This window comes from Streptomyces sp. NPDC059816, from assembly GCF_042732055.1.
In the GTDB taxonomy this organism is placed as follows: Bacteria; Actinomycetota; Actinomycetes; order Streptomycetales; family Streptomycetaceae; genus Streptomyces.
Genome location: NZ_JBHWIQ010000024.1, coordinates 1 through 57,671, shown reverse-complemented (window position 1 = coordinate 57,671; position 57,671 = coordinate 1). Strand labels below are relative to the sequence as shown.

Genomic DNA, 57,671 nt, shown 5'->3' with positions numbered 1-57,671 from the left:
ACCGCGGGGAGCGCCCCCGGCCCGCTCCCGCCCCGGCCGCCCCGCGCAGGGCCCGTACCGCGTAGCGTCCGGGGTACCCGGCGGGCCGTCACCCGCCAGCAGGTGCCCACCGCCCACCGCGCACCACCGCGCCCCCATCAGCACGACCACCAGGACCGGCGACCCACGTGAGCTTCCCCTCCTCCACCAGACGCCCGCCGCACCCCCGTGCGCGGCCGGGGAGTCCCGGCGCGTACCGACTCGTGCGCACCGCGCAGGCTCCGGTGGACTCCCCTCGTCTGGACGCAGGCCAGCGCGCGGTGGTTGACCACGGGAAGGGCCCGATGCTCGTCCTCGCCGGGCCCGGCACCGGCAAGACCACGACCCTCGTCGAAGCGGTCGCCGCGCGCCTGGCCCGCGGCGCGGACCCCGCACGCGTCCTGGTGCTCACCTTCAGCCGCAAGGCCGCCGTCGAACTGCGCGACCGGATGGCCCTGCGCATCGGCGCCGCCCGCGCCCCGCAGGCGACCACGTTCCACTCCTTCTGCTACGCCCTCGTCCGCGCCCACCAGGACGCCGACCTGTTCGTCGAGCCCCTGCGCCTGCTGTCCGGCCCCGAGCAGGACGTCACCGTGCGGGAACTGCTCGCCGGACAGATCGACCTCGAACGCGCCGGACTGCGCCATGTGCGCTGGCCCGACGAACTGCGCGCCTGCCTGACCACCCGGGGCTTCGCCGACGAGGTGCGCGCCGTCATCGCCCGCACCCGGGAACTGGGCCTCGCCCCCCGCGCCCTCGGGGACTTCGCCGCCCGCACCGGCCGCCCCGACTGGGGCGCCGCAGCCGCGTTCCTCGCCGACTACCTGGACGTCCTCGACCTCCAGGGGGTCCTCGACTACACCGAACTCGTCCACCGTGCCGTCCTCCTCGCCCGTCGCCCCGAGGTCGCGTCCGCCCTGGCCGGACAGTACGACGCGGTGTACGTCGACGAGTACCAGGACACCGATCCGGCGCAAGTACGCCTCCTGGACGCGCTCGCCGGCGGCGGGCGCACCCTCGTCGCCCTCGGCGACCCCGACCAGTCGATCTACGCCTTCCGGGGCGCCGACGTGAACGGCATCCTCGACTTCCCCGCGACCTTCCGGCACCCGGACGGCACCCCCCCGCGCGTGGCCGTGCTCGGCACCTCCCGCCGCTCCGGTGCCGACCTGCTCGCCGCGACCCGACGGCTCACCCAACGCATGCCGCTCACCCGGCTCCCCGCCGAGCGGGTCCGCGCCCACCGGGACCTCACCGCCGCCCGGGACGGCGGGCGGGTCGAGGCGTACACCTACCCGACCCCGGGTATGGAGCTGGACAACATCGCCGACGTCCTGCGTCGCGCGCACCTGGAGGACGGGGTGCCCTGGAGTGACATGGCCGTCCTCGTCCGCTCGGGCGGGCGCACCATTCCCTCGCTGCGACGCGCCCTCACCTCGGCGGGGGTGCCCCTCGACATCGACGGCGAGGACCTGCCGCTGCGGCACGAGCCCGCGGTGGCGCCGCTGCTGATGGCCCTCAAGGCGGTCGCCGAGGCGACCCTCGCCCCGCCCGCGGGTGCGGGCCCGTCGGCGGATTCGGCTGCGCCCGCGGGTTCGGCTGCGCCCACCGGCGCGACCGGCGGCCCTGCCGGTGCGTCCGGCGGCCCTGCCCGTGCGGCCGACGGTCCCGCCGGTGCGGCCGACGGTCCCGTCGAAGGCTCCGCGGACGCCCCCGGAGACGTCCCCGAAGGCACCTCCGGACACACCCCCGCGCACACCCCCGCGCACACCCCCAAGAACACCTGCTGGCTGGACACCGAGACCGCGCTCACCCTCCTCGCCTCACCCCTCGCCGGCATGGACACCGCCGACCTGCGACGCCTGGGCCGGGCCCTGCGCGCCGAGGAACGCGCCGCCGGGAACCCGCTGCCCGAGGCCTCCGACGTCCTCCTCACCCGGGCGCTCGCCGAACCCGAACGCCTCACCGCGCACGACCCGTCCTACGCACGCGGCGCACAGCGCCTGGGCGCACTGCTGCGCACCGCGCGCAAACGCCTCGCGGACGGCGGGACCGCCGAGGAAGCCCTGTGGGACCTGTGGCAGGGCACCTCCTGGCCCCAGCGCCTGGAACGGTCCGCCCGGCGCGGCGGCGCCGCCGGACGCAACGCGGACCGCGACCTCGACGCCGTCTGCGCGCTCTTCGCCGCCGCGGCCCGCGCCGAACAACGCACCGGCGGGCGCGGCGCCCTCAACTTCCTCGCCGAGACCGAAGCCGCCGACATCGCCGCCGACACCCTCACCCGGCGCGCCGTCCGCCCCGACGCGGTGCGCCTGATGACCGCCCACCGGTCCAAGGGCCTGGAGTGGCGACTCGTCGTCGTCGCCGGCGTCCAGGAGGGGCTCTGGCCCGACCTGCGGCGCCGCGGCTCGCTGCTGGAGGCCGACCGCATCGGCCGGGACGGGCTCGCCGAGCCGCTCTCCCCGGGCGCCCTGCTCGCCGAGGAACGCCGCCTCTTCTACGTGGCGGCCACCCGCGCCCGCGAACGCCTCGTCGTCACCGCTGTGAAGGCCCCGGCCGACGACGGCGACCAGCCGTCCCGCTTCCTGGCGGAACTCGGCGTCGAACCCCGGGACGTCACCGGCCGCCCGCGCCGCCCGCTGGCCGTCGCCGCGCTCGTCGCGGAACTGCGCGCCACCACCGTCGACCCGAACGCCTCCGCCGCGCTGCGGGAGGCCGCCGCCGGGCGCCTCGCCGAACTCGCCGCACTCGACGACGGCGAGGGCCGCCCCCTGGTGCCCGCCGCCCACCCCCACCGCTGGTGGGGCATGGACGACCCCACCGAGAGCAGGGTCCCGCTCCGCGACCGCTCCCACCCGGTGGCGCTGTCGGGCAGCGCCCTCGACCAGCTCGCGAACACCTGCGCACTCCAGTGGTTCCTGGGCCGCGAGGTGAAGGCCGACGCCCCCGCCACCGCCGCCCAGGGCTTCGGCAACGTGGTGCACGTGCTCGCCGACGAGGTCGCCTCCGGACGCACCCCCGCCGACCTCGCCGTCCTGATGGAACGCCTCGACTCGGTGTGGGACGCGCTCGCCTTCGACGCGCCCTGGAAGTCCGCCCAGGAGAAGGAACACGCACGGGCGGCACTCGAACGCTTCCTGCACTGGCACGTCACCGACCGCGCCGGGCGCACCGCCGTCGCCAGCGAACAGGACTTCGACGTGACCCTGGCGGCCGGCTCCTTCGAGGTGCGCATCCGCGGCTCGGTGGACCGCGTCGAACGCGACGGCGAGGGCCGCGCCTACGTCGTCGACTTCAAGACCGGCAAGCACGCCCCCTCCGCGGCGGAGGTCGCCCGCCACCCCCAGCTCGCCGTCTACCAGCTCGCCGTCACGGAGGGCGCCGTCGACGACGCCTTCGACGGCGAGCGCCCCGAGCCGGGCGGCGCGGAACTCGTCCACCTGCGGCAGGGCGCCGCCCGCCGGGACGGCGGGGACGAGGTGCCCAAGGTCCAGACCCAGGAACCGCTGGCCGGACAGTGGATCGGCGACCTCCTCGCCACCGCCGCCGGCAAGGTCCTCGACGAACGGTTCTCGCCCACCACCGGCCAGCACTGCGGGCACTGTGCGTTCCGCGCCTCGTGCAGCGCCCGCCCCGAGGGACGCCACGTCATCGACTGACCGCAGGGCCCGTACCCACGTCACCCCTTGGCCGTACGGCCACCCGACCCGGTGGCGACGACGGGCACCGCGGGCCCGGGGGGTGTCGCCGCAACCGCCGGCCGGCCCGGAATGTCACCGTCCCCGGTTAGCCTCGTCCGTGTGCCCGCACGCATCACCGACCCCGAGCAGCTGAAGCAACTCCTCGGCATCCCGTTCACCCCGGAGCAGACGGCCTGCATCATCGCGCCGCCCGCCCCGCAGGTCATCGTGGCCGGAGCCGGATCGGGCAAGACCACCGTCATGGCCGCCCGCGTGGTGTGGCTCGTCGGCACCGGACAGGTCGCCCCCGAACAGGTCCTCGGACTGACCTTCACCAACAAGGCCGCCGGCGAACTCGCCGAACGCGTCCGCAAGGCCCTCCTCGCGGCGGGCGTCACCGACCCCGACACCATCGACCCGGACAACCCCCCGGGCGAACCCGTCATCTCCACGTACCACGCCTTCGCCGGTCGACTCCTCACCGACCACGGACTGCGCATCGGCCTGGAACCCACCACCCGGCTCCTCGCCGACGCCACCCGCTTCCAGCTCGCCGCCCGCGTCCTGCGCGAAGCCCCCGGCCCCTACCCGGCGCTCACCCGGTCCTTCCCCGACCTCGTCAGCGACCTCCTCGCCCTCGACGCCGACCTCGCCGAACACCTGGTGCGCCCCGAGGACCTCCGCGCCCACGACGCCGAACTGCTGCGCACCCTGGACGGCGCCACCCTGACCAACCCCGATCTGCGCAAGGTCCCCGAGGCCGCCGCCGCCCGCCGCGACCTCGCCGCCCTCGTCCAGCGCTACCGCGAGGCCAAACGCAGCCGGGACCTCCTCGACTTCGGCGACCAGATCGCCCTGTCCGCCACCCTCGCCCTCACCCGCCCCGAAGTCAGCGGCATCCTGCGCGACGAGTTCCGCGTCGTCCTCCTCGACGAGTACCAGGACACCTCCGTCGCCCAGCGCATCCTGCTCTCCGGGCTCTTCGGCAACGGCACCGGACACCCCGTGACCGCCGTCGGCGACCCCTGCCAGGCGATCTACGGCTGGCGCGGTGCGTCCGTCGCCAACCTCGACGACTTCCCCCACCACTTCGCCCACGCCGACGGCACCCCCGCCACCCGCCACGCCCTCAGCGAGAACCGTCGCAGCGGAGGCCGCCTCCTCGACCTCGCCAACGACCTGGCGACCCCCCTGCGCGCCCTCCACGCCGGCGTGGAAGCCCTGCGCCCCGCCCCGGGCGCCGAACGCGAGGGCACGGTCCGCTGCGCCCTGCTGAGCACCCACGCCGAAGAGCTCGACTGGCTCGCCGACTCCCTCGCCCACCTGGTGCGCACCGGCACCCCGCCCGGTGAGATCGCCGTGCTGTGCCGCACCGCAGCCGACTTCGCCGACATCCAGGGCGCCCTCGTCGCCCGGGACGTCCCCGTCGAGGTCGTCGGCCTGTCCGGACTGCTGCACCTGCCCGAGGTCGCCGACCTGGTCGCCGTCTGCGAAGTCCTCCAGGACCCCGGCGCCAACGCCTCCCTGGTGCGCCTGCTCACCGGACCCCGCTGGCGCATCGGCCCCCGCGACCTCGCCCTGCTGGGGCGGCGCGCCCGCCTCCTCGTGCGCCACGCGCACCCCGCCGACGAAGGCGCCGACGGCGAACCCGACCTCGACCGGCGGCTCGCCGCAGCCGTCGAAGGGGTCGACCCGGCCGAGGTGGTCTCCCTCGCCGACGCCCTCGACACCTTCCTGGAACAACCCGCCGACTCCGGCGACGACGGCCTGCCGTTCTCGCCCGCCGCCCGCGTCCGCTTCGCCCGCCTCGCCGCCGAACTGCGCGATCTGCGTCGCTCCCTCGCCGACCCCCTGATGGACGTGCTGCACCGGGTGCTCGCCACCACCGGCCTGGAGGTCGAACTGTCGGCGTCCCCCCACGCACTGGCCGCCCGCCGCCGGGAGACCCTCGCCAACTTCCTCGACACGGCCGCCTCCTTCGCCGCCCACGACAACGACGCCACGCTCCTCGCCTTCCTCGGCTTCCTGCGCACCGCCGCCCAGTACGAGAAGGGCCTCGACAACGCCCTGCCCGGCGGCGAGAACACCGTCAAGGTCCTCACCGCCCACAAGTCCAAGGGCCTCGAATGGGACGTCGTCGCCGTCCCCGGGCTCGTCCGCGGCACCTTCCCCAGTGCCCAGGGCCGCGACAAGTGGACCGCCCAGGGCAAGGTCCTCCCGCACACCCTGCGCGGCGACGCGGACACCCTGCCCGAGGTCGCCTCCTGGGACGCGCGCGGCCTCAAGGCGTTCCACGAGGACATGAAGGACCACCAGCACACCGAGGAACTACGCCTCGGCTACGTCACCTTCACCCGCCCCCGGTCCCTGCTCCTCGGCTCCGGCCACTGGTGGGGACCCACCCAGAAGCGCACCCGCGGCCCCTCGGACTTCCTGGACGCCCTCCACGACCACTGCGCCGCCGGCCACGGCGAGATCGAAACCTGGGCCGACCGCCCCGGACCGGAGGACGAGAACCCGGCGCTCCGGGCGGCCGCCGCCGAGCACGCCTGGCCGCTGCCGCTCGACCCCGACGCGCTCGCCCGCCGTCGGGCCGCCGCCGACGTCGTCCTCGGCCACCTCGACCGGCTCACCGGCACCCGTGCGCCCCACGCCCGCTCCGACGCCCCGGTCCGCGGCGGCGACGGCCGCGCACCCGCGTACGACCCGGCGCCCGCCTACGACCCCGAGTGGCCGCCGCCCCCCGACGACCCCGAGGACGAGGCGCACCACCCCGTCGGGGAGGACTTCGCCGTCGGGGAGGACTCCGCCGACTGGGAGGAGTGGAGCCACGACCGCCCCACTTTGCACCCGCACGCCCCCACCCCCGCGATCCCGCACGCCCGCGCGCCCCACCCACCGACCGCGCCCCACCCACCGACCGAGGCGGACCGACCGACCGCCGCGGACCTCACCCCCGAGGAGGCCCGGGCCATCGCCTCCTGGGACCGCGACCTCACCGCCCTCACCGGGGAGCTGCTGCGCGCCCGGCAGAGCGTCACCGACGTCCCACTGCCCCCCTCCCTGACCGCCTCCCAACTCCTCCACCTCGCCGCCGACCCCGACGGCTTCGCCCAGGAACTCGCCCGGCCCATGCCGCGCCCCCCACAGCCCGCCGCCCGCCGCGGCACCCGCTTCCACGCCTGGGTCGAAACCCGCTTCGAAGCGCTGCGCCTGCCCCTGCTCGACCCCGACGACCTCCCCGGCAGCGACGCCGAGATCGACGACGAACACGACCTGGAAGCCCTGAAGGACGCCTTCGAACGCACCCCCTACGCCCGGCGCACCCCGTACCGGGTGGAGGCCCCCTTCCAACTGGAACTCGCCGGCCGCGTCGTCCGGGGCCGCATCGACGCCGTCTACCGGAACGACGACGGCGACCGCACCACGTACGAGATCGTCGACTGGAAGACCGGCCGGGGCCACCACGCCGACCCGCTGCAACTCGCCGTCTACCGACTCGCCTGGGCCGAGCGGCAGGGCGTCCCCCCGGAGTCGGTGACGGCGACCTTCCTGTACGTGCGCAGCGGCGAGACCGTGCGCCCCGCGCACCTGCCCGGCCGCGCCGAACTGGAACGACTCCTCACCGGCGACGACGACGGCACCGGGCGCCCACCGGCCCCCGGGGAACCAGCGGACGGGACCACTTCGCGAGGCGGTTAGGCTCAAGGCCATGAGCAAGCCCGTTGACAGTGCCGTCAGCGCCGTCAGTGCCGTCCGCGCGTACGTCCAGAACCATCGCGAGGCCTTCCTCGCCGACCTCGGCGACTGGCTGCGGATCCCGTCCGTCTCGGCCCAGCCCGAGCACGCCGCGGACGTGCGACGCAGCGCCGACTGGCTCGCCGCCGCCCTGAAGGACACCGGGTTCCCGACCGTCGAGGTCTGGGACACCCCCGGCGCCCCCGCCGTGTTCGCCGCATGGCCCTCCGACGACCCGGACGCCCCCACCGTCCTCGTCTACGGCCACCACGACGTCCAGCCCGCCGCCCGCGAGGACGGCTGGCGGACCGACCCCTTCGAACCGGTGGTCGAGGGCGGCCGGCTGTACGCACGCGGCGCCGCCGACGACAAGGGACAGGTGTTCTTCCACACCCTCGGCGTCCGCGCCCACCTCGCCGCCACCGGCCGCACCACGCCCGCCGTCCACCTCAAGCTGCTGGTCGAGGGCGAGGAGGAGTCCGGCTCGCCGCACTTCCGCGCCCTGGTCGAGGAGCACGCCGCCCGGCTCACCGCCGACGCCGTGATCGTCTCCGACACCGGCATGTGGTCCGCCGACACGCCCACCGTGTGCACCGGCATGCGAGGCCTCGCCGACTGCGAGATCGAACTGTTCGGACCCGACCAGGACATCCACTCCGGGTCCTTCGGCGGTGCCGTGCCCAACCCGGCGGACGCCGCGGCCCGCCTCGTCGCGGCCCTCCACGACGAGCACGCACGCGTCACCGTCCCCGGCTTCTACGACGGCGTCCAGGAGCTGACCGACCGCGAACGGACACTCTTCGCCGAACTCCCCTTCGACGAGGCCGAGTGGCTGCGCACCGCGAAGTCGTACGCCACCCGGGGCGAGGCCGGCTACACCACCCTGGAACGCCTGTGGGCCCGCCCGACCGCCGAGGTCAACGGCATCGGCGGCGGCTACCAGGGCCCCGGCGGCAAGACGATCATCCCCGCGCGGGCGATGCTGAAGCTGTCGTTCCGGCTGGTCGCCGGCCAGGACCCGGACCGCGTCGAGGAAGCCGTCCGCAGCTGGGTCGCCGACCAGCTCCCCGCCGGCATCCGTCACGACATCGTCTTCGGCGCGGCGACCCGCCCCTGCCTCACCCCGCTCGACCACCCCGCCCTCCAGTCGGTGACCCGGGCCATGGCCCGCGCCTTCGACACCGACATCCGCTACACCCGCGAGGGCGGCTCCGGACCCGCCGCCGACCTGAGGGACGTCCTCGGCGCCCCGGTGCTGTTCCTCGGCATCTCGGTGCCCTCCGACGGCTGGCACGCCCCCGACGAGAAGGTCGAACTGGACCTGCTGTTCAAGGGCGTGGAAACCGCGGCCCACCTCTGGGACGACCTGGCCGAGAACTGGCGCGGTGACCGCTGAGCCCCCGCCCGCCCGGACGGGCCACCATCCGGGCGGCACCCCGGGGCACACTGGTGGGACCACCCCTCACCACGGCCGGGCCGCGCCCCCCACCGCCGCCCGCCGTCCGCCTCGCTGAACCCGCCGACACATCCGCATCCCCGGGGGAGATGGAAGCACCTGTGACCACCTGGACCGAGCGCAACGCCGATCACCCGCTGCCGCTGACCGCGCCGAGCGGCATCGACCGCGCCGCCCACCAGCGCCTCGACGAAGCGTGGCTCGCCGCTGCCTGGAGCCACCCCACGACCAGGGTCTTCGTGGTGTCCGGGGGGCAGGTCCTCATCGACGAGACACCGGAGGGCCACACCGAACTGGTGATGACCCCCACCTTCGAAGCCCCCCTCACCGAAGCCCACCGCTACTTCCTCGGCACCGACGAGGACGGCGTGCGGTACTTCGCGCTCCAGAAGGACACCCTGCCGGGCCGCCTCGACCAGTCGGCGCGCGCGGCGGGCCTGAGGGAGGCGGGACAACTGCTGTCCCCCCGTGACGTCGGCCTCATGGTGCACGCCGTCGCCCTGGAGAACTGGCAGCGGATGCACCGCTTCTGCTCCCGCTGCGGCGAACGCACCGTCATCGCCGCCGCCGGCCACATCCGCCGCTGCCCCGCCTGCGGCGCCGAGCACTACCCGCGCACCGACCCCGCCGTGATCATGCTGGTGACGGACGACGAGGACCGGGTGCTCCTCGGCCGCCAGGTGCACTGGCCCGAGGGCCGCTTCTCGACCCTCGCCGGGTTCGTGGAGCCCGGGGAGTCCATCGAGCAGTCGGTGCGGCGCGAGGTCCGCGAGGAGGTCGGAGTCACCGTCGGCGAGGTCGGCTACGTCGCGAGCCAGCCGTGGCCCTTCCCGTCCAGCCTGATGCTGGGGTTCTTCGCCCGGGCCACGACGACCGAGATCGACGTGGACGGCGACGAGATCTCGGAGGCCCGCTGGTTCTCCCGGGACGAACTCGGCGCGGCCTTCGACTCCGGTGAGGTGCTGCCCCCGTACGGGATCTCGATCGCCTCCCGGCTGATCGAACTCTGGTACGGCAAGCCCCTGCCCAAGCAGGGCCCCGCCATCTGACCCCGCAGCCCGCCGCCCCTGAGACCCCTGCGGCACGACGAAGGCTCCCCCCGACGGGCCCATCGGCCGCGGGGGGAGCCTTCGGCGGTGCGTCACCGGGACGCACCGCCACCGTTCAGCTGGCGAGGGCCTGCTTCACCTGGGCGAGGCTCGGGTTCGTCATCACCACGTCGGAGCCGCCGCCGCGGGGCGCGACCACGACCGTGGGCACCGTCTGGTTGCCGCCGTTCGCCGTCTCCACGAACTTCGCGGACTCCGGGTCCTGCTCGATGTTGATCTCCGAATAGCCGATGCCCTCACGGTCCATCTGGCTCTTCAACCGCTGGCAGTAACCGCACCACGTGGTGCTGTACATCGTCACAGTGCCCGGCATCTGTCTCCTGCTCCTTCGTGCCCAGGGGTGAGCCTCGGCGCCCGCCCGCACAGCAAGAACGTACGTGGCGGAGCCGCCATTCCCGCCGCCGGGTCGACCGACCCCCTGCGCAGCGACGCACCGCTGCCTGCCCGCCGGGCGGGGGACCGCCCTGGAACGGCAGGCGACCCCCACCCCCCAAGCAGTGGGCACGGCGCCGGACGAGTCATACAAGTACGACTGCGATCGTCACCCTGTGGATAACTTCCGCGACCGGGTCGAGGGACCTGGCAGCATGGCGGGGTGACATCAGCAACGCACTCCACACTCTTCCCACGGGAACCGGGCCCCGGCCAGTTCCCGGCGCCGCCGCAGGGCGCCGACGCCGTGCTGGACGGGCTCGACCCCGAACAGCGCGCCGTCGCGACCGCCCTGCGCGGCCCGGTGTGCGTACTGGCCGGCGCCGGCACCGGCAAGACCAGGGCCATCACCCACCGCATCGCCTACGGGGTCCACGCCGGAATCCTCCACCCCGGCAGCATCCTCGCCGTCACCTTCACCCAGCGCGCGGCGGGCGAGATGCGCGGACGCCTCCGCCAGCTCGGCGTCCAAGGAGTGCAGGCCCGCACCTTCCACTCCGCCGCCCTCCGCCAGCTCCAGTACTTCTGGCCCAAGGCCGTCGGCGGCGGCCTGCCCCGCCTCGTCGACCGCAAGATCGCCATCGTCGCCGACGCCGCCGCCGCCTGCGGCATCCGCCTCGACCGCAGCGAGCTGCGCGACGTCACCGCCGAGATCGAATGGTCCAAGGTCACCCAGACCGTCCCCGCCGACTACGCCGCCGCCGTGCACGCCGCCGGCCGGACCGCCCCCCGCAACCCGGCCGAGATCAGCCAGCTCTACAGCGCCTACGAAGACCTCAAGCGCCAGCGGTCCGTCATCGACTTCGAGGACGTGCTGCTGCTGACCGTCGCCGTCCTCCAAGACCGCCACGACATCGCCGACCAGGTCAGAAGCCAGTACCACCACTTCGTCGTGGACGAGTACCAGGACGTCAGCCCCCTCCAGCAACGCCTGCTCGAACTGTGGCTCGGCGACCGGGAGGACCTCTGCGTCGTCGGCGACGCCAGCCAGACCATCTACTCCTTCACCGGCGCCACCCCCGACCACCTGCTCGACTTCCGCACCCGCCATCCGGGGGCCACCGTCGTCAAGCTCGTCCGGGACTACCGCTCGACCCCCCAGGTAGTCCACCTCGCCAACGGCCTGCTCGCCCAGGCCAGCGGCCGGGCCGCCGACCACCGCCTCGAACTGATCTCCCAGCGCGACACCGGCCCCGAGCCGCAGTACCGGGAGTACCCCGACGAACCCGCCGAGGCGGAGGGAGCCGCCCGCCGCATCCGCGAGCTCATCGCCTCCGGCGTGCCCGCCAGTGAGATCGCCGTCCTCTTCCGCACCAACAGCCAGTCCGAAACCTACGAACAGGCCCTCGCCGACGCCTCCGTGCCCTACCAGCTCCGGGGCGCCGAACGCTTCTTCGAACGCCCCGAGGTCCGCGAAGCGGGCGCGGCCCTGCGCGGAGCCGCCCGCTTCGGGGCGAACGACAGCCTCCTCGACGACGCCGTCGACCTGCCGTCCCAGGTCCGGGCCGTGCTGTCGACCAAGAACTGGACACCCCAGCCCCCCGCCGGCTCCGGAGCCGTACGCGAACGCTGGGAATCCCTCGCCGCCCTCGTACGACTCGCCGAGGACCTCACCCGGGCCCGCCCCACCGCGACCCTCGCCGACCTCGTCGCCGAACTCGACGAACGCGCCGGCGCCCAGCACGCCCCCACCGTCGAAGGCGTCACCCTCGCCTCCCTGCACGCCGCCAAGGGCCTCGAATGGGACGCCGTCTTCCTCGTCGGAGTCGCCGAGGGAATGATGCCGATCACCTACGCGCGCACCCCCGCACAGATCGAGGAAGAACGCCGCCTCCTCTACGTCGGAGTGACCCGCGCCCGCCACCGCCTCCACGTCTCCTGGGCCCTCGCCCGCTCACCCGGCGGACGGCCCGGCCGCACCGCCAGCCGCTTCCTCGACGGACTGCGCCCCGGCTCCACCGGCGGCGGCACCCGCACCGGCCAGCTCGGCCGGGGCGGCGTCGAACCCGGCAGCGGACAGGACGCCCCCGCCCCCGTCGCCCCGCGCCGCGCCCGCACCCCCGCCCGCTGCCGCGTCTGCCGCCGCACCCTGACCGACGCGGGCGAGATGAAACTGATGCGCTGCGACGACTGCCCCTCGGACATGGACGAGGGCCTCTACACCCGGCTGCACGACTGGCGTGCCACCCGCGCCAAGGAGACCAGCCAGCCGGAGTTCTGCGTCTTCACCGACAAGACCCTCATCGCCATCGCCGAGACCGTCCCCCTAGATGAGGGGAGCCTCGCCCGCATCCCGGGGGTGGGGATGCGTAAGGTCCGCGGCTTCGGCGGCGAAGTCCTCGCCATCTGCGCAGGTCAGGAACGATCTCCAGAGGGAGATGACCACTGAGGCAAACTCGTCGGAAAAATAGTTTGCACATGCCCCGGCCGTCACCATAGGTTCTTAAGCACGGAAACGGGGGCTTCTCCGAAGCGCCCGATCCGTGCTGTACTTCATATCCGTCGGACCGGGCTCGACCAGGTCCCCCAAGACGCCGAGAGGAGGCGAATCCAGTGAGCAGCATCAAGACCCGCACCTTCGTCAACACCGCCGTGATGCACGATCGCTCGGCCATCGCCTCCTGCCTGCCCGGCTTCTCGAACCCGGGGACAGGTCTGTCCGCCGCCGTCGCTCTGCGTCCTGAGCCCGTCCTGGTCGCCCATGGCCTCGTGATCCGCGAGCGCTCCGGCCGACCGACCGAGGCACTGGAAGCAGTAGAGGCAGCCAAGGCACTGGCCTATGGCTTTACCGCGACCGGCGCCGAACTCGGCAAGCGGCAGTCGAAGCAGCACCACACGATGTGGGCCTTCCGTGGGCTCGAACCCTGGAGTCATCCAGCCTGATCCTCGATCAGGCCGGCGCCTTCAGGGCCGCGGAACCCCACCCGGGATCCGCGGCCCTTCTGTTTTCCCTGAGCGGGAAGACGGAACGAAGGGGTCTCGGGACAACAGAACAACCCGGTACCAGCCTCCCCAGCCACCGCTGAGGGAGACAGCCACCGGCCGACCGGCCGGACCGAACCAAACGAGGAAGACACCCCGTGCAACTCGAAGCGCACGCTCCGTCAGCTCCGCCCTCGGACACGATCTCCCCGCCCGGCCCCACGAAGGACTCCACCGTGACGCCCCTCACCGCGCTCACCGCGCTCGACGACGCCATCGAGAACCTCGGCGTACCCGTACCGTGCCGCTCCTACGACCCGGAGGTCTTCTTCGCGGAGTCGCCGGCCGACGTCGAGTACGCCAAGTCGCTGTGCCGCACCTGCCCGCTCGTCGAAGCCTGTCTCGCCGGGGCCAAGGAGCGGCGCGAGCCGTGGGGCGTCTGGGGCGGCGAACTGTTCGTCCAGGGCGTCGTCGTCGCCCGGAAGCGCCCCCGCGGCCGTCCGCGCAAGAACCCGGTCAGCGCATGAAAACCCTAGGCACCATCGACCGCCCCCTCACGCACGACCCCCGGAAACAGGCCCCGATGACCACCACCCACGAGCCCGCCGGCTCCGCGCACACAGACTTCTCCACCATCACCGGCGTCGAAGCACGCCAGAACAGGAACCGAGCCATGCAACTCATCCCAGAAGCCCTGGCACGCGCGCATATGCGCGAGCGGCTTCGAGAGGCCGAGGCGGCCCGTCCGGCCGCCCGGATCGTCGCGGCCCGGCGCATGCAGCGCCGTGCCGAACGTGCGTCGATGCGAGCGCGCCGCGCGCTCGCCGTCGCCGTCATGCAGTAACGCGCAGTACCCCCGCATCCGGTGCGGCGACCACCACGGTCACCGCACCGGCACGGCACGCGGAACGGCACCCCGCCGCTCGCAGTCCGGCCCCGCCGTCTGTGCGCCGCCCGGCCCCGCCGCCCCGCTCGCCGGCCCCGCCGCCCCGCTCGCCGGCCGGGGCGGCCCGCTCGGGCCCTCGCCACCCCGGGCGAGCAGCCGCGGAGCCGACAGCCGCCCGTAGAACGAGTGTGCGGTTCTCGACCCGGAACCTGCGCACCACCCACCAGCCCACGGGGGCCGGTCCCGAACGGACCGGCCCCCGTGGGCAGTTGACGAACACGCCGCACACCGACGCCCCAGCGAACCCACCCCGAGCCGACGTCCCCGCCGAGAGCGCTGCGCCGCGGTCGGCCCACCCACCACCACGGGGATATCGTCGCCCGGTGGAACGTCAGAACACCGACAACCCCAGCGGCACCCGTGCCCCCGACCGCACCAGCGACGCCGGCCCCGCGCCCGACACCCCGACCGCCTGTGACCGCTGCGGCACCATCGACGGCGCCGCCACCACCTGGACCTGTTCCGTCGAGAACGGAGCCCGCCGCTACTTCTGCGACCGGTGCGCCCGGAACAACCTCAGAGCCATCGAGGGCCGCCTCGACTCACCCTGGTGGTGACCGGGCGCCCCGCGGTCAGGACGAACCGGCCGGAACAGCCGCCCCGGAGACGTCCTCGTCCGGCAGGAAACCGGGCACCCACGCCTCCAACTCCGCGCGGAGCCGAACCGTCGCACCGAGCTGGCACAACACACCGATCGTGCTGAGCGTCACCCGGTGGATCAACAGATACGCCGGCGGAAGGTTCAACCGCTTGCCCAACTGGTACGCGGGCGACCGCGGATCAGCGATCCGAGCCGCCTGCGTCCGCATCCACTCCCGGGTGAACGTGAACTCGTCCACCTCGGCCGCCTCGACGATCGGCAACAGGTAGTCGACCACCCCCTGCGGGTCGAGCGCGATGTCCGCCTTCACGAAGCCCTCATCACGCAACAACTGGTACACGGCCTCCGCCTCGCCGTCCAGCGTCATCCGCAGGGACTCGCCTATCGTCGCGGGCAGACCACCGGGCAACCGGTCCACCGTCCCGAAGTCGAGGACACCGAGCATCCACCCCCCGTCACCGTCCGGCAGCAGACGGAAGTTCCCCGGATGCGGATCGGCGTGCAGCAACCCCGTCCTGGCAGGGCCCGAGAACAGGAACCGGGCCAACAACTGCCCTGCGCGGTCCCGCTGTTCCACCGAACCGTCGGCGATCACCTCCGACAGCGGAACACCCTCGATCCACTCCGTCACCAGTATCTGATCGCACTGGTGAACCACCGCCGGCACCCACACGTCCGGATCATCGGCGAACTCCTCCGCATGGACGCGCTGCGCCTGCGCCTCCAGGCCGTAGTCGAGCTCCTCCTCGACCCGGTCACGCATCTCGGCGATCAGCGGCTTCACGTCCACACCCGGCAGCAGCGGCCCCAACATCTTCGCGAAGCGCCCCAGCTGCGTGAGGTCCGACAACAGCGCCTCACCCGCGCCCGGATACTGGATCTTGACGGCCACCTCCCGCCCGTCGTGCCAGACCGCGTGGTGCACCTGACCGATCGACGCCGCCGCCGCCGGCTCGTCCTCGAACTCCTCGAACAAGTCGCGCCAGTCTTCCCCCAACCGCTCCACCAACACCCCGTGCACCGTGCGCTTCGGCATCGGAGGCGCAGCCTCCTGGAGCTTCGTGAGAGCCGCCCGGTACGGACCCGCCACCTCTTCCGGAAGGGCCGACTCGAAGACGGACATCGCCTGCCCGAACTTCATCGCCCCGCCCTTCAGCTCACCGAGGACCTTGAACAACTGGTCGGCCGTGCGCTGTTGCAGCTCCCGCCCCACGATCTCCGCGGATTTGCCGCCGATGCGTTTCCCGAGCCCCCACGTCGCGCGCCCGGCGATGCCGAGTGGCAGCGCGGCCAGCTTGGCGGTTCGGGTAACCGCCTTCCGGGGAAGATCAGACATACGCCCCTCCAAGTCCCAGACCGCCGTGCCGCGTACGGCGGCTACTGGGCCATTGTCTCGTGTGTCGCAGGTCGCCCGGAGGGGTGTTCCGCATTCGCGGCGCGGGCCGCCGCACCACACCGACACTCCGGGTGCGGCCCCAACGACCGCGCACGCCAGGCGAGACGCGGCAGCACGGCCTCCCAGCGACTGTCCGCACTCGCCGGAACCGTACCGTCCAGCACGGCCAACGCGTGCCCGGCGGCGAGCCCCGCCACAGCAGTGGCCAGTGTCACATCACAGGGCGGGACGCGCTGCGCGGCCCCCGAACGCCACTGGGCCAACAAGCGCGGCCACGCGGGGTCGTCCGCCCGCTGGTGCAACGCGAGGCACTGGGCGCAGGCCGTCGCCCCGGGCAGCACCAACGGCCCCACCACCCCCGTACCCTCCACCACCCCCGCGTACAGGTGCGGGACCCCGGCCGCCATGAGCTCCGCCGCCGCACCCGGGTCGGGTGCGTGGACGTCCACCCCCTCGCGCGGGGTGAGCAGCACCAGGGCGAGCGGCGGCTCAGGGGCGGGGGAGGGACACGGGGCATCGGGCGTGTCGGGGGCATCCGGGACGTCGGGAGAACCCTGTCCGCCGGAAGGCCGTGGTCGGGGACACAGCCGTGCGCGGGGCCGCGGTGCCCGATCCGACCTGGCCCCGCGCACCGCTCGACGTGCGGAGTCCTCGCGCCGCTCACCCACCGCATCGGGACCGTGCCCACCCGGCCCCACCTCCCAGGGCGCGACCCGGCCCCCGTCGCGCACGTCCACCAGCCCCACCCCCGCCGCCGCCAGCAGCGAGGCGACCACGGCACCGGTCCGCCCCGCACCCCGCACCTGAACCCGCGCCGTGCCGCGCGCCGCGAGGGCACGCATCGCCGCGCCCGCCCCGGGCCGGGTCACCGTCAGCGAGGCGTGATCGGCACGGAGGCGGTCGACGACGGGGCCGCGCCGACGCAGCACCTCGGCCGAAGGGCCGCCGCCCGTCGTGTCGTCCATGAGCCCCGCCTCGGCGAGCTGCTCCACGACGGCATCGGCGCGGCCGTCGGGCAGCCCCAGCCGCCGGGCCTCCTCGCGCAGGAGCACGCGTCCCCGGGTCCCGTCGAGAAGGGCCAGGAACGAAGCGGTCGCCGGGTCGAGCGGCCCGAAGGTCAGCGCGTGCGCCGGAGCCACGCCGCACTGAACGGTGCGCAGGTCACGCCAAGCGCGTCGGAGAGCGGGCTTCAGCAGGGGGTGCGCGGGCATGGCGAGTGCTCCTTGGGCGGTGACGGTTGATTGGTTCGCGCTGTTCTGGGGGGCCTCCCCCCTCCCCCCACCCCAGCCCCCTCCCCACCCCACGCCCCCCGCACCCGCCGTCCCGTCGCTGCCGTTCCGCGGGGAGGCGGCTCGGGTCCGGATCCGAGCGCGGCCGTGGACGGACGGAGGACTGCACCGGCGGAGACCCCCGTGCTCCGCCGGTGTGTTCAATGATGCGGAATCGGGGGCGGGGGTGCAGAAAGTTATCCACAGGTGGGGGGATTCTTCATACCGGCTCGACGCTGAGGGAGTGGATCAACGGGGAACCGACCCGGGGTCGGGACTTCTCACCGGTGCAACGGGTAACGTCGTGGCGTGCCCGTCGACCCCTTGCACAGCGCCGGACAACCACCGCGCAGTACGACGAGCCGCCTGTCCGGCGGCTCGCGGGCGAGCGCGGTCGAGGTGCGCAGGAGTGCGCGTCGACGGCGTACGGTCTCCGCGTACCGGGAGGGCGACCGCACCGTGGTGCTCATCCCCGCCCGGATGTCCGAGGCGGAGGAGCAGCGCTGGGTGGGCGTCATGCTCGACAAGCTCGCCGCGCAGGAGAGCAAGCGGCTGCTCGGGGACACGGAGCTCGTCCAGCGTGCCGAGCGCCTGTCGGGACAGTACTTCGACGGTCTCGCTCGACCGGTGTCCGTGCGGTGGGTCACCAACCAGAACACCCGCTGGGGATCGTGCACGCCTTCCGAGGCCAGCATCCGACTCTCGCACCGGCTCCAGGGGATGCCCGAGTACGTCGTCGACTACGTGTTGCTCCATGAGCTCGCGCACCTGCTGGTGCCGGGGCACGGCCCGGACTTCTGGCGATTGCTGGAGGCGTACCCGAGGACCGAGCGGGCCCGCGGCTATCTCGAAGGGGTGGTCGCCGCCGACCGGCTCCCGTACCGGCCCGTGACGTCCGAGGACTGACGTCCCCGGGCCGCGCCCCGTCGGCACTGCCGGGCGCACCCTTCGACGCACCGCCCGGCTAGTCACAGGACGACACGGCACGGGACGAAGCGTGGGCGCGGCACGAGTGATCGTCTTGTGTGCCGTTGCGAATGCGTTTGTGTACCGGGTCTGTACCGGGATGCTCCGATCTTGGTGTTTGCGGTTAGCCTGGCGCGACGTACAGGTATCCGGGATGGGGGACGGTCGTAGCGCATGGCCAGGGAATTCCAACGGGGCCACAAGGCCAAGATCAGTGATCTCACCGCGGGTACCGATCTGTACGTCGGTGTGCAGATAGCCGCGCCGGGGTTGACCTTCGACATCAGCTGCTTCGGGCTCGACGCGAAGGACGAGTTGTCGGACGACCGGTACTTCGTCTTCTTCAATCAGCCGAAGAGCCCGGAGGAAGCGATTCAGCTGCTCGGCCCGCAGGCCGGGGACACGGAGTCGTTCCGGGTCACGCTGGAGAAGATCCCCGCGGCCGTCCAGCGGTTGTCGTTCACCGCGGCGATCGACGGCGCGGGCCAGATGTCGCAGATCGCGCCCGGTTACCTCCGCATCGTCGCGGGTGGCGAGGAAGTCGCCCGGTACCCGTTCGACGGCACTGAGTTCACGACGGAGCGTGCCGTGATGCTCGGGGACCTGTACCTGAAGGACGTGTGGCGCTTCGCCGCCGTCGGGCAGGGGTTCGACGGCGGGCTGGACGCGTTGCTGCGGAACTTCGGCGGCGAGGTCGCCGAGGAGGAGCCCGCCGCCCCCGATCCGGTGCCCGGGTTCGCCCCCCCGGTCCAGGGCCAGCCGGCTCCCGGGTTCGCGCCCCCCGCAGCACCGGCCCCCGCGCCCGGTTTCGCACCGCCAGCACCCGCACAGCCCGTGCAGCCCGCAGCGTTCGCGGCCCCCGTACCGTCCGTCGCCGTACAGCCCGCTGTGGCGCCGCCGCCCGCTCCCGCAGCGGGCTTCGCACCGCCGCCGGGCGCGACACCGCCCCCGCAACCTGTGCCCCCGGTGCCGCCGGTCCACTCCGCGCCGACGATGGCCGCGCCGCTCGCCGCGGCCCCGCCCGGACACACCCCGCCGCCCCCGGGATACCCACAGCCCGCCACACCCCAGGTGCCCGCGCCGTCCGCCCCGCCACCCCCCGGCTACGGCACGCCGTCCGCCCCGCCACCCCCCGGCTACGGCACGCCGTCGGCCCCGCCGCCCCCGGGCTACGGCCAGCCGCAGACGCCGCACCAAGCCCAAGCACCGCACCAAGCCCAAGCACCGCACCCGGCTCAGGCTCCCCACCGAACCCAGGCCCCGTTCGCCGCCGGTCAGCCCCTCGCCGTCGGGGCACCGAGCGCGCAGGCCGCCACCCCGACGGGCGTCGCCGCCGGACTGCAACGCTTCAACGAACTCGCGACCGGTCAGCGCTGGACGATGCAGAGCGAGAAGCTGGCCCGGGTGGACCTCGCCACCGGAGGCGGTGGCGTGCTCGCCCGCCAGGGCAGCATGGTGCTGTACCAGGGCAAGGTCGACTTCAGCCACAAGAGCGCCGGCTTCGTCGGCCGCGTCGTCGGCAGCGGCACGGGCCAGGAGATGCAGCTGATGCGCTGCACCGGCAAGGGGCAGGTGTTCTTCGCCGAGGAGGCGTCGCACCTGCACACCATCGAGTTGCAGGGCGACGCGATCTGCGTCTCCGCGGAGAACGTCCTCGCCTTCGACGAGACGCTCCAGTACGAGGTCCGCCGCATCGAGGGGCACGGCATTCCCGGCGGCGCCCTGTTCACCATGCAGTTCCAGGGGACCGGCACCCTGATCGTGAAGACGCACGGCGTCCCGGTCGTCCTGCCGGTCACCCCGAGCACGTTCGCCGACTGCAATGCGCTGGTCGCCTGGTCGGCGGGCGCCCAGGTGATCGTCACCAGTCAAGTGCGACTGCGGTCGAACCGCTCGGCGGGCTCCACGGGTGAGGGCGTGAACCTCCAGTTCCGCGGCGCTCCCGGGAACTTCGTCGTCGTCCAGCCCTACGAGGCCTGAGGGAGCCCGTCATGATGGACCAACACTTCCCGGGCTTCGCCCCGGCCCCCGCCGCCCCCGTGGGCGTCCGCATGGAGAACCACGGCAAGCACATGGTCAAGGTGGCCCTCCAGACCGGGCAGGACGTCTACGCCCGGGCCGGCTCCATGGTCGCCTACGACGGATACGTCCAGTACGACGGCAGTCCGCCCGCGCTGCGCCAGCAGGCCCGGGAGTGGGCGACCGGTGAGGGCGCCCCGCTGATGCGGTGCTTCGGCGACGGGCTGCTGTACCTCGCCGACTACGGTGCCGACACCGTGGTGCTGAACCTGGGCGGCGACGCGATCTCGGTCAACGGCGGCAACCTCCTGGCGTTCGACGCCCACCTCCAGTGGGGCGTGGAGAAGGTCAAGGGACTCACCCGGCTCGCCGGCCAGGGCCTGTGGAACGTCACGGTCGGCGGTCAGGGCTGGGTGGCGCTCACCTCGCGCGGCACGCCGATCGTCGTGGAGTGCGGCCGGGGCGAGGACGAGACGTACGTCGACCCCGACGCGCTGCTCGCCTGGTCCCCGAACCTCAAGGTGAAGGGCAAGCGCAGCTTCAAGGCCGGGGCGCTGGTCGGCCGGGGCAGCGGCGAGGCATTCCAGATGGCGTTCTCCGGGCAGGGCATCGTCGTCGTCCAGCCCAGCGAGGACAGCACCGACCGTCTCCGTATCCGGGGCTGAGGGGAAGCGCACACCATGCAGAGCCCGCTGTTCGCCCACGCGGACAACCAGACCCGGGAGCGGTACTCCCTCCAGAACCCGCAGCTGCTGCGGGTCGCCCTGACGGGCCGGGACGACGTCCTCGCCCGCAAGGGGTCGATGGTGGCCTACCAGGGGTCCATCGAGTTCGACGCCGAGTACCAGAGCGGCCAGGAACGCCGCCGTCGCCGACAGACCGGCGAGGGTCTGGACCTGATGCGCTGCCAGGGCGAGGGCACCGTGTACTTCGCGAACCTCGCCCAGTACGTCCACCTGGTCGACATCGAGTCGGACGGCCTCACGGTCGACAGCTCCTACGTCCTCGCCCTGGACTCCACGCTGAACTTCCAGGTCATCGCCGTGGACAGCCAGTACGGCATCTCGGGGACCGGGAAGTACCAGCTCAACATCACCGGCCGGGGCAAGGTCGCCCTCATGACCTCCGGCGAGCCGCTGATGTTGCGGGTGGGGCGCGAGAGCACCTCGATCAACGTCGACTCGGACGCGATCGTCGCCTGGTCCGCCGGGCTGCGGGTCCAGATGCAGGCCCAGACCCAGTCGAGCGCGGCGCGCAGCCGTCGCGGCAACACCGGGGAGGGCTGGGAGCTCGGCTTCCAGGGCGAGGGGTACGTCCTCGTACAGCCGAGCGAGTTGTTGCCCCCGCAGAACGCGCGGATCGGGTCCGGTGTCGCCGCACAGTTCGGCATGGGCGAGCGGGGCTCCCACGGCCAGAACCGCGGCAACGACTGGAACTGACCGGCCTCGGGTACCGGGCGGGACGTGTGTGACGGGACGGTGACGGCCGCCTCCCGCAACGGTCATCGTCCCGTCACAGACCCTGCTCGGCGCGGTCACGCCTACCTGTGAGCATCCCTGCCGTCCCCGGTACCCACCCGGGGATGGAAGAGAGGCTCACACTGTGTCTGCTGTCCTCACGACGCCCGGCCGGGACCTGCCGTACTCCGCCGCCACAGCGCACGGCCACGGACCCGCGGGACACGGCCCGGGTCCCGGCCCCCAGTCGGTGCCCGTCCGGCTGGAGCCCGTCACCGAAGCCCAGTACCGGGCGTTCCTGGCGTCCCGCGCCGGTGACGCGCTCGGCGCCGGCTTCCTCCAGTGCCCGTCGTGGGCACGTGTCAAGGAGCAGTGGCGGCCCCTGCTGTTCGGGTGGGGCCCGAACCCGGCCGCGGGACTCCTCCACGGGGTCGCCCTGGCGCTGCTGCGCCAGTTCCCCGGCACCCGCAAGTACTTCGCGTACCTGCCGGAGGGCCCGGTCGTCGACTGGGCGGCGCCGGACGTCGATGCGTGGCTCGATCCGCTGCTCGACCACCTGCGGGCCGCCGGTGCCTTCGCGGTGCGCATCGGGCCCTCACCCGCCCACCGCCGCTGGACCGCCCAGACCCTCAAGGTCCGGACGGGTCCCGGCGCGCACCTCACCGACATCCTCGACTGCGCGGTCGACCCGCTCGGCACCGTCGTCGCCGAACGGTTGCGCGCCCGCGGCTGGCACCGCTGCGGCGACCCCGCCCGCGGTGCGAAGGGCGGCCCGGGCGCCGCGGCCGTCGCGGGCGGCGACGGGGACGCCCAGCCCCGGTACGTCTTCCAACTGCCGCTGGCCGGGCGCACCTCCGACGAACTGTGGTCGGGGCTCAACCAGGAGTGGCGGCGCAACATCCGCCGGGCCCAGAAGTCCGGCGTCGAGGTCGTCGTGGGGAGCGCCGCGGAACTGCCGGAGTTCTACCGCCTGTTGTGCCTGACCGAACGCCGTGACGGGTTCCGTCTCGGTCGTTCCCTCGACTACTACGAGCGCCAGTACGCGGCGTTGAACGCCGAGGAGCCCGGTCGGATGAGGCTCTACCTGGCCCGGCACGCCGGGGAGGTCCTCGCCGCGCACACCATGGTCACGGTGGGCCGGCGGGTCTGGTACCAGACGGGTGCCTCGGCCGATCACCGCAGGGACGTGCGGCCGTCCAACGCCCTCCAATGGCGGATGATCCTGGACGCGCACGCCCTCGGGGCGGACGTGTACGACATGCGCGGGGTGCCCGCGACCCTCGACCCCGCCGACCGGCCCTTCGGGCTGATGCGGTGGAAGCTCGGTACCGGGGGCGAGGTCGTCGAGACGCTGGGGGAGTGGGAACGTCCGCTGCCCGGCACCACCAACCACGCCCTGTACCGGGCCTTCCAGGCGTACCTGGCCCGCCGGTGAGCGTGACCGCCGGACCCGGGGCGAGCGCCCCGCGCGCCCGCGTCGACCGTCGGGCCGCCCCGTCCGTCGCCCGCAGCGGCGCGATCATGGCCGCCGGGTCCATCGTGTCCCGGGCCACCGGGTTCCTGCGCTCCGCGATCGTCGCCGCCGCGCTCGGCGTGGGGCTCGCCGCCGACGGGTACGCGGTCGCCAACGCCGTCCCGATGATCGTCTACACCCTGTTGATCGGCGGCGCCCTCAACGCGGTGTTCGTGCCCGAACTGGTGCGGGCCGCGAAGGAGCACGCCGACGGGGGCGCGGCCTGGACGGACCGGCTGTTCACCGTGTGCGTGCTCGCCCTGCTCGCCCTCACCGGGGCCGCGGTGTGGGCGGCGCCCGTGATCGTGGAGGCGTACACCGGGTACGACGGTGAACAGGCCGCCCTCACCGTCGCGTTCGCCCGCTACTGCCTGCCGCAGATCTTCTTCCTCGGGGTGTTCACCCTGCTGGGACAGGTGCTCAACGCGCGCGGCCGGTTCGGCGCGATGATGTGGACCCCGGTCCTCAACAACGTCGTCGTCATCTCCGTCTTCGGCCTGTACCTCGCGGTCGGCGACGGCGGCGACCTGACCGGTGCGGAGACCGCGCTGCTCGGCTGGGGCACCACCGCCGGGATCGCCCTCCAGGCGCTGGCCCTGGTGCCCGCGCTGCGCAGCGCCCGGTTCCGCTGGCGGCCCCGTTTCGACTGGCGCGGCAGCGGGCTCGCCCGGCCGCTGCGCTCCGCGGGCTGGCTGGTGCTGCTCGTCCTCACCAACCAGGCCGCGTACTGGGTGGTGACCCGGCTCGCCACCACCGCCGGTGAGCGGGCCGCGGCCCTCGGCACCGACGGGGGCGTCGGGTTCAGCGCCTACAACAACGCCTACCTGTTGTGGGCGGTGCCGCACGGCATCGTCACGGTGTCGCTGGTCACCGCCCTGGTGCCGCGGATGAGCCGGGCCGCGGCCGATGACGACCTCGCGGCCGTGCGACGCGACGTGTCCGGGGCGCTGCGCACCTCGGCCGCGGCGATCGTGCCCGCGGCCTGTGCGCTGTTCGCCCTCGCGGGGCCCGCCATGGCGGTGGTCTTCCAGTACGGGCGCACCGACGCCGACGACACCGCCGCCATGGCGCTCACCCTGATGGCGTTCGCCCCGGGACTCATCGCGTTCTCCGGGCAGTACGTGGTGGCCCGCGCCTTCTACGCCCTCTCGGACACCCGCACCCCGTTCTTCCTCAACCTGGTGATCGCGGGGCTGAACGCGGGCCTGGCCGTCACCGCGTACCTGGTGCTGCCGGCGCGGCACGCGGTGACCGGCATGGCGGGCGGCTACTCGGTCGCCCTGCTCGTCGGCTGGGCGCTCACCGCGTACGTCCTGCGCCGCAGGCTCACGCCCCGCAGCACCGCCACGGTCACCGGCCACCGCCGCGGCGGCCAGGCCGCGGGCAGCCGCCGGCGGGCCCGCCGGTCGTCCGCCCGCCCGCTGTGGCGGTCCACCACCCTGGGGGAGCACGGTCGGCTGCTGGCCGCGGCCGTGCCCGCCACCGCCCTCGCCCACTACGCCACCGTGGGTCTCGCTCCGCTGGGCCACCTGGTCGCCGCGATCGGGGGCGGTGCCGTCATCGCCGTCGTCTTCGCGGTGCTCGCCCGACCCCTGCGCCTGACCGAACTCGACCGGCTGACCAGCGGCGTCGCCCGACGCCTGCTGCGGCGCTGATCCCGACCCCTGGAATAATCCGCTCATGCCACGTGTGCTCCTCATAGAAGACGACCTCTCCGTCCGGGAAGGGGTCGCACTCGGTCTGCGCCGCCGGGGCCACGAGGTGCGTACGGCCGCGACCGGGGAGGACGGACTGGCCGCCGTCGACGAGTTCCGCCCCGACCTCCTGCTGTTGGACCTGATGCTGCCCGGCGTCAACGGCGTCGAGGTGTGCCGCCGGGTCCGGGAGGGCAGCCAGCTCCCGATCATCATGCTCACCGCCCGCGGCGACGACTTCGACATCGTCATCGGACTGGAGGCGGGCGCCGACGACTACATCGTCAAACCCGCCCGCACCGAGGTCATCGAGGCCCGCATCCGCGCCGTGCTGCGCCGGCTGGACGCCCCCGGCCCCGGGTCCGGGCGGTCCGCCGTCGAGACGCACGGGGAACTCGTGCTCGACCGCGCCGGGCTCAGCGTCTCCAAAGCCGGGCGCGCGCTCGCCCTCGCCCCCTCCGAACTGCGGTTGCTGCTGCATCTGAGCGCGGCTCCCGAGCAGGTCTTCAGCCGCCAGCAGCTCCTCGAACACGTCTGGGAGCACAGCTACCACGGTGACGCCCGGCTGGTCGACGCCTGTGTGCGGAGGCTGCGCAACAAGATCGAGGACGTCCCCGGCAGCCCCCGCTACATCCAGACCCTGCGCGGCTTCGGCTACCGCTTCGGCCCCCTGTGATCGGCCGCCCCCGCAGGTCCCGGCACGCTGCCGACGCGCCGGCACGGGACGCGACCGGGCCCGCCCGCCGGCGCCGGCGGGCGCCGTTCGGGCTGCGGACCCGGCTCGTGCTGGCGTTCCTGCTGGTCGCCGCCGTCAGCGCCGGTACCACCGCGACCCTCACCTATCGGGAGGCCCGCAACTCGGTCCTCAGTTCCGTCCAGGACACCGCAGTGGCGTCCTTCCGCGAACAGGTCTCGGGGATGTGGGTGCAACCGCCGCTGACCCGCCGCAGCATCCAGGACGAACTGCTCAAGATCGCCCGCAAGGGCAAGCCCCGCACCTGGGTCGTCTTCGCCGAGTACGGGAGTCTGCGGGTGTCCTCGGGCACCAGCCCGACGTCCACGGTCATCACCCCGCAACTGCGCCGCGCCGCCACCTCGCCCGACCACCCGCACGGCAGCTTCCAACGGGTGCTGAAGAACGGCGAGCCCTACCTCACGATCGGTGTGCCGGCCGTCTTCCGGGCCGGCCCCGACGGGGTGCTGCCCACCCGCCTGGTGCTCTACGCGGTGTTGCCGATGCGCGAGGAACAGGCCCAGACCGAGGCTCTGGTCGCCGCCGCCCGGGCCGGGGCCATGCCGGGCCTCGCCATCGCCCTGGTGCCCGCCCTGCTCGCGGCCCGCAGCGTGCTCCGCCCGGTGCGCGAACTGCGACGGGCCGCCCGCAGCATGGGCAGCGGGCGGCTCGACACCCGCATCCCGGTCCGGGGCAACGACGAACTCGCCGACCTCGCCCACACCTACAACGAGTCCGCGGGCAAGCTGGAACAGTCGGTCGCCGAACTCCAACGCGCCGAGGAACGCGCCCGGCGCTTCGCCTCCGACGTCTCCCACGAACTGCGCACCCCGTTGGCCGGGATGCTCGCCGTCACCGAGGTCCTGGACGAGGACGCCGAACGGTTGCCGCCCGACACCGCCCAGGCGGTCCGGCTGATCAGCGCCGAGACGGGGAAGCTGGCCGTGCTCGTCGAGGACCTGATGGAGATCTCCCGCTTCGACGCCCGCGCCGCCGAACTCCACACCGACGAGGTCGACGTGGCTGAAACGATTCACCGCACCCTGCGCAGTCGGCACTGGACCGGTGGGCACCCCGAGCGGGTCCGCACCGACCTGCCCGACGGCATCCGGGCCCGACTCGACCCGCGCCGTTTCGACGTCGTCGTCGCCAACCTCGTCGGCAACGCGCTGCGCCACGGCGCCGCCCCCGTCACCGTCCGGCTCCGCCGGGGCACCACGCCCCACGGCACGCCGACGTTCGTCACCGAGGTCACGGACAGCGGCCCCGGCATCCGGACCGAGGTGCTGCCGCACATCTTCGACCGCTTCTACAAGGCGGACGCCGCCCGGGTGCGCTCCGCGGGCAGCGGGCTCGGCCTCGCCATCACCCAGGAGAACGTCCACCTGCACGGCGGTGCCGTCCGCGCCGCCAACCTCCCCGGCGGCGGCCTCGGCGTCGACGGCGCGGGCGCCGTGTTCACCGTGGAGATACCGCTGTACGGGCCGGAGGGCGTGCAGTGAACACGAACGGCACCCGAGGCGTCGGGCGACCCGTGCGCCGCCGGACCGTGCGCGGCCTGGCCCTGGCGGCGGCGCTCGCCCTCACCGGCTGCGGGGTGCAGGCCACCGACGTCATCGAAGCCGGCGGCCCCGCGACCGTCCTCGTCATTCCCGGCGAGGGCAACTGGATGCTGGTGTTCTTCGAGACCCCGGACGGCGAGCTGATCCCGGTGCCCCGCCCCCTCACCAACGGCACCTGGGGCGGCGCCACCCCGGTGACCCTCGGCCAGGCGCTCAAGACGCTCCTCGACGGCCCCACGAAGGAGGAACGCGCCGCCGGACTGCGCACCGGACTGCCGAAGCTGTCCGCCGTGGGCAACAAGCTGGGCGTCGGCGCGAACGAAGAGGGGTCCGCCACCGCGGTGTTCCTGCCGCTGCGGCTCGCCGACCTCGACGACCGGGCCGTCGAACAGGTCGTCTGCACCATCGCCTACGCGGGGAGCCCGAGCGGTACGCGCCCGGTGGCCCTGCACGGCACGGACGTCGACATGGAGGCCACCACCTGCCGCGTCGACGTCAACCGCGACGACGTCCCCCGGCCGGCGACCTCGGCCCCGTCCGGGCGTACCTGGCCGCGTCCGCAGACCGCTCCGACCAAGCCGGCCGCTCCGCCCGAGTCGGGGTCGGAACGTTTCCCCAGCGGACCGCCGCCGACCGGCGGAACAGCACCACCCGCCACTTTCTGAGCCCGCTCACAGCAGGGCGCGGGTGCCCTCCAGCAGCCGCACGACCGACGCGTCCGCGACCTTCGCCACCTCGTCGTAGCCGAACCAGCGCAGGTCCAGGGACTCGTCGCTGAGCGTTTCCACCGCCCCCGCGGGGGCGAGTGCGGCGTACTGCACGTCGAGGTGCCAGGCGCACGGGGTCAGGTGCCGGTCGAGCCGGACCGGCCCGCCGCGCAGCAGGCGCAGCGCGGCGATCCCGGACTCCTCGGTGGCCTCGCGCAGCGCCGCCCCGGCGAGGGTGCGGTCACCGGATTCGCAGTGACCGCCCATCTGGAGCCACTTGTGGATCTTGCCGTGGAGGGTCAGCAGGACCCGTTCGCGCTCCGGGTCGACGACCAGGGCACTGGCCGTGACGTGACCGTCCCCGCAGGACCTCCACACCCCGTCCGGGTGGGCGGCCAGGTGCGCGAGGTACAGCTCCCGCAGTTCGTCCTGGTCGCCGTACCCGCGCAGGACCTCGACCGTGTCGTCGTACAGGCTCACTTGCTGTCGTCGCCGTCCTCACGGTCGGTGCCGTCGGTGCCGTCGGTGGTGTTGCCCTTGCCCTTGCCGTCGTCGGGGCCGGTGGCGTCGGGGTCGGCCTTCTTCTCGGTGCCGGTGGTGCCGCCGGCGCCCGCCGCCTCGCCGAGGAGCTTGTCCAACTCGGAGAAGTCGAGCTGCTCGCGGTGGACGAAACCGTCGGGGTCGTCCAGGTCGGAGGCCGTGGGCAGCATGTCCGGGTGGGCCCAGAGGCCGTCACGCCCGTCCACCCCGCGCGCGTCGGTGAGCGAGGCCCACAGCCGGGAGGCGTCCCGCAGCCGGCGCGGACGGAGCTCCAGACCGATCAGGGTGGCGAAGGTCTGCTCGGCCGGACCGCCGGAGGCACGGCGTCGACGCAGTGTCTCGCGCAGGGCGTCCGCCGACGACAGCCGGGGCTTCGCCGCCTCGTGCACCACCGCGTCCACCCAGCCCTCGACCAGGGCGAGGGCGGTCTCCAGTCGGGCGAGGGCGGCCTTCTGCGCCGGCGTGTCCTCCGGCTGGAACATGCCCTGCTGGAGGGCGTCCTGCAACTGCTCCGGGTTCGACGGGTCGAGCTGGCCGACCATGTCCTCCAGCTTCGACGTGTCGACCTGGATGCCGCGCGCGTACCCCTCGACCGCACCGAACAGGTGTGCGCGCAGCCATGGCACATGGGCGAACAACCGCTGGTGGGCGGCCTCGCGCAGGGCCAGGTAGAGCCGCACCTCGCCCTCGGGGACGCTGAGGTCCTTGCCGAAGGCGGCGACGTTCAACGGGAGCAGCGCGGACTTCCCGGTCGGGCCCAGGGGCAGCCCGATGTCGGAGGAGCCGACGACCTCACCCGCGAGGACGCCGACGGCCTGGCCCATCTGCGTACCGAACATGGCGCCGCCCATCGAGCGCATCACGCCGATCAGCGGGCCCGCCATGGCCTGCATCTCGTCCGGCAGCACCTGCCCCATGGCCGCGCCGACCCGCTCGGCGACCGGGTCGACCAGTTCCCGCCACACCGGGAGGGTGGCTTCCACCCACTCGGCGCGGCTCCACGCCACGGCCGAGCCCGAACCCGAGGGCAGCGAGGTGGCGCCGTCCAGCCAGAGATCGGCCAGCCGTACCGTTTCCTCGACCCAGGTGTGGTCGGCCGGGCTCACGCTGGCGTCCTTGGTGCCGTCCGGCGTGCCCTGGGAGACCGTCTGGCGGGCGATCTGCTTGGCCATGTCCCAGTTCACCGGGCCGCCCTCGTACGAGAGCATCTGGCCGAGCTGCTGGAACGCGGCGCCCAGGTCGTTCGGGTTCATCGAACCGAACATCGCGGCGAACGGGTTGTCCCCGCCCTGACCGCCCATGCCGGGCAGCCCGAAACCGAACGGATTGGCAGGTCCCTGACCACCACCGCTCTGGTCCTTCTGCTTGCCCTCGTCGCCGTTGTCCGGCTCCTCCGGCGGAAGGCCGAATCCGAATGGGGTGTCACTCACGGGATTCCTCGGCTCGTCGGGCCGCCGGTGTCTCCCGACGGCGAATGCGCTGCGTCACCACCCAGCGTAGACACCCCGGGCCGATCGAGCCTCGGTGCTCCGCCGACTCCCGGCCTGCGGCAGGATGGGTGCCACCTGGTCCGTACGCGTCACAAGCCGTACGTACTGAAGACAACCGCTGGAGACGCCCGGTGAGTTCCCCAGATCAACAGGTTCGCGCAGCGCGAAACCACTCGGCCGGCCCGCCACCGCGCGGGCCCGTCGTCGCCGTGACCGGCGCGGCGGCCGGGGTGGGCGCGCTGCTCGTGGAGCGGCTCGCCGCGAGCGAGGAGGTCAAGCGGGTCGTCGCCATCGACGAACGGCGCGGTGACTGCGAGGACGCGCAGTGGCACGTCCTCGACGTGCGCGACCCCGCCATCGCCGAGAAGCTCCGCGGAGCGGACGTCGTCGTCCACCTCGCCCTCGACCTCGACCTGGAGACCGACGCGGCGGCCCGCACCGCCTACAACGTCCGCGGCACCCAGACCGTGCTCACGGCCGCCGCGGCCGTCGGGGTGCGCCGGGTCGTGCTGTGCACCTCCGCCATGGTCTACGGGGCCCTCGCCGACAACGAGCTGCCGCTCGCCGAGGACGCCGAGCTGCGGGCCACCGCCGAGGCGACCGGCGTCGGCGACCTGCTGGAGATCGAACGGCTCGCCCGCCGGGCGCCCAAGGCACACCCCGGACTGAACGTGACCGTGGTGCGCCCCGCCGTGCTCGTCGGCGGCACCGACACCGCGCTGACCCGCTACTTCGAGTCGCCCCGGCTGCTCGTGGTCGCCGGCTCCCGGCCCGCCTGGCAGTTCTGCCACGTCGACGACCTGTGCGGGGCGCTGGAGTACGCGGTGCTGGAGAAGGTCGAGGGCGAAGTGGCCGTCGGCTGCGAGGGCTGGCTGGAGCAGGAGGAGGTCGAGGAGCTCAGCGGCATCCGCCGCATGGAGCTGCCGTCCGCCGTCGCGCTCGGGGCCGCCGCGCGGCTGCACCGCATCGGGCTCACGCCGTCGCCCGCGGGGGACCTCGCGTACACGATGTACCCGTGGGTGGTCAGCGGGAGCCGGCTGCACGACGCGGGGTGGCGTCCGCGGTGGACCAACGAGGAGGTCCTCGCGGAGCTGCTGGAGGAGGTCTCCGGGCGGCACACGGTGGCCGGGCGGCGGCTGGGGCGCAAGGACGCGACTGCCGCGGGGGCGGCGGGGGCTACGGTGGCGTTGCTCGGTACGGCTGCGCTCGTGCGGCGGGCGCGCAAGGCTCGCCGCCGCATCTGACGGTTCCCTGCTCGGCTGCGGGTGCGCTGTGGTCGCTCGCGCCGTTCCCCGCGCCCCTTCGGGGGCTGCCTCCTGCGGTGCGCTGTTCCCTGCGGCGGTGTCGCGGTTGCTCGCGCAGTTCCTCGCGCCCCTATCGGGGCACTCCGGGCCGGCGGAGCCCCTCAGGGGCAGCCTCCTGCCGGGAGCGGCGCACCGTTGGCGCAGCCCCCTAGGGGCGCGGGGAACGGCGCGGGCAACCACGACGCACCCGCAGGGAACAGTGCAGCGATAGGGGCGCGGGGAACTGCGCGGGCAAGCACAGCGCAGCCGCACGGGACAGCGCACCGTGAGGGGACCCGGCTGCACTGCGCGGAACCGCGCACCCCGTGTCCTAGGGTGTACGGGAACGAGGGGGGCACCGAGATGGACGAGCCGAGCGAAGCGAACACCGTGCGACTGGTCGCGATACGCGAGGAGCCCCTGTCCCTGGACGAGGTGTTCCACGCGGTGGGCGACCCCACAGCAGGCGGCACCGCCCTGTTCGTGGGAACGGTCCGCAACCACGACGCCGGCGCGTCCGTGGCGGGCCTCGGCTACTCCGCCCACCCCACGGCCCAGGCCGAACTCCGCCGGGTCGCGGAGAAGGTCGCCGCGGACTTCCCGGTCCAGGGCCTCGCCGCGGTGCACCGCGTGGGCGACCTCTCCGTGGGCGACCTCGCGGTGATCGTCGCCGTGTCCTGCCCGCACCGGGCGGAAGCGTTCGCCGCGTGCCGCAGATTGATAGACGACCTCAAGCGGGAGGTCCCCGTCTGGAAGCACCAGCGCTTCTCGGACGGCACGGAGGAGTGGGTGGGCGCCTGCTGAGCGCCCCCGCTTCGCCCGGGCGGGTCCTCCGCTTGCGCAACCGCCCCCCTGGCGTGAGCGTGGTCACTGCGGACGGTTAATCTGCTGATCAGTCAGTTGCGGTCACACACCGGGTTGGGAGGTCGGCATGGCGGCCATCGCCTGGTTGCTGATTCCGCTTTTCGCCGCGCTCGGCGCGGGCCTGTGGGGCAGTTGGGCCACCAGGACCCGCCGCACCGGCGACGGTCCGGAACTGGCCGGTTACGAACGGTTCCGCGCGGCGATGGAGAAGAGCCGCTCCGACGTGGTGTGAGGGTCGCGGCCGGAACGCGGGCGACCCGTCCGGGCGGACTGGGCGGTGCGATCACCGACAGGTCCCGTACTGTCGTTCCATGCCACGCCGCACGACGACGATGCTCGCTTCCACCGTGTTGCTGATCGCGCTGCTCTGCGCGGGAGTGCTCATCAAGACGCCGTACTCGGAGATGTCCCCGGGTCCCACCGTGAACACGCTCGGTGAACACGACGGCGAGCCGGTGCTCCAGATCGCCGGCCGCAAGACGTACCCGACGACCGGCAACCTGAACATGACGACGGTCCGCGTCACCAGTGCCGACTACCGGATGAACCTGGTGGAGGCGGTGTACGGCTGGCTGGCCCACGACAACATCGTCGTGCCGCACGACACGCTCTACCCGGACGGCAAGACGGAGGAGCAGTCCAAGCAGGAGAACGCCGAGGAGTTCACCCAGTCCCAGGAGAGCGCGAAGGTCGCCGCACTGGAGGAGTTGGACATCCCGGTCCAGGCCTGGGTGATCGTCGCCTCCGTGGTCAAGGGCAGCCCCGCCCAGGGCAGGCTGCACGCCGGGGACGTCATCAAGAGCGTGGACGGCAAGCCGGTGAAGGCGCCCGCGGACGTCGCGAAGCTCGTCACCCGGCACGAGCCCGGCGAGAAGGTCGTCTTCACGGTCATCCCGGCGAAGGACGCGGCCGAGGCGGAGAAGACCGGCAAGCCGGCCACCCGCACCGAGGACGTGACCGTCACCACCAAGGAGGCCGAGGACGGCAAGCGGGCGATCGTCGGCATCCAGGCCGGGACCGACCACACCTTCCCGTTCAGCATCGACATCAAGCTCGCCGACGTCGGCGGTCCGAGCGCCGGGCTGATGTTCGCCCTCGGCATCGTGGACAAGCTCACCCCCGAGAACCTGACCGGCGGCAAGTTCGTCGCGGGCACCGGCACCATCGACGACGACGGCAAGGTCGGGCCGATCGGGGGCGTCGAGATGAAGACCGTGGGCGCCCGGGAGCAGGGGGCCGAGTTCTTCCTCACCCCGAAGGACAACTGCGCGAGCGCCGCCGAGGACGTCCCCGAAGGCCTCACCCTGGTCAAGGTCGACACCATGGACGACGCCATGCAGTCCCTGGAGGACATCCGCGAGGGCCGGACGGACCGCCTGCCCACCTGCTCCAAGGGCTGAGCCCCCCGGGCCGGACGGCGGACCCGTCCGGCCCCGCGGGGCCTAGTCGGCGAACGTCGCCGTCAAGGCGTCGGCCAGACCCGGCACCAGGTCGGAACCGGTCAGGACGTCCGTCGCGGAGTCCTTGTCGCGCAGTCGCAGCGCCGAATCGCGGGAGCCGTCGCGCAGCACCGCCACCGTCATCCGGACCTCCTGGCGGTCCGGGTGCCGGGCGACCCAACCGGCGAGCTTCGCGCCGTCCAGGCCGGCCGGGACGGACGCCTCGGCCGACGGAGGCAGCATCAGCCGCTCCACCGACAGGGCGCAGCCGGCCACGGCGTCGGGCCAGGCGATGGTGCCCAGGAACTCGTCCAGGGCGGTGCCCGCCGGGACCTCGTCCTGTTCGATCGGGGTCAATGAGCCACCCGGGTTGGGGGCGGCGGGGTCGTCGGCGAGGCCGAGCCGCGCGGCGAGCGTGGGTTCCTGGGAGCGCAGCCGATCGGTGTCGACCAGGGCGAACAGTCGGGCGGGCTGGTCCCAGCCCAGCCCGGAGATGTACTCGTCGATCTCCAGCACGGCCCGCGTCAGCGGACCTGCGGCCATCGGGGTGCCTGAGTTGGCGGTGTTGGACATGGTCACAATCCTGCCTCGTTCACCCCCGGAACCGGGAACCGAGTAAAGCATCAGTAAGTTGCATAGGTGAGACCCCTGCGTTCGTGGGGGTCCGGAAGCAGAACTACAGCGACTTCGAGGTGCGCACCTTGGCTTTCCAGATGCCGGACCGCGGCGGAGGCCCGACCGGGCCACGGATCAGAGTGGGCCGACCGTCCCGGCGGGTCCGCACCCTGCTCATGACACTGGGCGTCCTGGCCGTGCTGGCCATGGTGTTCGTCATGTTCGCGGGGTTCTGGACTGACTGGCTCTGGTACCGGTCGGTCAACTACTCGTCGGTGTTCACGACGACCCTGTGGACCAAGATCGGGCTGTTCCTCGTCTTCGGGCTGCTCATGGCGGCCTCCGTGGGCGTGAACATCTGGCTGGCGCACCGACTGCGTCCGCCGTTGAGCGCGATGTCGACCGAGCAGCAGAACCTCGACCGGTACCGCATGGGGATCGCCCCCTACAAGAAGTGGATCCTGCTCGGACTCACGGCGATCGTGGGGCTGATCGCCGGGGCGTCAGCCGCGGGCCAGTGGCGCACCTGGCTCATGTGGGTGAACGGCGTCGCGTTCGGCAAGAAGGACCCCCAGTTCGGTCTGGACGTGTCGTTCTTCGCCTTCGACCTGCCCTGGTACCGCTTCCTGCTGGGCTTCGGCTTCGCCACGGTGGTGCTCTCGCTGATCGCCGCCGCCCTGACGCACTACCTGTACGGCGGCCTGCGGGTCACCAGCCCCGGCGGGCGGGCCACCGCCGCGGCCACCGGGCACCTCTCGGTGCTCCTCGGCATCTTCGTCTCGCTGAAGGCGATCGCCTACTGGCTCGACCGGTACGGGCTCGCCGTGAAGTCCAGCGACTTCAAGGCCACCGACAACTGGACCGGCCTGCGCTACGTCGACGCCAACGCGTACCTGCCCGCGAAGACGATCCTGTTCTTCATCGCGGCCATCTGCGCCGTGCTGTTCTTCGCGACGCTGTGGCGGCGCACCTGGCAGCTCCCGGTGATCGGGTTCGGCCTGATGGTGCTCTCCGCGGTCCTGATCGGTGGCCTGTACCCGGCGATCGTGCAGAAGTTCCAGGTCCAGCCGAACGAGCAGGCCAAGGAAGCGCCGTACGTCGAGAAGAACCTCCAGGCGACGACCGAGGCGTACGGGATCGCGGACATCAACGTCACCGACTACCCGGGCAAGAGCAACACCACGGACAAGGCGAAACTGCGCCAGGACGCCGACAAGGCGGCCAGCATGCGCATGATCGACCCGAACGTGGTGTCGCCGACGTTCCAGCAGCTCCAGCAGATGCGGAACTACTACGCCTTCCCGGCCAACCTCGACGTGGACCGCTACAAGGGCCCCGACGGCAAGGAGCAGGACACCGTCATCGGTCTGCGCGAGCTGGACCTGAACGGCATCCCGAAGAACAACTGGATCAACGACCACTTCCGCTACACCCACGGGTACGGCGTGGTCGCCGCCAAGGGCACCGAGGCCACCCCCGGGGGCAGCCCCGTCTTCACCGAGTCGGACCTGCCCTCCAAGGGCACGCTCGGCGACTACGAGCAGCGGATCTACTACGGCGAGAAGACGACGCAGTACTCCATCGTCGGCGGGCCGCAGAGCGAGATCGACTACTCCGACGACAAGGGCGAGAAGACCACCCGGTACAAGGGCGACAGCGGCGTCAACCTGTCGAACCCGCTGAACCGCGCGGCGTACGCCGTCGCCTTCGGCGAGCCGCAGATCCTCTACTCGGGCGCGATCGGTGACGGCTCCCGCATCCTGTACAACCGGGTGCCCAAGGAGCGCGTCGAGGCGGTCGCCCCCTGGCTGACCATCGACGGCGACGCCTACCCGGCGGTCGTCGACGGCCGCATCCAGTGGATCGTCGACGCGTACACCACCACCAACGGCTACCCGTACGCGTCCCGCACCACCCTCGGCGACACCACGGCCGACTCGCTCACCGAGCGCAACAACCAGCGGGCGGTGGTGGCCCAGCAGAACCAGGTCAACTACATCCGCAACTCGGTCAAGGCGACGGTCGACGCGTACTCGGGTGAGGTCAAGCTGTACCAGTGGGACACCCAGGACCCGGTCCTCAAGACCTGGATGAAGGCGTTCCCGGACACGGTGCAGCCCAAGAGCGAGATCTCCCCGCTGCTCATGGATCACCTGCGCTACCCGCAGGACCTGTTCAAGGTCCAGCGCGAGCTGCTGACCCGCTACCACGTCGGGGACGCCGACGCGTTCCTCAGCGGCAGCGAGGTGTGGCAGGTGCCGGACGACCCGACGAACCGGTCGGGCAAGGCCGTGCCGCCGTACTACCTGAGCATGCGGATGCCGGACCAGAAGGACCAGGCGTTCTCCCTCACGACGACGTTCACGCCGAACGGACGGGACAACCTCAGCGCCTTCATGTCGGTCAACGCCGAGGCGGGCACCTCCGACTACGGCAAGATCAGCATCCTGAAGATGCCGTCGGCGGAGACCATCGACGGGCCCAAGCAGGTCCAGAGCAAGTTCAACTCGGACACGGCCATCGCCGAGAAGATCAGGCTGCTGCGTGGTGGTGACTCGGAAGTCGAGTACGGCAACCTGCTGACCGTGCCCCTGGACGGCGGACTGCTCTACGCGGAACCGGTCTACGTGCGCGGCGGCGGGCTGAAGTACCCCCTGATGCGCCGGGTGCTGGTCACCTACGACGGCAAGACGGCGTTCGAACCGACGCTGGAGAAGGCGCTCAACGTCGTCTTCGGCGCGGAGAAGGCGAGCCCGCCGGAGAAGCCGGAGACCAACGAGCCCCAGCCACCGGGGGAGACCCCGACCGAGCCGCCGGGCAACGCCGATCCCACCGTCCAAGAGGCACTCGAAGAGGCCCAGCTGGCCTTCGACGACGGCCAGCAGGCGATGAAGGACAACGACTGGAAGGCGTACGGCGAGGCCCAGACCAAGCTCAAGGACGCGCTGAAGCGGGCCGAGGAGGCCCAGCAGAAGGCGGACGAGGGCGCGGACGGCAAGCCGGCGGGGAAGCCCGACGAGGAGCCCTCCGGGGCATCCTCCGACAAGCCTGCCGACAAGCCGGCCCGGGGCGCCTGACCCGGGCGGCCGGACCACTCCCGGGGGCGCGGCGAACACCGCGCGCCCCCGGGGCGGCCCGCACGCTCCGACGAGCACCCGAGCGTCACGGGGGCGGGTGCTCCACCAGCGGGAAGATCACCCGCCCGCACCGTGCTAAGGTCTAAACAACACGACGCGGGGTGGAGCAGCTCGGTAGCTCGCTGGGCTCATAACCCAGAGGTCGCAGGTTCAAATCCTGTCCCCGCTACTGAAGGCGAAGGCCCGGAAGCCAAGCTAGCTTCCGGGTCTTCGTCATGTGTGTGTGGACGCGGGCGCGGGCGGTGTGCACGCCGCGCTCAAGGGCACGAGCGTCAGGGAGAGTTGGGGTCAACGTGTTTGACTTGTCTCTGTGTGGGCATGTCGACAAAACGCTGTAGTGACCTCGCTGACTGCGGTGTGTCAGAAATGCCCAGGTTGCGGGTGGTGCGACGATGGATGTTATGGGGGACAAGGCAACTCTGTGGGAGACAGGGCGATTTGCGCAGCCCGTCGACCGGGACGAGACCGGTGCGGCGGCCGAGGAGGAACGCCACCGCGCCGCTGCCGACGCCGGTGACACGGAGGCCCTGAGCGTCCTCGGGGCGCTCCTGCTGCGCCGCGGCGACCTCGACGGGGCCGAGCCCCGGCTGCGGGCCGCCACCGCCGCCGGCGACCGGGCCGCCGCCAACAACCTGGGCGTCCTGCTCCACCAGCGCGGCTACTCCGACGAGGCCGCCGGCTGGTGGCGGATCGCCGCCGTCGCCGGTTCCGCCGCCGCCGCCCACGCCCTCGGACGCCACCAACGCGAACGCGGTGACGAACCCGCCGCCGAGTACTGGCTGCGCCAGTCCGCCGAGCAGGGCCACGCGCTCGGCGCGTACGCGCTCGCCGACCTGTTGGAGCACCGCGCCGACGCCGGAGCCGAGGAGTGGATGCGGGCCGCCGCCGAACGCGGCCACCGGGAGGCCGCCTACCGGCTCGCCCGTCGGCTCGACGAGCGCGCCGACGCCCGGGCCCCCGCCCCGGCCGACCGTCCGTCCCGACCGCGGGCGGCCGGCGAGGCCGAGCAGTGGTACCGCCAGGCCGCCGCGCGCGGGCACCGGCAGGCCGCCCTCCACCTGGGCGCCATCCTGGAGGGCCGCGGTGACCTCAAGGAGGCCGGCCGCTGGTACCTCACCTCCGCCAAGGACGGCGAGGCCCGCGCCGCCTGCGCCCTCGGGTACCTGCTGCGCGACGCCGGGGACGTCGAGAACGCCGCCGTGTGGTGGCTGCGGGCCGCCCAGGACGGCGACGGCAACGCCGCGAACGCACTCGGCGCGCTGCACGCCCAGCGCGGCGAACCGCAGAGCGCCGAGCGCTGGTACCGGGCCGCGATGGACGCGGGCGACGTCAACGGCGCCTACAACCTCGCGCTGCTGTACGCCCAGCAGGACCGCACCGCACAGGCCGAGCAGTGGTACCGCCAGGCCGCCTACGCCGGGCACCGCGAGGCGGCGAACGCGCTCGCCGTCCTGCTCCTCCAGGTCGGTGACGCGGCGGGCGCCGAGCCCTGGTTCTCCAAGGCGGCCGAGGCGGGCAGCGTCGACGCCGCCTTCAACCTGGGCATCCTCTGCCAGGGGCGCGGCGACGAGGCCGGCGCGGTGCGCTGGTACGGGCGGGCCGCCGCCGCCGGACACACCGAGGCCGCCCTGCACGTGGGCATCGCCAGGCTCCGCGACGGCGAGGAGCAGGAGGCGGAACGGCACCTGCGACGGGCCGCGGGCGGCGGTAGCGCGGAGGCCGCGTACCGGCTCGCTGCGGTGCTGGACGCCCGCCGCCCGCCCGCTCCCGCACACGAGTTGGGGGAGCCGGTGCTGGAGCGCACCGAGTGCGAGGAGTGGTACGAGCGGGCCGCCGAGCAGGGGCACCGACGGGCCCAGGTGCGGGTCGGGATGTTCGCCTCCGCGCGCGGCGACGTCGTCGAGGCGGCCCGCTGGTACCGCCTCGCGGCGGAGGCCGGCAGCCGCAACGGCGCCTTCAACCTGGGGCTGCTGCTCGCCCGTGAGGGCAGCGAGCCCGAGGCCGCGCTGTGGTGGAAGCGGGCCGCCCGCGCCGGGCACGGACGGGCCGCCCTGCGGCTGGCGCTGTTGCACGCACGGCGCGGGGAGTTGGCCGAAGGCCAGCGGTGGGCCGACCTCGCGGTGTCCCTCGGACCCGAGGAAGTCGCCGGGCGCGCCGCCCGGTTGAGGGACGCGCTGGGCGAGGAACTCTCCGCCTGACACCGTGCGGCGTCGACCCGCGGGCCGAGTCGGAGATTGACGATCCGTCATTCCTGAAAAAAGGGGTGCCCGCGATAACTGTGGCGCGCCTCACGGGGGTTAACCTGGCGGCTGGATATCGCCCGTACGGGTGGCACAGGGACGGAGAGTCGCGGTGGCGGAGGAAATCGACACGAGCAAGCCCAGTATCGCGCGGGTGTACGACGCGGTCCTCGGCGGCAAGGACAACTACGAGGTTGACCGCGTGGTTGCCGAAGGGGTCAAGCAGACGGTGCCGCACATCGGGGACGTGGGGTGGTTCAACCGGGCCGTGCTCGGCCGTGCGGTCAGCCACCTGGCGTCCGAGGTGGGGATCAAGCAGTTCATCGACCTCGGTGCCGGGCTCCCCACGCTGGAGAACACCCACCACGTGGCCCAGCGCGTCAACCCCGACGCCCGTGTCGTCTACGTCGACAACGATCCGATCGTCCTCGCCCACGGTCGCGCCCTGCTGGAGGAGAACGCGAACACCGGCGTCTCCAACGCGGACCTGCGCGACCCGCAGACCGTGCTCCAGGAACCCGCCGTCAAGCGGCTGATCAACTTCGACGAGCCGGTCGGCATGCTGCTCGTCGGCATCCTCCACCACCTGCACGACGACGAGGACCCCAAGGGCATCGTCGACGAGTACATGTCCCACGTGCCCCCGGGCAGCCACCTGGTGATCACGGCGTTCTGCGACACCGGACCGGAGGCCCGGGCCGTCGAGCAGACGATGCTGCACCTCCTCGGTACGGGGCGCTTCCGCACCACCGAGGAGATCACCGCGTACTTCGACGGGTACGAGCTGTTGGAGCCCGGGGTGGTGTCCCTGCCGTTGTGGCGTCCGACCGAGCCGGTCGAGGAGCCGCTGAACGTCGCGCAGCGACTGATGGCCGGGGGGGTGGCGCGCAAGCGCTGAGGCGCTGCGCTGGGCTCAGTGATTTGCTCCTTACCCGTGCGTCACGTACAGTTCAGTTTACCGACGCGGGGTGGAGCAGCTCGGTAGCTCGCTGGGCTCATAACCCAGAGGTCGCAGGTTCAAATCCTGTCCCCGCTACTTGCAGACATAGGGCCCAGAGGCTTCGCCTCTGGGCCCTAGTCGTGCTCCCGTGCAGGTGCGTCGTGGCTGCTCGCGCAGTTCCCCGCGCCCCTTCGGTGCGACCCAGTGGGGCTGCGCTGTTCCGTACAGGTGCGTCCCGCTGTTGCGCAGTTCCCCGCGCCCCTAGGGGGCTGCCTCCTGCGGTGCGCTGTTCCCTGCGGGAGGCTCGCCTGAGGGGATTCGCCGGGCCGGAGTGCCCCGATAGGGGCGCGGGGAACTGCGCGACGAGCCACGACGCACCCGCAGGGGACAACGCACCGCAGGAGGCACCACCCGGGGGCGCGGGGAACGGCGCGAGCAACCACGACGTACCCGCAGGGAACAGCGCAGCCCGACAGCAACGCACCCAGCGGAAAGTGCGCCGTCCGGCTAGTTACTCGTGCAACGGGGACAGAGTCCCTTGAACGTCATCTCCACCGCGGACACGGTGAACCCGAACCGCTCCGAATCGGGGAGGTCACCCAGGGGATTGCCCAGCGGATGCACGTCGCGAATCGCCCCGCAGCCCGAACACACCAGGTGGTGGTGGGGCCGATGAGCGTTCGGGTCGTACCGCTTGGCCCGCTTGTCGGTCGCCACTTCGAGCACCTCGCCCAGCGAGACCAACTCGCCGAGCGTGTTGTACACGGTCGCCCGGGAGATCTCCGGGAGCCGCACCACAGCGCGCGCGTGCACCTCGTCGGCGGTCAGATGGACGTGCTCACCGTCGAGGACCTCGGCCACGACACGGCGCTGTGCGGTCATCCGCCAGCCACGTCCACGCAGCCGCTCCAACAGGTCACTCATGCGCATCAGCCTAACAGCAGGGGGACCTTGATCCCGAATGGGTGTGACTTTGGAGAGTTGCTTGACTTAGACATTGTCCATTGTAGGATCGGCTACGGCATTGGCCAAGAGGTCAAACTGGCTCAGGATGACGCAGGAGGCGCACGTGACGTCGCAGGGACCGCTCACCACGGAGGCCGGCGCTCCGGTCGCCGACAACCAGAACAGCGAGACGGCGGGCGTCGGTGGTCCCGTACTGGTCCAGGACCAGTCCTTGCTGGAGAAGCTGGCGCACTTCAACCGTGAGCGCATTCCGGAGCGGGTCGTCCACGCACGCGGCGCGGGTGCGTACGGCACCTTCACGCTGACCCGGGACGTCACCCAGTGGACCCGGGCGAAGTTCCTCTCCGAGGTGGGCAAACAGACCGAGACCTTCCTCCGATTCTCGACCGTGGCCGGCAACCTGGGTGCGGCCGACGCAGTGCGCGACCCGCGCGGCTTCGCGCTGAAGTTCTACACCGAGGAGGGCAACTACGACCTCGTCGGCAACAACACCCCGGTGTTCTTCATCAAGGACGCCATCAAGTTCCCCGACTTCATCCACACCCAGAAGCGCGACCCGTACACGGGCTCGCAGGAGGCGGACAACGTCTGGGACTTCTGGGGGCTGAGCCCCGAGTCCACCCACCAGGTGACCTGGCTCTTCGGCGACCGGGGCATCCCTGCCTCGTACCGCCACGTGAACGGCTACGGCTCGCACACCTACCAGTGGACCAACGAGGCCGGCGAGGTCTTCTGGGTCAAGTACCACTTCAAGACCGACCAGGGCATCAAGAACCTCACCCAGGCGGAGGCCAACCGTCTCGCGGGGGAGGACCCGGACAGCCACCAGCGGGACCTGCGCGAGTCGATCGAGCGCGGCGACTTCCCGTCCTGGACGGTCCAGGTGCAGGTGATGCCCGCGGCCGAGGCGGCGAACTACCGCTTCAACCCGTTCGACCTCACCAAGGTGTGGCCGCACGAGGACTACCCGCCGATCGAGATCGGCAAGCTGGAGCTGAACCGCAACCCGGAGAACGTCTTCGCCGAGGTCGAGCAGTCGATCTTCAGCCCCGCGCACTTCGTGCCGGGCATCGGCCCGTCCCCGGACAAGATGCTCCAGGGTCGGCTGTTCGCGTACGGGGACGCCCACCGCTACCGGGTCGGCATCAACGCCGACCACCTCCCGGTGAACCGTCCGCACGCCGCCGAGGCGCGCACCAACAGCCGGGACGGCTTCCTGTACGACGGGCGCCACAAGGGTGCGAAGAACTACGAGCCCAACAGCTTCGGCGGCCCGTTCCAGACCGACCGACCGCTGTGGGCGGCCACCACGGTCACCGGATCGACCGCCAACCACGTGGCCCCCGGCCACGCCGAGGACAACGACTTCGTCCAGGCCGGTGACCTGTACCGGCTGATGTCGGAGGACGAGAAGTCCCGTCTGATCGAGAACCTCTCGGGAGCCATCGCCCAGGTGTCGCGCGACGACATCGTCGAGCGCGCGGTGAACAACTTCCGCCAGGCCGACGGGGACTTCGGAAAGCGTCTGGAAGCCGCGGTTCAGGCCCTGCGCGGCTGAGGGCGACGGGGGTGCGGTGCGGGGTCGACCCGCGCCACGCCCCCGGTGTGTGGGACGACGGCCGGGCGGAGGTCATCCGCCCGGCCGTCGCACGTCGTGCGCCCGGGGTCAGCCGATCGCGCTGGCCGCCCGGCGCCGCGTCGGCACCCAGCAGCGCAGGACGTCGCGGACCGAGACCACCCCGACCGGTTCGCTGTCGCCGAGCACGATCAGATGGCGGAAGCCGCCGCGGGTCATCGCGTCCGCGGCGTCCTGGAGGGTCCACGCCTCGGCGGCGAAGACCACGTCGGTCGTGGTGTGGGCTGCGGCCGTCTCCCGGTCGGGGTCCTGCCCCAGGCCGATGGAGACGAGGATGTCGCGCTCGGTCAGGATGCCGAGCCCGCTGGTGTCGGGGTCGAGGACGACGGCCGCACCGACGCGGCGGGCCGACATCAGGGAAGCGGCCCGGCGCAGGGTGTGCGCGGGGCCGATGGTGAGGACCACCGTGCTCATGGCGTCGCGGACGAGCATGGTCGAAAGCCACCTCCTGCTTCTACGGAGCCCCCTTGCGAACGAGTTCACAAGTTCACAAGTGGAGTGACCTTCAGAGTGGCAGCCGCCGTACCCGCCAACAAGGGGGTGGAGAGGGTGAAGAACGGCCGGAAATCCTCTACTCCGGGTGACGGTCCCGGGGGTGTGGTCACGTAGCGTGAAGTCCTGCGGAAACCGGAGCGCTCGGTTCGCTGGCGCCGCCCCCCGGACGAGCCACCGGCCCGCCGTCGTCAGTACCGCTGGTTCAGATAGCCCAACAGCTCGTCGTGGAGCAGCCCGTTGGACGCCGCGCCGTTCCCGCTGTGCGGACCCGGACGACCGTCCAGCCCCGTGAACGTCCCGCCCGCCTCCGACACGATCACCGCGTTCGCAGCCATGTCCCACAGCGACAACTCGGGCTCCGCGCACAGGTCCACCGAACCCTCGGCGACCATCATGTACGGCCAGAAGTCCCCGTACGCCCGGGTCCGCCACACCGCTCGGCTGAGGTCGAGGAAGCCGTCGAGCCGCCCCTGCTCCTCCCAGCCGCTCAACGACGAGTAGGCGAACGAGGCGTCGGCGAGCCGGGAGACCTGGGAGACCCGCAGTCGGGACGCCGAGGTCAGACTGCGTCCGCTGAACGCCCCGTGTCCCTTCGCCGCCCACCAACGGCGGCCCAGCGCCGGGGCCGACACCAGGCCCACCACCGGCTGGTAGCCGCCCTCGGCCGCCTCCGTCAGTGCGATCAGCGTCGCCCACACCGGGACCCCGCGGACGTAGTTCTTGGTGCCGTCGATCGGGTCGATGACCCAGCGCCGCGGGCCCGTGCCCTCGATGCCGTACTCCTCGCCGATCACCGCGTCCCGCGGACGGGCCCGCTGCAACTGACCGCGGATCAGCTCCTCGGCCGCCTTGTCCGCCTCGCTCACCGGGGTCATGTCCGGCTTCGTCTCGACCTTCAGGTCGAGGGCCTTGAAGCGCTCCATGGTGGCGGCGTCGGCGGCGTCGGCGAGCACATGGGCCAACCGCAGGTCATCGTGGTAGTCGGGCATGGCCGAACAGTATCCAGCGGGCCGGTCCGGGGGCCACCGCCCGTCCGGCGACCGGGACGGGAGCGGAGCGGGGAGCAACCGGTCGCCGGCCTTGACAGTGCTCCGGGTGCCGTCAACGCTGACAGCGGGTCCGTGATCCCGGTGAGTCCCCGTACCCCGGGCCCGGACCGACATCGATGTCGTCCGTGAGGAGCCGAGCATGACCGCGGCCCGCGCCCTACTGCTCGACGCGGCCCGCGACGCCCTCGCCCGGACCTCCTGGTCCGGCGTGCGCATGGCCGACGTGGCGGCCACCGCCCGGGTGTCGCGACAGACCCTCTACAACGAGTTCGGCAGCAAGAACGGGCTGGCCCGTGCCCTCGTCCACCGGGAGGTCGACGGCTGCCTCGCGGGCGTCGACCGGGTGCTCACCGGCCCCGGCGAGCCCCTCGCCCGTCTGCCGGCCCTGGCCGAGTGGCTGGTCACCACCGCCCGCGGCAACCCGCTGGTGCGCTCGACGCTGACCGGACAGTGGGGCCCGCGCCTACCCGCCCGGGCGCTCGCCGCCGAGCCCTCCGGCCCCGCCGCCCTGCCCGCACCCCGTCCGGGCAACGGGCCGGTGCCGTCCCCCGGCGCCCTGCTGGCCCACGTCCGCGACCGTGCCGTCACCGCACTGGCGCCGCCCGCGGCGGACGCCGTCCAACGGGCCGCACTGACCCGGGCGACCGAGATCGCCCTGCGCCTCGCCCTGTCCTGCGTGTACGCGCCGCCCCCCGCACGGACGGCCGCGGAACTGGTGCGCGAGGCGCTCGGCGACCGGGCTCAGTGCGCGGAGCCCGACATCTGAAGCCCGATCACCCCGGCCACCACCAGGGAGATCGACACGATCTTCAGCGTGGAGACCACGTCCCCGAGGAAGACCATCCCGTAGATCGCCGTCCCCGCCGCCCCGATCCCCGTCCACACCGCGTAGGCCGGGCCCACGTCCAGCCGCTTCAGGGCCAGGGTCAGCAGTCCGAAGCTGCCGAGGGCGAAGGCGGCGAACGCGATCGTGGGCCACAGCCGGGTGAACCCGTGGGACAACTTCAGACAGACCGCGAAGCCGGTTTCGAGCAGTCCGGCGACGATGACCAGCAGCCACGCCATGTGATGCCTCCCGGGGTCCCCACGTTCCGTGGCCGCTTCGTCCGGCTTGGGTCAGGCTCGGTGCGATTATGCCTTCACCTGTCCGGGGGTCCCGCAAACACGCGACGCCCCCACCGGGACGGACGCCACACGGCCGCGCCGCACGCCCGAACGTGTCGGTCAGTCGCCGTCGTGCCGCTCCCGGACCTCCAACAGCCGCCGCAGGGAGTACAGCCGCGCCGGGTCCGCGTGCCCCTCGGCGACCCAGGCGTCCAGGGCGCAGTCCGGCTCGTCGTGGCTGCACGCGCGCGGACAGTTGACCGTGCCCGGCTCCAGATCGGGGAACGCGAGGATCACCCGGGACGGATCCACGTGGTTCAGCCCGAACGACCGCACGCCCGGGGTGTCGATCACCCAGCCCGCGGCCCCGGACAGCGGCAGTGCCAGGGCGGAGGTGGTGGTGTGGCGACCCCGGCCGGTGACCGCGTTGACGTGTCCCGTCACACGTCGCCGCTCCTCGGGCACCAGGGCGTTGACGAGGGTGGTCTTGCCGACCCCCGAGTGGCCCACGAACGCGGTGACCTTGTCGTCCAGCAGCCCCCGCACCAACTCCGCGGCGCCGCCGTCCGCCAACCCGTCCCGCGAGGTCACCACGTACGGCACCCCGAGGGTTTCGTAGGTCTCCAACAGCTTGTCCGGCGGCGCGAGGTCGGACTTGGTGAGGATCAGCAGCGGGTCCAGCCCGCCGTCGTACGCGGCCACCAGACAGCGGTCGATCAGCCGGGGCCGGGGCTCCGGGTCGGCGAGGGCGGTGACGATCGCGAGTTGGTCGGCGTTGGCGACGACGACCCGCTCGTACGGGTCGTCGTCGTCCGCCGTGCGCCGCAGCACCGAGGTGCGTTCCGCGATCCGCACGATCCGCGCCAGGGTGTCCTTCGCGCCGGACATGTCACCGACCAGGGACACCCGGTCGCCGACCACCGCCGCCTTGCGGCCCAGTTCGCGGGCCTTCATGGCCACCACGACCCGGCCGTCGACCAGACAGGTCAGCCGTCCCCGGTCGACGGTGAGGACCATGCCGTCCGCGGCGTCCTCGTGCTTGGGCCGGATGGTGCTGCGGGGACGGTTGCCCTTGCGGTTCGGGCGGAACCGGATGTCGTCCTCGTCGGTGTGCTTGCCGTAGCGGCGCATGATCGAACCGTCCGTCAGTTCCCGAGCATCCCGGTCCACAGATCGGGAAAGTCGGGGAGGGTCTTGGCCGTCGTGGCGACGTTCTCGATCAGCACCTCGGGCACCGCCAGACCGATGATCGCCCCGGCCGTGGCCATCCGGTGGTCGTCGTACGTGTGGAAGGTGCCGCCGCGCAGCGGCCGGGGGCGGATCACCAGACCGTCGGCGGTCTCCGTCACGTCGCCGCCCAGCCCGTTGATCTCCTCGGTGAGCGCGGCCAGCCGGTCCGTCTCGTGCAGCCGCAGGTGCGCCACTCCGCGCAGCGTCGACGGGGAGTCCGCCAGCGCTGCGACCGCCGCGACGCCCGGGGTCAGCTCGCCGACCTCGCTGAGGTCCACGTCGATGCCGTGGATCTTCCCGGAACCGGTGAACACCAGGCCCTCGGGCGTCAGCTCGCAGGAACCACCCATCTCGGTGAAGATCTCCCGCAGCCGGTCACCGGGCTGCGTGGTGTGCTCCGGCCAGTCGGGGACGACGACCCGGCCGCCCGTGACCAGCGCGGCGGCGAGGAACGGCTGCGCGTTCGACAGGTCGGGCTCGACGGTCAGGTCCACCCCGCGCAGCGCGCCCGGGGTGACCCGCCAGACGTTGGGCTCGCCGCCCGACTCGGGGGCGTCGACCTGGGCCCCCGCCCGACGCAGCATGTCCACCGTCATGCGGATGTGCGGCATCGACGGCAGCGGCCCGCCCACGTGCCGGACCTCGACGCCCTGGTTGAACCGCGGCCCCGACAGCAGCAGCGCGCTCACGAACTGCGAGGACGAGGACGCGTCGATCTCGACCCGGCCGCCCTCCAGGGCGCCGCTGCCGTGGACGGTCAGCGGCAGCGCGCCGCGTCCCTCGTCGTCGATCCGGGCCCCCAGTGCGCGCAACCCGTTGATCACGCCGTGCAGCGGGCGCTCGTAGCAGCGGGGGTCGCCGTCGAAGCGGATCGGACCGTCCGCGAGGGTCGCGACCGGCGGGACGAAGCGCATCACGGTGCCCGCGTTGCCGACGTCCACGGTGGCCGGGCCGTGCAGGCCCGCCGGGATGACCCGCCACGCCTCGCCCCCGCCGCCCGCAACGGAACCGGAGGCCGCGGGCTGCGACGAACCGGACGAGACCGTCTCCTCGATGCCGACGCCCATCGAACGCAGTGCCGACGCCATCAACAGGGTGTCCCGGGAGCGCAGCGGCCGGCGCAGCCAGCCCGGCTCGGACGCGATGGCGGAGAGCACCAGGCCACGGTTGGTGACGGATTTCGAACCGGGCACCTGGACCGTCGCGGTGACGGCTCCGCTCGCGTGCGGGGCGGGCCAGAGGGCGGGATGCGCGGCAGTCTCGGTCATGCTCTTTACCTTAGTGGCTGGACGTCAGCACGATTCTCGGGCAAATGAGCTGAAACGTCCTGGTAACAGAGGTGGGGTACGGGTGCCCGCCGCACCCGGCCCGCCCGCCCACGAGAGCGGTGCCGCCCCTGGAACAGGGGCGCCCCTAGAACAGCGTCGCCTCTTCCGGGCCATCGAGCTCCGTCAGCAGCTCGGGGCCGTTGTTGCGCACGTTGCTGACCGCCGTGGCCACCGGGTACGCCCGCACCAGGCCGGTGGGCGGCGGGGCGAGCAGGGCGCTCAGCTCCGCCGGGTCGGTGCGGGACGGGTCCAGCCAGGCGTCCCAGCGGTCCGGGGTGAGCATCAGCGGCATCCGGGGATGGATCTGGGCGAGGGTGGCCGGCCCCTCGGCGGGCGCCCCGGCCAGCGGTGTCGTCTCCGCCTCCGTGGTGAGCACCGTGCACGTCGCCCACCAGGCGCGCGGATGGTCGTCGGGCAGGGTGCGGTCCCGCCAGAACTCGTACAGTCCGGCCATCGCGAACACCGATCCGTCGGCCGGGGTCACGAAGTACGGCTGCTTGCGGGGCCGCTTCTTGCGTCCCTCGACCTCCAGGTCCCGCTCACCGGCGCCCGTCACCCACTCGTAGTACCCGTCCGCGGGCAGGATGCAGCGCCGCGTCGTGAACGCCCGCCGGAACGACGGCTTCTCGTGCACCGTCTCGGAACGTGCGTTGATCATGCGGGCGGCGCCCTCGGGCGTCTTCGCCCAGGACGGGACGAGTCCCCACCTCAGCTTGCGCAACTGGCGAACCGGACGTGGGTCCGCGGCGTCCTTCAAGGGACGGTCCAACACCGCGTGGACCTCCTTGGTGGGCGCCACGTTCCAGTCCGGCTCCAGGGTCTCCTCGGGTTCCCACTTCTCGATCGCGAAGATCCCCGCGAGGTCCTCGGGCCTACGACTCGACGCATACCGTCCGCACATACGTGCCACACTGCCAGACCCCCGCCCGGTTGAGGGAGCCGCCCGGAAAATGAACACTCTCGCCATCGCCAGCGCCACGGACCTCTGGGACCGCGTCACCGGCACCCAACCGGACCCGGACACCTGGGTCGTCGTCGCCACGGCGCTCGCCGCGCTGCTGGTGGTCGTCCCGGCCCCGGCGTGGCGGCTCTCCCGCAACGCCGTCACCATCGCGCACGAGGGCGGCCACGGGCTGGTGGCCCTGCTCGCCGGCCGTCGGCTCGACGGCATCCGGCTGCACTCGGACACCTCCGGACTGACCGTCAGCCGGGGCAAACCCACCGGCATCGGCATGATCCTCACCGCCGCCGCCGGGTACACCGCGCCCCCGCTGCTCGGCCTCGGCGGCGCCGCACTGCTGGGCGCCGGACACATCACCCTGCTGCTGTGGCTGGCCACCGCCCTCCTCCTGGTGCTGCTCGTCATGATCCGCAACGCGTACGGGGCACTCACCGTCGTCCTGTCGGGCGGTGCCTTCCTGCTGGTCTCCTGGCTGGCCGGCCCCCAGGTGCAGGCCGCCTTCGCCTACACGGTCGTCTGGTTCCTGCTGCTGGGCGGCGTCCGTCCCGCCTTCGAACTCCAGGCCAAGCGACGCCGGGGCGGGGCCGGCGACTCGGACGCCGACCAGCTGTCCCGGCTCACCAACGTGCCCGCCGCCCTGTGGCTGTTCTTCTTCCACGCGGTCTCCCTCTGCTCCCTGATAGGGGGCACCCGCTGGCTGCTCCCGCGGTGACGGCGCCGTCACCGCGGCCTGCCTCCCCGCCCCGCGCCGCCCCAGCCGTCAGGATGTCCCCGTGAGCACCGACCACCCTCCCGCCCCGACCGGCGAGACCGTCCCCACCAGCCAGGGGGAGGCCCGCATCACCTGGCACCCCGCCGAGCGCCCGGTGCGGGTGCTGGCGCTGGGGCACGGCGCCGGCGCGGGCACCGGCACCCGTGACCTGCTGGCCTTGGCACGGGAGCTGCCCCGGCACGGCACGACCGTCGCCCTGGTGGAGCAGCCCTGGCGGGTCGCCGGGAAGAAGCTGGCCCCCGCCCCGAAGACCCTGGACGCCGCCTGGCGCGACCTGTGGCCCGCGCTCACCGCCCCCGGGCTGCCGGTGGTGGCGGGCGGGCGCAGCGCGGGGGCGCGGGTGGCCTGCCGCACGGCGCGCGAGCTGGCGGCGAGCGCGGTGCTGGCGCTGAGCTTCCCCCTGCACCCGCCGGGCCGGCCGGAGCGCTCCCGGGCCGACGAACTGCTCGGCGCCGGGGTCCCGACCCTGGTCGTCCAGGGCGGCAACGACCCCTTCGGCCAGCCGGACGAGTTCCCCGACGGCCCGTACGAACTGGTCGAGGTGGACCACGGCGACCACTCCTTCCACGTGGCCAAGCGGGCCCCGGTGACCGAGGACGAGGCGCTGCGCGTACTGACCGACGCGGTCATCGAGTGGATCACCCGGCAGCGCTGAGGCCGTCGTGTCCGGTGGGGAATGCCGGGCGCCCGGGTGCTGTTGACGCGAACAGTGGGAACCCGAGCGCCCGTGGACGTTCACGGGACCGGGCCGCCGGACGGCCACGGTCGGAGCAGTCGGGAACGTCAGGGAAGAGGGAGAGCGTCGCATGGGGTCGATCACGCACCCGAGCCGCAGCGGTACCGCCGGACTCCAGTGGTCGGTGCTGCCGTCGCCGAAGGCGGCGCCCGCCCGGGTACCGGCGACCTCCGAGCTGCCCCTGGCACCCCTGGCCCCGTACGGCCGGACCGCCCCCGAGGGCCCCGGTCGACTATTCTCCGAAGCGAACGGAGCCGGCCTCGGCTCCGGCACGGCGCTTGAGGAGGTGGGTCCGGTCACTGGGACCGACGCGGGGACCGAGAACGGCCAGGCGGAACGGCCCGAGCAGCCCGGGGAGAGCACGGCCGAGCGCAACGCCCGCTTCGAGCGGGACGCGCTCGGGTTCCTCGACCAGATGTACTCGGCGGCCCTGCGCATGACGCGCAACCCGGCCGATGCCGAGGACCTGGTGCAGGAGACCTACGCCAAGGCGTACGCGTCGTTCCACCAGTTCCGCGAGGGCACCAACCTCAAGGCGTGGCTGTACCGGATCCTCACCAACACCTTCATCAACTCGTACCGCAAGAAGCAGCGGGAGCCCCAGCGCAGTGCCGCCGAGGAGATCGAGGACTGGCAGCTCGCGCGGGCCGAGTCCCACATGTCCACCGGGCTGCGCTCCGCCGAGTCGCAGGCGCTCGACCACCTGCCGGACTCGGACGTGAAGCAGGCGCTCCAGGCGATCCCCGAGGAGTTCCGCATCGCGGTCTACCTGGCCGATGTCGAGGGCTTTGCGTACAAGGAGATCGCGGACATCATGGGTACCCCCATCGGGACGGTCATGTCCCGGTTGCACCGGGGCCGCCGCCAGCTGCGCGGCATGCTGGAGGACTACGCGCGCGACCGCGGTCTCGTCCCGGCCGGTGCCGGAGAGTCGAACGAAGCGAAAGGCTCGGGCTCATGAGCTGCGGAGAGCCGCACGAGACGGACTGCACCGAGGTACTCGACCACTTGTACGAGTACCTGGACCGGGAGATGCCCGAGGGTGACTGCACCAAGTTCGAGACGCACTTCGAGGAGTGCTCGCCGTGCCTGGAGAAGTACGGGCTCGAACAGGCCGTGAAGAAGCTGGTCAAGCGGTGCTGCGGCCATGACGACGTCCCCACCGACCTGCGGGCCAAGGTCATGGGGCGGATCGAGCTGATCCGTTCCGGCGAGACCGTCACCGAGCCGTTGGGCGGGCCGTTGCCGGAGCGGTCCGGCACGGACGTCCCCGCCTCCGCGGAAGGCGCCTGAGCGCTGACGTTCGGCTGTCCTGTGCGGGTGCGCTGTGGTTGCTCGCGCCGTTCCCCGCGCCCCTTCGGTGCGCCCCGGTGGGGCTGCGCTGTTCTGCGGGGGTGCGTTCCGCTGTTGCGCAGTTCCCCGCGCCCCTGATCGGGGCACTCCCACCACCGGCACCTTCCAGGGGAGCCCCAGCCCACCCCAGCGCACCCGCACGCGGCAGCGCACCGCAGGGGGCGGCCCCCAAGGGGCGCGGGGAACTGCGCGAACGCCGGGGCGCACCCGCACGCAACAGCGCACCTGCACGGAAGCGCACCGCAGGGGGCGCGGGGAACTGCGCGGGCAACCTCAGCGCACCCGCACGGGACAGCGCACCAGAACGCAGCCATACGTCGTCCGTCACCGGGTAACCCATGGGTAATGAGCGGCGCTCCGACCGGTCGTGGTTGGATGCGAAGGAAGACGCTGTGGGGGCGGGGCGGTAATCCGCGCCCCCCGTGAGGACGGCAGGCGGGAATGAGGATCTTCGGCAAGGGACGGCACCGGCCCTCCGCGTCCTGGCGGCAGGCCACCGACCGGGCGTTCACGCTCATCGGCGACGGCCGGTACGACGACGCGGGGGCCCTGCTGACCCGGGCCGCGGACCTCGAACCGTGGCTCTCGGAGTCCTGGTTCAACCTCGCCCTGCTGCACAAGTTCCGGCACGACTGGGAGCAGGCGCGGGCCGCCGGGCTACGGGCCGTCGCCCTGCTGGACCGGGAGACCGGGGCGCCCGACTGGTGGAACGTCGGCATCGCGGCGACCGCGCTCCAGGACTGGCCGCTCGCCCGGCGCGCCTGGCAGGCGTACGGACTGAAGGTGCCCGGCGGCCGGCCCGGTACGGGCGGCTACGCCGGCGAACCGGTCGGGATGGAGCTCGGCAGCGCCGCCGTGCGGCTCTCCCCGGAGGGCGAGGCCGAGGTGGTGTGGGGGCGGCGACTGGACCCGGCGCGGATGGAGGTGCTCTCCATTCCGCTGCCCTCCTCGGGGCGCCGCTGGGGCGAGGTCGTCCTGCACGACGGGGTGCCGCACGGGGAGCGGACCACCGCCGCCGGACACGCGTACCCGGTCTTCGACGAGATCGAACTGTGGGCGCCCTCGCCCGTGCCCACCTGGGTGGTCCTGCTGGAGGCGGACGGCGAGGAGGACCGGGACGCCCTGGAGCGGCTCGCGGCCGACGCCGGGTACGCCGCCGAGGACTGGTCCTCGTCGGTGCGGCTGCTGTGCCGGATGTGTTCCGAGAGCCGGATGCCCAGCGACGAGGGCGACGGCGAGCACCTCGACCCGCACGATCACAGCGAGCCCGGCCAGCCCGGACCGCTGGGTCACCGCACCGACGGTCACCAGTGGGTGCCCGAGCGGGAGTGCGGGATCGCCGCCCCCGCCTCGCTGGTGCGGGGCCTGCTCGACGGCTGGGTCGCGGACAGTCCGGGCACCCGGGACTGGCGGGACCTCGAAGAGGTGTGCTGACCCGAGGGGTGCTGACCCGAGGGGTGATGCGCTCGCGGGGGGACGACGATCGTCCATATCCCGTCCGGGCGCGGTGCCGGGCGCCGTAGGCTGTGTGGCGGCAGTCGCCCGGAACCGTGCGTCCCCACCGGGGCTCCCGGAGGGACCGGTTCCGGGCGGGACACAGTGTAGGAAGGCGTACGTCGGACATGGCCCAGCAGGACACCGATCAGCAGCACGGCGGGGTGCTCCCCGTGGACGACGAGGGATTCGTCATCGACACGGAGGACTGCGAGGCCCGGGAGGCGGCGTACCGCGAGCGCGGTACCTCCCGTCCGATCACCGTGGTGGGCAATCCGGTGTTGCACACGGAGTGCAAGGACGTCACCGCCTTCGACGGGGAACTGGCGCAGCTGGTGGACGACATGTTCGCCAGCCAGCGCACCGCCGAGGGCGTGGGACTCGCCGCCAACCAGATCGGTGTGGACCTGAAGGTCTTCGTCTACGACTGCATGGACGACTCGGGAACGCGGCACGTCGGTGTGGTGTGCAACCCGGTGCTCCGGGAACTGCCTGCGGACCAGCGGGTGCTCGACACCTCCAACGAGGGCTGCCTGTCGGTGCCGACGGCCTATGCGGAACTGGCTCGCCCGGACTATGCCGTCGTCACGGGGCAGGACGAGAAGGGTCACCCCGTAGTAGTGCGCGGTAGTGGGTACTTCGCACGGTGTCTACAGCACGAGACGGACCACCTCTACGGTCAGCTCTATATCGACCGTCTGTCCAAGCGGGATCGCAAGGACGCTCTGCGCCAGATGGAAGAGGGCACTCCGCGGTATCCCGTGGTGGCCAACGGCTGACCTCCGGTGAGGTGCCTCCCCGAGCGGGGGAGACGAGTTCCGGCACGCCGAGGCACACCGCACCCTGCTGCGGGGGGCCGCTGGGGCCGCCCGTGGACCCCTCGCGCAGATGGTTCGGCGGTACCGCTGTGACCGCTGTGCCCGGTGGGGTCCCCCTGGCCGCGTACCGACCGCGCACGAACGGCGCCCGGCTGAGACACGCTCTCGCCGGGCGCCGTTTCGTGCGCCCGCGTGCGCCCGTTGTGTTGCGCGGCGCACGCGATCCCCATCCGGTCACGGATGGGGACGTTCTCGGCAGCTTGGGTGAGTATGCGGAGTAAATCTGTTCCCTACTCGGTCAGATGTAGTGCTGAATGGAAAGTGCGCGGGGATGCGCGACGGCGCGGTACGGGATGGGTAAGTGCGCCCTACCGTGTGGGTAAGGCCGACTGAGAGGGGACGCTCGTGCCTGCTTTCTCCCACAGCACCACAACGACGCAGATCGCAGTTCCACCGGCACTCGCGCTTCCGGTGATCGAGGAGCTGTTTCCACGGCAGGTGCACCCGTATTGGCCGGAACTCCAGGAGGTGACCCGCGCCTGGCTTCTGGAAAAGCGACTCATGCCGGCCGACAAGGTCGCCAGGTATGCGGACGGGCTGCGCTACACGGATCTGATGGCCGGCTACTACATCGGCGCGCCCACGGATGTGCTCCAGGCAATTGCCGATTACAGTGCGTGGTTCTTCGTCTGGGACGATCGTCACGACCGCGACGTCGTGCACGGCCGGAGCGCGGCCTGGGGCCGGCTCCGGCAGCGACTCCACGATGCACTCGATGCACCGTGGCACCACCTGCACCACGACGACGCACTGGTCGCTGCATTCGCGGACAGCATGGTCCGGTTGTACTCGTTCCTGGGCGAGAGTTGGAACGCCCGGTTCTCCGGGCACTTCCACGAGGTGATCGAGGCGTATGACACCGAATTCCAGAACCGGACGACCGGTCAGGTTCCGACCGTCGACGAGTATCTGGAACTCCGCCGCCTCACCTTTGCCCACTGGATCTGGCTCGACCTTCTGGAACCCGCTGCGCGGTACGAAATTCCACAGCACGTTCGAGAGCATTCCGCGTATCGGCGGGCAGGACTCGCCTGTCAGAATTTCGCCGCCTGGTACAACGACCTCTGCTCCTTGCCCAAGGAAATAGCGGGCGATGAGTACCACAATCTCGGCATCAGTCTCATCCGACATGAAGGAATGACTTTGGAGGACGCTGTGGCAGAGGTACGCCGCAGGGTGGGTGACTGCATTACGGAATTCCTGGAAGCGGAACGGGAGGTGGGCGATCTGGTACGCGGATTGAGAGACGGAACCTGGCGCGGGGAACCCTTGGCCGCCGCGGTAGAACTCAATGTGTCGAACATGCGGAACTGGATCAGTTCCGTGTACTGGTTCCACCACGAGTCGGGGCGCTACCAGGTCGACAGCTGGGCCGACCGCTCCACGCCCCCGTACGTCAGTGACCAGGACGAGCCGCCCGCGCCCGGAGGAGAGCGATGACCGACGGCCCCAGCACCGCGACGGCGGACCCGTCCGCGCCGGGCGCACCCGCGCCCCCCTGGGCGGGGGGCGGTGCGCCCCTCCTCGGGCACGCGTGGAACCTCGTGCGCGACCCGCTCGGCTTCCTCGCCGGACTGCGCGGCAGCGGCGAACTGGTGCGGATCAGACTGGGCCCCCGGGCGGCGTACGCGGTGTGCGATCCGGCGCTCGTGGCCACGCTGCTCAAGAGCCCCGACTTCGTGGTCGGCGGTCCGCTGTGGGACACCATGGAACTGCTCATCGGCAAGGGCGTCGCCACCAGCAACGGTCAGGTCCACCGGCGCCAACGGCGGATGATCCAGCCCGCGTTCCGCGCGGACCGGATCGCGGAGCACGCGGCCGTGATGGAGCAGGAGGCCCGTGCCATGGCCGGGCGGTGGCGGCCCGGGGCCGCCGTCGACCTCGGCGACGAGGTGTTCCGCACCGCGGTGCGGATCGTGGCCCGTTCGCTGTTGCACGTCGAGTCGATCGACGAGCGCGCGGAACGGCTCAGCAGTTCGCTGCACACCGTCTTCGGCGGGCTCTACCGGCGCATGGTGCTGTCGGCGGGGCCGTTCTATAAACTCCCGCTACCGGCGCACCGCCGGTTCGAAGACGCATTGGCCGATCTGCACTGCCTTGTCGACGAGATCGTGGCGGAGCGCCGCAACTCGGCCACGGATCGTGAAGACCTGCTCTCCGCATTGCTCGCGGCAAAGGACGAAAACGGTGAAGTCCTCGGCGATCAGGAGGTCCACGATCAGACGGTTTCCCTCCTTGTGGCGGGCGCGGAAAACGTTGCCTCGACACTGACGTGGACGTTCCAGTTGCTGGCCGAGCACCCCGCGGAGGAAAACCGCCTGCGGGCCGAGGTCCGGAACGTCACCGGTGGACGTCCGGTTGTTTTCGGTGACCTGCCCCGGCTGACGCACACCCGGAATGTCATCACCGAGGCGATGCGCGTACGGCCCGCTGTATGGATATTGACCCGGCGGGCGGTGGCCGATTCCGTACTCGGTGGGTACCGCATTCCGGCCGGGGCGGACATCGTGTACAGCCCCTATGCGATGCAGCGGGACCCGCGGGCTTTCGTGCGGCACCTGGAGTTCGACCCGGACCGGTGGCTTCCCGAACGGGTCGCCGACGCGGGACGGCAGGCGATGATGCCGTTCGGCACCGGCAACCGCAAGTGCCCCGGGGACCACTTCAGCATGGCCGAGATGGCGATCATCCTGGCGACGGTCGCCCCGCGGTGGAGTTTCGCCGCGCTTCCCGAGACCGACACGGCACCCCGCATCGGAATCACGCTCCAGCCGCGGCGGCTGAGACTGCGGGCGGTCGCCCTGCGGGACGTCTGAGAAAGTGTTGGGTAACTGATCAGTCGCATCCTGTGATGTGCTGGTGGTGATCTCCATGGTTGACGCTTGCGTGAAGATCACCGTCATG

48 protein-coding genes and 2 tRNA genes are annotated in these 57,671 nt (G+C 72.4%); 37 read left to right on the top strand and 13 right to left on the bottom strand.

Annotated features, from left to right (window positions below; genetic code table 11):
- Nucleotides 1-167: 167 nt before the first annotated feature.
- The 4 genes from ACFV88_RS27390 (at nucleotide 168) to nudC (ending at nucleotide 9,941) form a co-directional block, all read left to right on the top strand.
- Nucleotides 168-3,677 carry an ATP-dependent helicase gene (locus tag ACFV88_RS27390; protein ID WP_385494569.1) on the top strand — a complete coding sequence of 1,170 codons (3,510 nt, stop codon included), beginning with the start codon at nucleotides 168-170 and terminating at the stop codon, nucleotides 3,675-3,677.
- 141 nt (nucleotides 3,678-3,818) lie between these two features.
- On the top strand, nucleotides 3,819-7,400 hold the full coding sequence (locus tag ACFV88_RS27385; protein WP_385494567.1) for a UvrD-helicase domain-containing protein: 3,582 nt from the start codon (nucleotides 3,819-3,821) through the stop codon (nucleotides 7,398-7,400).
- 10 nt (nucleotides 7,401-7,410) lie between these two features.
- Nucleotides 7,411-8,832 (top strand): dipeptidase, encoded by a 1,422-nt coding sequence (locus ACFV88_RS27380; RefSeq protein ID WP_385494566.1) that lies wholly within the window; start codon nucleotides 7,411-7,413, stop codon nucleotides 8,830-8,832.
- A 149-nt stretch (nucleotides 8,833-8,981) separates the two neighbouring features.
- The gene (gene nudC / locus ACFV88_RS27375; RefSeq protein WP_385494565.1) at nucleotides 8,982-9,941 is read left to right on the top strand and encodes an NAD(+) diphosphatase; all 960 of its coding nucleotides are present in this window, start codon (nucleotides 8,982-8,984) and stop codon (nucleotides 9,939-9,941) included.
- Nucleotides 9,942-10,056: 115 nt separating this feature from the next.
- Here nudC and ACFV88_RS27370 read toward each other — a convergent pair whose 3' ends face one another.
- Nucleotides 10,057-10,314 (bottom strand): mycoredoxin, encoded by a 258-nt coding sequence (locus ACFV88_RS27370; RefSeq protein WP_385494564.1) that lies wholly within the window; start codon nucleotides 10,312-10,314, stop codon nucleotides 10,057-10,059.
- 282 nt (nucleotides 10,315-10,596) lie between these two features.
- Between ACFV88_RS27370 and ACFV88_RS27365 the strand changes: the two genes are divergently transcribed.
- The 5 genes from ACFV88_RS27365 to ACFV88_RS27345 all read left to right on the top strand — a co-directional run bounded on the left by ACFV88_RS27365 (nucleotide 10,597) and on the right by ACFV88_RS27345 (nucleotide 14,858).
- The gene (locus ACFV88_RS27365; RefSeq protein ID WP_385494563.1) at nucleotides 10,597-12,822 is read left to right on the top strand and encodes an ATP-dependent DNA helicase UvrD2; all 2,226 of its coding nucleotides are present in this window, start codon (nucleotides 10,597-10,599) and stop codon (nucleotides 12,820-12,822) included.
- Nucleotides 12,823-13,028: 206 nt separating this feature from the next.
- On the top strand, nucleotides 13,029-13,316 hold the full coding sequence (locus tag ACFV88_RS27360; RefSeq protein ID WP_385494644.1) for a hypothetical protein: 288 nt from the start codon (nucleotides 13,029-13,031) through the stop codon (nucleotides 13,314-13,316).
- Between the two features lie 197 nt (nucleotides 13,317-13,513).
- Complete coding sequence (locus ACFV88_RS27355) at nucleotides 13,514-13,882, top strand: WhiB family transcriptional regulator (RefSeq protein ID WP_362369541.1); 369 nt, start codon at nucleotides 13,514-13,516, stop codon at nucleotides 13,880-13,882.
- Nucleotides 13,879-14,199 (top strand): hypothetical protein, encoded by a 321-nt coding sequence (locus tag ACFV88_RS27350; protein ID WP_385494562.1) that lies wholly within the window; start codon nucleotides 13,879-13,881, stop codon nucleotides 14,197-14,199. Before ACFV88_RS27355 ends, ACFV88_RS27350 begins: the two co-directional genes overlap by 4 nt.
- A gap of 425 nt (nucleotides 14,200-14,624) precedes the next feature.
- On the top strand, nucleotides 14,625-14,858 hold the full coding sequence (locus ACFV88_RS27345) for a hypothetical protein (RefSeq protein WP_385494561.1): 234 nt from the start codon (nucleotides 14,625-14,627) through the stop codon (nucleotides 14,856-14,858).
- A gap of 15 nt (nucleotides 14,859-14,873) precedes the next feature.
- On the opposite strand, the gene ACFV88_RS27340 is transcribed toward ACFV88_RS27345, so the two are convergent.
- Together ACFV88_RS27340 and ACFV88_RS27335 are read right to left on the bottom strand one after the other, a co-directional pair.
- A complete protein-coding gene (locus tag ACFV88_RS27340; RefSeq protein WP_385494560.1) occupies nucleotides 14,874-16,238 on the bottom strand; it encodes an ABC1 kinase family protein in 1,365 nt (454 codons plus the stop codon).
- 41 nt (nucleotides 16,239-16,279) lie between these two features.
- Nucleotides 16,280-17,509, bottom strand: coding sequence for a ThiF family adenylyltransferase (locus tag ACFV88_RS27335; RefSeq protein WP_385494559.1), 1,230 nt, complete (start codon nucleotides 17,507-17,509; stop codon nucleotides 16,280-16,282).
- Nucleotides 17,510-17,875: 366 nt separating this feature from the next.
- Between ACFV88_RS27335 and ACFV88_RS27330 the strand changes: the two genes are divergently transcribed.
- The 9 genes from ACFV88_RS27330 to ACFV88_RS27290 all read left to right on the top strand — a co-directional run bounded on the left by ACFV88_RS27330 (nucleotide 17,876) and on the right by ACFV88_RS27290 (nucleotide 28,175).
- On the top strand, nucleotides 17,876-18,472 hold the full coding sequence (locus ACFV88_RS27330) for a M48 family metallopeptidase (protein WP_385494558.1): 597 nt from the start codon (nucleotides 17,876-17,878) through the stop codon (nucleotides 18,470-18,472).
- 234 nt (nucleotides 18,473-18,706) lie between these two features.
- Nucleotides 18,707-20,512: a TerD family protein gene (locus tag ACFV88_RS27325; protein ID WP_385494556.1), complete on the top strand. Its 1,806-nt coding sequence runs from the start codon at nucleotides 18,707-18,709 to the stop codon at nucleotides 20,510-20,512.
- 14 nt (nucleotides 20,513-20,526) lie between these two features.
- Nucleotides 20,527-21,216, top strand: a complete 690-nt coding sequence (locus ACFV88_RS27320; protein ID WP_385494643.1) for an AIM24 family protein — start codon at nucleotides 20,527-20,529, stop codon at nucleotides 21,214-21,216.
- Nucleotides 21,217-21,231: 15 nt separating this feature from the next.
- Complete coding sequence (locus ACFV88_RS27315; RefSeq protein ID WP_385494555.1) at nucleotides 21,232-21,990, top strand: AIM24 family protein; 759 nt, start codon at nucleotides 21,232-21,234, stop codon at nucleotides 21,988-21,990.
- Between the two features lie 280 nt (nucleotides 21,991-22,270).
- Nucleotides 22,271-23,443, top strand: coding sequence for a lipid II:glycine glycyltransferase FemX (locus tag ACFV88_RS27310; protein WP_385494642.1), 1,173 nt, complete (start codon nucleotides 22,271-22,273; stop codon nucleotides 23,441-23,443).
- A gap of 2 nt (nucleotides 23,444-23,445) precedes the next feature.
- Nucleotides 23,446-25,176: a murein biosynthesis integral membrane protein MurJ gene (gene murJ / locus ACFV88_RS27305; protein ID WP_385494641.1), complete on the top strand. Its 1,731-nt coding sequence runs from the start codon at nucleotides 23,446-23,448 to the stop codon at nucleotides 25,174-25,176.
- Nucleotides 25,177-25,201: 25 nt separating this feature from the next.
- The gene (locus ACFV88_RS27300; RefSeq protein ID WP_385494553.1) at nucleotides 25,202-25,891 is read left to right on the top strand and encodes a response regulator; all 690 of its coding nucleotides are present in this window, start codon (nucleotides 25,202-25,204) and stop codon (nucleotides 25,889-25,891) included.
- Nucleotides 25,888-27,450, top strand: coding sequence for an ATP-binding protein (locus ACFV88_RS27295; protein WP_385494552.1), 1,563 nt, complete (start codon nucleotides 25,888-25,890; stop codon nucleotides 27,448-27,450). The genes ACFV88_RS27300 and ACFV88_RS27295 overlap by 4 nt, the downstream gene beginning before the upstream one ends.
- Complete coding sequence (locus tag ACFV88_RS27290; RefSeq protein WP_385494551.1) at nucleotides 27,447-28,175, top strand: hypothetical protein; 729 nt, start codon at nucleotides 27,447-27,449, stop codon at nucleotides 28,173-28,175. Before ACFV88_RS27295 ends, ACFV88_RS27290 begins: the two co-directional genes overlap by 4 nt.
- Before the next feature lie 6 nt (nucleotides 28,176-28,181).
- On the opposite strand, the gene ACFV88_RS27285 is transcribed toward ACFV88_RS27290, so the two are convergent.
- On the bottom strand, nucleotides 28,182-28,697 hold the full coding sequence (locus ACFV88_RS27285) for an NUDIX hydrolase (protein WP_385494550.1): 516 nt from the start codon (nucleotides 28,695-28,697) through the stop codon (nucleotides 28,182-28,184).
- Nucleotides 28,694-30,187 carry a zinc-dependent metalloprotease gene (locus ACFV88_RS27280; RefSeq protein ID WP_385494549.1) on the bottom strand — a complete coding sequence of 498 codons (1,494 nt, stop codon included), beginning with the start codon at nucleotides 30,185-30,187 and terminating at the stop codon, nucleotides 28,694-28,696. The genes ACFV88_RS27285 and ACFV88_RS27280 overlap by 4 nt, the downstream gene beginning before the upstream one ends.
- Before the next feature lie 191 nt (nucleotides 30,188-30,378).
- On the opposite strand from ACFV88_RS27280, the gene ACFV88_RS27275 reads away from it, so the two are divergent.
- The 4 genes from ACFV88_RS27275 to ACFV88_RS27260 all read left to right on the top strand — a co-directional run bounded on the left by ACFV88_RS27275 (nucleotide 30,379) and on the right by ACFV88_RS27260 (nucleotide 33,794).
- The gene (locus ACFV88_RS27275; protein ID WP_385494548.1) at nucleotides 30,379-31,491 is read left to right on the top strand and encodes an SDR family oxidoreductase; all 1,113 of its coding nucleotides are present in this window, start codon (nucleotides 30,379-30,381) and stop codon (nucleotides 31,489-31,491) included.
- Between the two features lie 402 nt (nucleotides 31,492-31,893).
- Nucleotides 31,894-32,334 carry a molybdenum cofactor biosynthesis protein MoaE gene (locus ACFV88_RS27270; protein ID WP_385494547.1) on the top strand — a complete coding sequence of 147 codons (441 nt, stop codon included), beginning with the start codon at nucleotides 31,894-31,896 and terminating at the stop codon, nucleotides 32,332-32,334.
- A gap of 127 nt (nucleotides 32,335-32,461) precedes the next feature.
- Entirely contained in the window at nucleotides 32,462-32,626 is a 165-nt protein-coding gene (locus ACFV88_RS27265) for a hypothetical protein (RefSeq protein WP_385494546.1), read from the top strand.
- Nucleotides 32,627-32,705: 79 nt separating this feature from the next.
- Entirely contained in the window at nucleotides 32,706-33,794 is a 1,089-nt protein-coding gene (locus ACFV88_RS27260) for a PDZ domain-containing protein (RefSeq protein WP_385494545.1), read from the top strand.
- A gap of 42 nt (nucleotides 33,795-33,836) precedes the next feature.
- Here ACFV88_RS27260 and ACFV88_RS27255 read toward each other — a convergent pair whose 3' ends face one another.
- Nucleotides 33,837-34,406, bottom strand: coding sequence for a PPA1309 family protein (locus tag ACFV88_RS27255; protein WP_385494544.1), 570 nt, complete (start codon nucleotides 34,404-34,406; stop codon nucleotides 33,837-33,839).
- 140 nt (nucleotides 34,407-34,546) lie between these two features.
- On the opposite strand from ACFV88_RS27255, the gene ACFV88_RS27250 reads away from it, so the two are divergent.
- The 5 genes from ACFV88_RS27250 (at nucleotide 34,547) to ACFV88_RS27230 (ending at nucleotide 40,861) form a co-directional block, all read left to right on the top strand.
- A complete protein-coding gene (locus ACFV88_RS27250) occupies nucleotides 34,547-37,525 on the top strand; it encodes a UPF0182 family protein (protein WP_385494640.1) in 2,979 nt (992 codons plus the stop codon).
- A gap of 155 nt (nucleotides 37,526-37,680) precedes the next feature.
- A tRNA-Met gene (locus tag ACFV88_RS27245) sits at nucleotides 37,681-37,754 on the top strand.
- A gap of 223 nt (nucleotides 37,755-37,977) precedes the next feature.
- Nucleotides 37,978-39,783 (top strand): sel1 repeat family protein, encoded by a 1,806-nt coding sequence (locus ACFV88_RS27240; protein ID WP_385494543.1) that lies wholly within the window; start codon nucleotides 37,978-37,980, stop codon nucleotides 39,781-39,783.
- A 154-nt stretch (nucleotides 39,784-39,937) separates the two neighbouring features.
- Nucleotides 39,938-40,723, top strand: a complete 786-nt coding sequence (locus ACFV88_RS27235) for an SAM-dependent methyltransferase (protein ID WP_385494542.1) — start codon at nucleotides 39,938-39,940, stop codon at nucleotides 40,721-40,723.
- A gap of 64 nt (nucleotides 40,724-40,787) precedes the next feature.
- Nucleotides 40,788-40,861, top strand: a tRNA-Met gene (locus ACFV88_RS27230).
- A gap of 411 nt (nucleotides 40,862-41,272) precedes the next feature.
- Here the strand turns inward: ACFV88_RS27230 and ACFV88_RS27225 are convergent.
- Entirely contained in the window at nucleotides 41,273-41,689 is a 417-nt protein-coding gene (locus ACFV88_RS27225; protein ID WP_385494541.1) for a Fur family transcriptional regulator, read from the bottom strand.
- Between the two features lie 127 nt (nucleotides 41,690-41,816).
- On the opposite strand from ACFV88_RS27225, the gene ACFV88_RS27220 reads away from it, so the two are divergent.
- A complete protein-coding gene (locus tag ACFV88_RS27220; protein WP_385494540.1) occupies nucleotides 41,817-43,289 on the top strand; it encodes a catalase in 1,473 nt (490 codons plus the stop codon).
- A 108-nt stretch (nucleotides 43,290-43,397) separates the two neighbouring features.
- On the opposite strand, the gene ACFV88_RS27215 is transcribed toward ACFV88_RS27220, so the two are convergent.
- Together ACFV88_RS27215 and hisN are read right to left on the bottom strand one after the other, a co-directional pair.
- Nucleotides 43,398-43,799, bottom strand: a complete 402-nt coding sequence (locus tag ACFV88_RS27215) for a cyclic nucleotide-binding/CBS domain-containing protein (protein WP_385494539.1) — start codon at nucleotides 43,797-43,799, stop codon at nucleotides 43,398-43,400.
- A gap of 251 nt (nucleotides 43,800-44,050) precedes the next feature.
- Complete coding sequence (gene hisN / locus ACFV88_RS27210; protein ID WP_385494538.1) at nucleotides 44,051-44,851, bottom strand: histidinol-phosphatase; 801 nt, start codon at nucleotides 44,849-44,851, stop codon at nucleotides 44,051-44,053.
- 199 nt (nucleotides 44,852-45,050) lie between these two features.
- Here hisN and ACFV88_RS27205 point away from each other — a divergent pair, with 199 nt between their 5' ends.
- Nucleotides 45,051-45,677, top strand: coding sequence for a TetR/AcrR family transcriptional regulator (locus tag ACFV88_RS27205; protein WP_385494537.1), 627 nt, complete (start codon nucleotides 45,051-45,053; stop codon nucleotides 45,675-45,677).
- On the opposite strand, the gene ACFV88_RS27200 is transcribed toward ACFV88_RS27205, so the two are convergent.
- From ACFV88_RS27200 to ACFV88_RS27185, 4 genes are all read right to left on the bottom strand, one after another.
- Nucleotides 45,653-45,976, bottom strand: a complete 324-nt coding sequence (locus ACFV88_RS27200; protein ID WP_385494536.1) for a DMT family transporter — start codon at nucleotides 45,974-45,976, stop codon at nucleotides 45,653-45,655. The genes ACFV88_RS27205 and ACFV88_RS27200 overlap by 25 nt on opposite strands.
- Before the next feature lie 159 nt (nucleotides 45,977-46,135).
- Nucleotides 46,136-47,146, bottom strand: a complete 1,011-nt coding sequence (rsgA, locus tag ACFV88_RS27195) for a ribosome small subunit-dependent GTPase A (RefSeq protein WP_385494639.1) — start codon at nucleotides 47,144-47,146, stop codon at nucleotides 46,136-46,138.
- A 14-nt stretch (nucleotides 47,147-47,160) separates the two neighbouring features.
- Entirely contained in the window at nucleotides 47,161-48,513 is a 1,353-nt protein-coding gene (gene aroA / locus ACFV88_RS27190) for a 3-phosphoshikimate 1-carboxyvinyltransferase (protein ID WP_385494535.1), read from the bottom strand.
- Nucleotides 48,514-48,658: 145 nt separating this feature from the next.
- Nucleotides 48,659-49,474, bottom strand: a complete 816-nt coding sequence (locus tag ACFV88_RS27185) for an SOS response-associated peptidase (RefSeq protein WP_385494534.1) — start codon at nucleotides 49,472-49,474, stop codon at nucleotides 48,659-48,661.
- Between the two features lie 49 nt (nucleotides 49,475-49,523).
- On the opposite strand from ACFV88_RS27185, the gene ACFV88_RS27180 reads away from it, so the two are divergent.
- The 8 genes from ACFV88_RS27180 (at nucleotide 49,524) to ACFV88_RS27145 (ending at nucleotide 57,583) form a co-directional block, all read left to right on the top strand.
- Nucleotides 49,524-50,246, top strand: a complete 723-nt coding sequence (locus ACFV88_RS27180) for a M50 family metallopeptidase (protein ID WP_385494533.1) — start codon at nucleotides 49,524-49,526, stop codon at nucleotides 50,244-50,246.
- Between the two features lie 61 nt (nucleotides 50,247-50,307).
- Entirely contained in the window at nucleotides 50,308-50,961 is a 654-nt protein-coding gene (locus tag ACFV88_RS27175) for an alpha/beta family hydrolase (protein WP_385494532.1), read from the top strand.
- A 367-nt stretch (nucleotides 50,962-51,328) separates the two neighbouring features.
- Nucleotides 51,329-52,003 (top strand): RNA polymerase sigma factor SigR, encoded by a 675-nt coding sequence (sigR, locus tag ACFV88_RS27170; RefSeq protein ID WP_385494638.1) that lies wholly within the window; start codon nucleotides 51,329-51,331, stop codon nucleotides 52,001-52,003.
- A complete protein-coding gene (rsrA, locus tag ACFV88_RS27165; RefSeq protein ID WP_385494531.1) occupies nucleotides 52,000-52,335 on the top strand; it encodes a mycothiol system anti-sigma-R factor in 336 nt (111 codons plus the stop codon). The genes sigR and rsrA overlap by 4 nt, the downstream gene beginning before the upstream one ends.
- Nucleotides 52,336-52,836: 501 nt before the next feature.
- Complete coding sequence (locus ACFV88_RS27160; RefSeq protein WP_385494530.1) at nucleotides 52,837-53,829, top strand: tetratricopeptide repeat protein; 993 nt, start codon at nucleotides 52,837-52,839, stop codon at nucleotides 53,827-53,829.
- Between the two features lie 188 nt (nucleotides 53,830-54,017).
- Nucleotides 54,018-54,668, top strand: coding sequence for a peptide deformylase (gene def / locus ACFV88_RS27155; protein ID WP_385494529.1), 651 nt, complete (start codon nucleotides 54,018-54,020; stop codon nucleotides 54,666-54,668).
- 444 nt (nucleotides 54,669-55,112) lie between these two features.
- Nucleotides 55,113-56,207: an epi-isozizaene synthase gene (cyc1, locus tag ACFV88_RS27150; RefSeq protein ID WP_385494528.1), complete on the top strand. Its 1,095-nt coding sequence runs from the start codon at nucleotides 55,113-55,115 to the stop codon at nucleotides 56,205-56,207.
- On the top strand, nucleotides 56,204-57,583 hold the full coding sequence (locus ACFV88_RS27145; protein ID WP_385494527.1) for a cytochrome P450: 1,380 nt from the start codon (nucleotides 56,204-56,206) through the stop codon (nucleotides 57,581-57,583). The genes cyc1 and ACFV88_RS27145 overlap by 4 nt, the downstream gene beginning before the upstream one ends.
- Nucleotides 57,584-57,671: the final 88 nt, after the last annotated feature.

Coding starts and splice junctions, on each gene's coding strand:
- def (WP_385494529.1), top strand. CDS start 54,018: ATGGCCCAGCAGGACACCGATCAGCAGCACGGCGGGGTGCTCCCCGTG.
- rsrA (WP_385494531.1), top strand. CDS start 52,000: ATGAGCTGCGGAGAGCCGCACGAGACGGACTGCACCGAGGTACTCGAC.
- ACFV88_RS27370 (WP_385494564.1), bottom strand. CDS start 10,314: ATGCCGGGCACTGTGACGATGTACAGCACCACGTGGTGCGGTTACTGC.
- ACFV88_RS27340 (WP_385494560.1), bottom strand. CDS start 16,238: ATGTCTGATCTTCCCCGGAAGGCGGTTACCCGAACCGCCAAGCTGGCC.
- ACFV88_RS27225 (WP_385494541.1), bottom strand. CDS start 41,689: ATGAGTGACCTGTTGGAGCGGCTGCGTGGACGTGGCTGGCGGATGACC.
- ACFV88_RS27220 (WP_385494540.1), top strand. CDS start 41,817: ATGACGCAGGAGGCGCACGTGACGTCGCAGGGACCGCTCACCACGGAG.
- ACFV88_RS27320 (WP_385494643.1), top strand. CDS start 20,527: ATGGACCAACACTTCCCGGGCTTCGCCCCGGCCCCCGCCGCCCCCGTG.
- ACFV88_RS27260 (WP_385494545.1), top strand. CDS start 32,706: ATGCCACGCCGCACGACGACGATGCTCGCTTCCACCGTGTTGCTGATC.
- ACFV88_RS27240 (WP_385494543.1), top strand. CDS start 37,978: ATGGATGTTATGGGGGACAAGGCAACTCTGTGGGAGACAGGGCGATTT.
- ACFV88_RS27255 (WP_385494544.1), bottom strand. CDS start 34,406: ATGTCCAACACCGCCAACTCAGGCACCCCGATGGCCGCAGGTCCGCTG.
- ACFV88_RS27335 (WP_385494559.1), bottom strand. CDS start 17,509: ATGCCCGCGCACCCCCTGCTGAAGCCCGCTCTCCGACGCGCTTGGCGT.
- ACFV88_RS27300 (WP_385494553.1), top strand. CDS start 25,202: ATGCCACGTGTGCTCCTCATAGAAGACGACCTCTCCGTCCGGGAAGGG.
- aroA (WP_385494535.1), bottom strand. CDS start 48,513: ATGACCGAGACTGCCGCGCATCCCGCCCTCTGGCCCGCCCCGCACGCG.
- ACFV88_RS27380 (WP_385494566.1), top strand. CDS start 7,411: ATGAGCAAGCCCGTTGACAGTGCCGTCAGCGCCGTCAGTGCCGTCCGC.
- ACFV88_RS27250 (WP_385494640.1), top strand. CDS start 34,547: ATGCCGGACCGCGGCGGAGGCCCGACCGGGCCACGGATCAGAGTGGGC.
- ACFV88_RS27200 (WP_385494536.1), bottom strand. CDS start 45,976: ATGGCGTGGCTGCTGGTCATCGTCGCCGGACTGCTCGAAACCGGCTTC.
- ACFV88_RS27265 (WP_385494546.1), top strand. CDS start 32,462: ATGGCGGCCATCGCCTGGTTGCTGATTCCGCTTTTCGCCGCGCTCGGC.
- ACFV88_RS27270 (WP_385494547.1), top strand. CDS start 31,894: ATGGACGAGCCGAGCGAAGCGAACACCGTGCGACTGGTCGCGATACGC.
- hisN (WP_385494538.1), bottom strand. CDS start 44,851: ATGCCCGACTACCACGATGACCTGCGGTTGGCCCATGTGCTCGCCGAC.
- ACFV88_RS27315 (WP_385494555.1), top strand. CDS start 21,232: ATGCAGAGCCCGCTGTTCGCCCACGCGGACAACCAGACCCGGGAGCGG.
- ACFV88_RS27205 (WP_385494537.1), top strand. CDS start 45,051: ATGACCGCGGCCCGCGCCCTACTGCTCGACGCGGCCCGCGACGCCCTC.
- ACFV88_RS27180 (WP_385494533.1), top strand. CDS start 49,524: ATGAACACTCTCGCCATCGCCAGCGCCACGGACCTCTGGGACCGCGTC.
- ACFV88_RS27215 (WP_385494539.1), bottom strand. CDS start 43,799: ATGCTCGTCCGCGACGCCATGAGCACGGTGGTCCTCACCATCGGCCCC.
- nudC (WP_385494565.1), top strand. CDS start 8,982: ATGGAAGCACCTGTGACCACCTGGACCGAGCGCAACGCCGATCACCCG.
- ACFV88_RS27350 (WP_385494562.1), top strand. CDS start 13,879: ATGAAAACCCTAGGCACCATCGACCGCCCCCTCACGCACGACCCCCGG.
- ACFV88_RS27160 (WP_385494530.1), top strand. CDS start 52,837: ATGAGGATCTTCGGCAAGGGACGGCACCGGCCCTCCGCGTCCTGGCGG.
- ACFV88_RS27360 (WP_385494644.1), top strand. CDS start 13,029: ATGCACGATCGCTCGGCCATCGCCTCCTGCCTGCCCGGCTTCTCGAAC.
- ACFV88_RS27145 (WP_385494527.1), top strand. CDS start 56,204: ATGACCGACGGCCCCAGCACCGCGACGGCGGACCCGTCCGCGCCGGGC.
- ACFV88_RS27185 (WP_385494534.1), bottom strand. CDS start 49,474: ATGTGCGGACGGTATGCGTCGAGTCGTAGGCCCGAGGACCTCGCGGGG.
- ACFV88_RS27325 (WP_385494556.1), top strand. CDS start 18,707: ATGGCCAGGGAATTCCAACGGGGCCACAAGGCCAAGATCAGTGATCTC.
- rsgA (WP_385494639.1), bottom strand. CDS start 47,146: ATGCGCCGCTACGGCAAGCACACCGACGAGGACGACATCCGGTTCCGC.